The sequence below is a fragment of the Ralstonia sp. OTU4908 genome, from assembly GCF_038440115.1.
GTDB classification, from domain to species: domain Bacteria; phylum Pseudomonadota; class Gammaproteobacteria; order Burkholderiales; family Burkholderiaceae; genus Ralstonia; species Ralstonia pickettii.
Map to the genome: position 1 here is coordinate 1 of NZ_JASATD010000034.1, position 45,307 is coordinate 45,307.

35 protein-coding genes are annotated in these 45,307 nt (G+C 65.7%); 15 read left to right on the forward strand and 20 right to left on the reverse strand.

Annotated elements, in window-relative coordinates:
• Window positions 1-31: 31 nt before the first annotated feature.
• Genes glgB through glgA form a run of 4 tightly spaced genes read right to left on the reverse strand, consistent with a single transcriptional unit; the run spans window position 32 to window position 11,097 of the window.
• Complete coding sequence (gene glgB / locus AAHM38_RS20735) at window positions 32-2,338, reverse strand: 1,4-alpha-glucan branching protein GlgB (protein WP_116576669.1); 2,307 nt, start codon at window positions 2,336-2,338, stop codon at window positions 32-34.
• Complete coding sequence (treS, locus tag AAHM38_RS20740) at window positions 2,335-5,838, reverse strand: maltose alpha-D-glucosyltransferase (RefSeq protein WP_116576668.1); 3,504 nt, start codon at window positions 5,836-5,838, stop codon at window positions 2,335-2,337. Before treS ends, glgB begins: the two co-directional genes overlap by 4 nt.
• The gene (locus tag AAHM38_RS20745) at window positions 5,835-9,434 is read right to left on the reverse strand and encodes a maltotransferase domain-containing protein (RefSeq protein ID WP_116576667.1); all 3,600 of its coding nucleotides are present in this window, start codon (window positions 9,432-9,434) and stop codon (window positions 5,835-5,837) included. The genes treS and AAHM38_RS20745 overlap by 4 nt, the downstream gene beginning before the upstream one ends.
• Before the next feature lie 31 nt (window positions 9,435-9,465).
• Window positions 9,466-11,097 carry a glycogen synthase GlgA gene (gene glgA / locus AAHM38_RS20750; protein ID WP_116576666.1) on the reverse strand — a complete coding sequence of 544 codons (1,632 nt, stop codon included), beginning with the start codon at window positions 11,095-11,097 and terminating at the stop codon, window positions 9,466-9,468.
• 402 nt (window positions 11,098-11,499) lie between these two features.
• Between glgA and ahpC the strand changes: the two genes are divergently transcribed.
• Window positions 11,500-12,063: an alkyl hydroperoxide reductase subunit C gene (gene ahpC / locus AAHM38_RS20755; RefSeq protein WP_004627987.1), complete on the forward strand. Its 564-nt coding sequence runs from the start codon at window positions 11,500-11,502 to the stop codon at window positions 12,061-12,063.
• Between the two features lie 234 nt (window positions 12,064-12,297).
• Window positions 12,298-13,872 carry an alkyl hydroperoxide reductase subunit F gene (gene ahpF, locus AAHM38_RS20760; protein ID WP_116576665.1) on the forward strand — a complete coding sequence of 525 codons (1,575 nt, stop codon included), beginning with the start codon at window positions 12,298-12,300 and terminating at the stop codon, window positions 13,870-13,872.
• A 75-nt stretch (window positions 13,873-13,947) separates the two neighbouring features.
• Here ahpF and AAHM38_RS20765 read toward each other — a convergent pair whose 3' ends face one another.
• A complete protein-coding gene (locus AAHM38_RS20765; RefSeq protein WP_116576664.1) occupies window positions 13,948-14,835 on the reverse strand; it encodes a LysR family transcriptional regulator in 888 nt (295 codons plus the stop codon).
• Window positions 14,836-15,467: 632 nt separating this feature from the next.
• On the opposite strand from AAHM38_RS20765, the gene fur reads away from it, so the two are divergent.
• Window positions 15,468-15,923: a ferric iron uptake transcriptional regulator gene (gene fur, locus AAHM38_RS20770; protein WP_116576707.1), complete on the forward strand. Its 456-nt coding sequence runs from the start codon at window positions 15,468-15,470 to the stop codon at window positions 15,921-15,923.
• Window positions 15,924-16,019: 96 nt separating this feature from the next.
• Complete coding sequence (locus AAHM38_RS20775) at window positions 16,020-16,271, forward strand: hypothetical protein (protein WP_116576663.1); 252 nt, start codon at window positions 16,020-16,022, stop codon at window positions 16,269-16,271.
• Window positions 16,272-16,280: 9 nt separating this feature from the next.
• Here AAHM38_RS20775 and AAHM38_RS20780 read toward each other — a convergent pair whose 3' ends face one another.
• From AAHM38_RS20780 to AAHM38_RS20795, 4 genes are all read right to left on the reverse strand, one after another.
• The gene (locus tag AAHM38_RS20780) at window positions 16,281-16,586 is read right to left on the reverse strand and encodes a hypothetical protein (RefSeq protein WP_116576662.1); all 306 of its coding nucleotides are present in this window, start codon (window positions 16,584-16,586) and stop codon (window positions 16,281-16,283) included.
• 106 nt (window positions 16,587-16,692) lie between these two features.
• Complete coding sequence (locus AAHM38_RS20785) at window positions 16,693-17,013, reverse strand: DUF6587 family protein (protein WP_009240366.1); 321 nt, start codon at window positions 17,011-17,013, stop codon at window positions 16,693-16,695.
• Window positions 17,010-18,875 (reverse strand): ferrous iron transport protein B, encoded by a 1,866-nt coding sequence (gene feoB / locus AAHM38_RS20790; RefSeq protein WP_116576661.1) that lies wholly within the window; start codon window positions 18,873-18,875, stop codon window positions 17,010-17,012. The genes AAHM38_RS20785 and feoB overlap by 4 nt, the downstream gene beginning before the upstream one ends.
• A 46-nt stretch (window positions 18,876-18,921) precedes the next feature.
• A complete protein-coding gene (locus tag AAHM38_RS20795; protein ID WP_009240368.1) occupies window positions 18,922-19,227 on the reverse strand; it encodes a FeoA family protein in 306 nt (101 codons plus the stop codon).
• A 687-nt stretch (window positions 19,228-19,914) separates the two neighbouring features.
• On the opposite strand from AAHM38_RS20795, the gene AAHM38_RS20800 reads away from it, so the two are divergent.
• Window positions 19,915-23,466 carry an EAL domain-containing protein gene (locus tag AAHM38_RS20800; protein ID WP_116576660.1) on the forward strand — a complete coding sequence of 1,184 codons (3,552 nt, stop codon included), beginning with the start codon at window positions 19,915-19,917 and terminating at the stop codon, window positions 23,464-23,466.
• A gap of 21 nt (window positions 23,467-23,487) precedes the next feature.
• Here the strand turns inward: AAHM38_RS20800 and AAHM38_RS20805 are convergent, their stop codons facing one another.
• Window positions 23,488-25,077: a methyl-accepting chemotaxis protein gene (locus AAHM38_RS20805; RefSeq protein ID WP_103519264.1), complete on the reverse strand. Its 1,590-nt coding sequence runs from the start codon at window positions 25,075-25,077 to the stop codon at window positions 23,488-23,490.
• A 216-nt stretch (window positions 25,078-25,293) separates the two neighbouring features.
• Between AAHM38_RS20805 and AAHM38_RS20810 the strand changes: the two genes are divergently transcribed.
• On the forward strand, window positions 25,294-25,545 hold the full coding sequence (locus tag AAHM38_RS20810) for a hypothetical protein (protein WP_027679434.1): 252 nt from the start codon (window positions 25,294-25,296) through the stop codon (window positions 25,543-25,545).
• 13 nt (window positions 25,546-25,558) lie between these two features.
• On the opposite strand, the gene AAHM38_RS20815 is transcribed toward AAHM38_RS20810, so the two are convergent.
• The 3 genes from AAHM38_RS20815 to AAHM38_RS20825 form a co-directional block, all read right to left on the reverse strand.
• Window positions 25,559-26,380: a siderophore-interacting protein gene (locus AAHM38_RS20815; RefSeq protein ID WP_103519263.1), complete on the reverse strand. Its 822-nt coding sequence runs from the start codon at window positions 26,378-26,380 to the stop codon at window positions 25,559-25,561.
• Between the two features lie 80 nt (window positions 26,381-26,460).
• Window positions 26,461-27,120: a PadR family transcriptional regulator gene (locus AAHM38_RS20820; RefSeq protein WP_116576659.1), complete on the reverse strand. Its 660-nt coding sequence runs from the start codon at window positions 27,118-27,120 to the stop codon at window positions 26,461-26,463.
• Window positions 27,121-27,232: 112 nt separating this feature from the next.
• Window positions 27,233-27,751, reverse strand: a complete 519-nt coding sequence (locus AAHM38_RS20825; protein ID WP_116576658.1) for a MarR family winged helix-turn-helix transcriptional regulator — start codon at window positions 27,749-27,751, stop codon at window positions 27,233-27,235.
• Between the two features lie 76 nt (window positions 27,752-27,827).
• Here AAHM38_RS20825 and AAHM38_RS20830 point away from each other — a divergent pair, with 76 nt between their 5' ends.
• From AAHM38_RS20830 to AAHM38_RS20840, 3 genes are read left to right on the forward strand one after another with little or no spacing between them, the layout of a single operon-like run.
• Complete coding sequence (locus AAHM38_RS20830) at window positions 27,828-28,325, forward strand: carboxymuconolactone decarboxylase family protein (RefSeq protein ID WP_103519262.1); 498 nt, start codon at window positions 27,828-27,830, stop codon at window positions 28,323-28,325.
• A complete protein-coding gene (locus AAHM38_RS20835; RefSeq protein WP_103519261.1) occupies window positions 28,322-28,771 on the forward strand; it encodes a GNAT family N-acetyltransferase in 450 nt (149 codons plus the stop codon). The genes AAHM38_RS20830 and AAHM38_RS20835 overlap by 4 nt, the downstream gene beginning before the upstream one ends.
• Window positions 28,768-29,394 (forward strand): FMN-dependent NADH-azoreductase, encoded by a 627-nt coding sequence (locus AAHM38_RS20840; protein ID WP_103519260.1) that lies wholly within the window; start codon window positions 28,768-28,770, stop codon window positions 29,392-29,394. The genes AAHM38_RS20835 and AAHM38_RS20840 overlap by 4 nt, the downstream gene beginning before the upstream one ends.
• A gap of 32 nt (window positions 29,395-29,426) precedes the next feature.
• On the opposite strand, the gene pcp is transcribed toward AAHM38_RS20840, so the two are convergent.
• The 4 genes from pcp to AAHM38_RS20860 form a co-directional block, all read right to left on the reverse strand.
• Window positions 29,427-30,074 carry a pyroglutamyl-peptidase I gene (gene pcp / locus AAHM38_RS20845; protein ID WP_103519259.1) on the reverse strand — a complete coding sequence of 216 codons (648 nt, stop codon included), beginning with the start codon at window positions 30,072-30,074 and terminating at the stop codon, window positions 29,427-29,429.
• A 79-nt stretch (window positions 30,075-30,153) separates the two neighbouring features.
• Window positions 30,154-30,573 (reverse strand): MarR family winged helix-turn-helix transcriptional regulator, encoded by a 420-nt coding sequence (locus AAHM38_RS20850; RefSeq protein ID WP_103519258.1) that lies wholly within the window; start codon window positions 30,571-30,573, stop codon window positions 30,154-30,156.
• A gap of 86 nt (window positions 30,574-30,659) precedes the next feature.
• On the reverse strand, window positions 30,660-31,016 hold the full coding sequence (locus tag AAHM38_RS20855; RefSeq protein WP_257019764.1) for a hypothetical protein: 357 nt from the start codon (window positions 31,014-31,016) through the stop codon (window positions 30,660-30,662).
• Window positions 31,017-31,040: 24 nt separating this feature from the next.
• Entirely contained in the window at window positions 31,041-32,258 is a 1,218-nt protein-coding gene (locus AAHM38_RS20860) for a hypothetical protein (protein ID WP_257019765.1), read from the reverse strand.
• 189 nt (window positions 32,259-32,447) lie between these two features.
• Between AAHM38_RS20860 and AAHM38_RS20865 the strand changes: the two genes are divergently transcribed.
• Entirely contained in the window at window positions 32,448-33,263 is an 816-nt protein-coding gene (locus AAHM38_RS20865) for a carbapenem-hydrolyzing class D beta-lactamase OXA-60 (protein ID WP_063864500.1), read from the forward strand.
• 188 nt (window positions 33,264-33,451) lie between these two features.
• On the forward strand, window positions 33,452-33,868 hold the full coding sequence (locus AAHM38_RS20870; RefSeq protein WP_257019766.1) for a hypothetical protein: 417 nt from the start codon (window positions 33,452-33,454) through the stop codon (window positions 33,866-33,868).
• A 51-nt stretch (window positions 33,869-33,919) separates the two neighbouring features.
• Here the strand turns inward: AAHM38_RS20870 and AAHM38_RS20875 are convergent, their stop codons facing one another.
• The gene (locus AAHM38_RS20875) at window positions 33,920-35,533 is read right to left on the reverse strand and encodes a glucan biosynthesis protein (RefSeq protein WP_116576657.1); all 1,614 of its coding nucleotides are present in this window, start codon (window positions 35,531-35,533) and stop codon (window positions 33,920-33,922) included.
• Between the two features lie 195 nt (window positions 35,534-35,728).
• Between AAHM38_RS20875 and AAHM38_RS20880 the strand changes: the two genes are divergently transcribed.
• Together AAHM38_RS20880 and AAHM38_RS20885 are read left to right on the forward strand one after the other, a co-directional pair.
• Window positions 35,729-36,709: a serine hydrolase domain-containing protein gene (locus tag AAHM38_RS20880; RefSeq protein ID WP_257019767.1), complete on the forward strand. Its 981-nt coding sequence runs from the start codon at window positions 35,729-35,731 to the stop codon at window positions 36,707-36,709.
• 39 nt (window positions 36,710-36,748) lie between these two features.
• A complete protein-coding gene (locus tag AAHM38_RS20885) occupies window positions 36,749-36,871 on the forward strand; it encodes a hypothetical protein (protein ID WP_257019768.1) in 123 nt (40 codons plus the stop codon).
• Window positions 36,872-36,892: 21 nt separating this feature from the next.
• Here the strand turns inward: AAHM38_RS20885 and AAHM38_RS20890 are convergent, their stop codons facing one another.
• On the reverse strand, window positions 36,893-37,363 hold the full coding sequence (locus tag AAHM38_RS20890) for a cyanophycin metabolism-associated DUF1854 family protein (protein ID WP_024542523.1): 471 nt from the start codon (window positions 37,361-37,363) through the stop codon (window positions 36,893-36,895).
• Window positions 37,364-37,385: 22 nt separating this feature from the next.
• Window positions 37,386-39,692, reverse strand: coding sequence for a cyanophycin metabolism-associated ABC transporter (locus AAHM38_RS20895; RefSeq protein ID WP_116576656.1), 2,307 nt, complete (start codon window positions 39,690-39,692; stop codon window positions 37,386-37,388).
• Between the two features lie 289 nt (window positions 39,693-39,981).
• On the opposite strand from AAHM38_RS20895, the gene cphA (AAHM38_RS20900) reads away from it, so the two are divergent.
• Together cphA (AAHM38_RS20900) and cphA (AAHM38_RS20905) are read left to right on the forward strand one after the other, a co-directional pair.
• On the forward strand, window positions 39,982-42,642 hold the full coding sequence (gene cphA / locus AAHM38_RS20900; RefSeq protein ID WP_116576655.1) for a cyanophycin synthetase: 2,661 nt from the start codon (window positions 39,982-39,984) through the stop codon (window positions 42,640-42,642).
• Between the two features lie 53 nt (window positions 42,643-42,695).
• Window positions 42,696-45,263, forward strand: coding sequence for a cyanophycin synthetase (gene cphA / locus AAHM38_RS20905; protein ID WP_116576654.1), 2,568 nt, complete (start codon window positions 42,696-42,698; stop codon window positions 45,261-45,263).
• Window positions 45,264-45,307 lie beyond the last annotated feature (44 nt).

Genomic DNA, 45,307 nt, shown 5'->3' on the forward strand with positions numbered 1-45,307 from the left:
GGAAGGCACACCACCAACGCCAAAACAAAAATCAAACCTTCAAAACCACAACCCCCAACGGCGGCAGCCGCAACACCAACGATTGCCCCTGCCCATGCGCCGCCACGTGGTCCACATCCACCGCCCCGCCGTTCCCGAAATCGCTGCCGCCATACACGGCAGCATCCGTGTTCAGCACCTCGCGCCACTGCGTGGCCCCGTCCGCCGGCGGCACGCCAATGCGATACCCCTCCCGCGGCACCGGCGTCATGTTCGCCACCACGAGCATCGGTCGCCCCTCGCCATCCAGCCGCAGGAAAGCAAACACGCTGTTGGTGCGGTCATCGCCAATCACCCAGTTGAACCCTTCCGGCGCGGTGTCCCGCGCATGCAATGACGGTTCATTCCGGTACAGCGCATTGAGGTCGTGCACCAGCCGCTGCACGCCACGGTGCCGCGGGTCGTCCAGCAGATGCCATTCGGGCGAGGCATCGTGGTTCCATTCGCCCACTTGCCCGAACTCGCTGCCCATGAACAGCAGCTTCTTGCCCGGATGCGTCCACATGAACGCGAGGTACGCGCGCAGGTTCGCTAGCCGTTGCCATTCATCGCCGGGCATCTTGCCCAGCAGCGAGCCCTTGCCGTGGACCACCTCGTCGTGCGAGATCGGCAGGATGAAGTGCTCGGAGAACGCGTACACCAGCCCGAACGTCATGCCGTCGTGATGGTGCTGGCGGTACACCGGGTCGCGCTGCATGTAGTGCAGCGTGTCGTGCATCCAGCCCATGTTCCACTTGTAGTCGAAGCCCAGGCCGTTGAATTCCACGGGCGCGGTCACGCCAGGCCAGGCGGTCGACTCTTCGGCGATGGTGATGGCGCCGGGGCAGCGTTCGTGCACGACCGTATTCATCTGCTGCAGGAACGCCACGGCTTCGAGGTTTTCGCGGCCGCCATAGCGGTTGGGGACCCATTCGCCGGCGCGGCGCGAGTAATCGCGATACAGCATGGACGCCACGGCATCCACGCGCAGGCCGTCAATGTGGAACCGCTCCAGCCATTCCAGCCCGCTCGCGATGAGGAATCCGCGCACTTCGTTGCGGCCGAAGTTGTAGATGAGCGTGTTCCAGTCCTGATGGAAACCTTCGCGCGGGTCCTGGTGTTCATACAGCGCGGTGCCGTCAAACTGCGCCAGCCCGTGCGCGTCGGTCGGAAAGTGCGCGGGCACCCAATCGACGATGACGCCCAGGCCAGCCTGATGGCAGCGGTCGACAAAGCGCGCGAACGCCTCGGGCGCCCCAAAGCGCGCAGACGGTGCGAACAGCCCGAGCGGCTGATAGCCCCAACTGCCGCCAAAAGGATGCTCCGCCACCGGCAGCAGTTCAATGTGCGTGAAGCCGAGCGCCGTGACGTACGGAATCAGCCGGTCGGCCAGCTCGTCCCATTGCAGGTTGCGGCCGCCGTCTTCCAGATCGCGCAGCCACGAACCGGCATGCACTTCATAGATGCTGATGGGCGCGTCGGGCTTCTGGCGTTCGGCGCGCGTTTGCATCCACGCGTCGTCGTTCCAGCGCAGCGGCGCCGGGTCGGCCACCACCGATGCGGTGGCGGGCGGGGGTTCGGTCTGGCGGGCGGCGGGGTCGGCCTTGACCATCAGCCGGCCGTCGGCGCCGATCAGTTCGAACTTGTAGCGGGCGCCAGGTCCCGCGCCCAGGCCGCTGGGCAGGAACAGTTCCCACACGCCGGCCTGATGGCGCAGGCGCATGGGGTGGCGACGGCCGTCCCACTGATTGAACTCGCCGACCACCGACACGCGCTGGGCATTCGGGGCCCACACCGCAAAGCGCACGCCGCTGATGCCGTCGATGCGCATCGCTTGCGCGCCCAGGCAGCTTGCCAGCGCCCAGTGTGTGCCCTCGTTGAGCAGATGCAGGTCCAGATCGCCCAGCAGCAGCCCGAAGGCGTATGGGTCTTCGGTTTCCTGCACGGCTTCATGGCCGGTGCCCGCAGGCCAGATGACGCGCAGGCGATAAAGCTCCGGGTGGCCATACACGTCCTGCGCATCGGCACGAAGGGGGCCGTGGAACAGCCCCGTGCGGCCGACCGGCGTCATCTCCGTGATGATCTGGCCGCGCGAGTCGATGGCCTGCACGCGGCGCGCGCCCGGGTAGAAAGCGCGCACAACCCAGCGCGTGCCGTCCTCGGTGTCCAGGCGATGGGGGCCCAGCACGGCAAACGGATCGCCCAGGCGGCCATGCGTCAGCGCATCCACGCGCATCTGGTCGACGCCCGGCGGCAGCACGATCGGCGCCTCGGGTTCGGTGGCGGTTTTGGTTGGGGTGGCAAAGTCGAGCGCGGTCACGGTGGGCCTCCGGTCGAGTCTTCCGCAGCGGGCGGTGGTGGCTCTGCATGCAGCAGGCGACGTGCCACCCGCGTGAAGCCTTCCAGCGGAATCGGCAGCCAGGTCGGGCGGTTGGATGCTTCGTAGTTGACCTCGTAGGCGGCCTTCTCCAGCAGGAAAAGATCGAGCAGATGAAAGTCGACCACCGGCTGGTCCGGCGCGTTCAGATCGGGCCCGCGAATGGCAGCGGCATACGCCTCCAGGAAGCGTTCGGTGGACGCAGCGCGGAAGCGTCCCAGCAGGATGTTGCGGCGTTCCTGCGCCGGGCCGGCCACGTGTTCGGGGCCCTGACGCATGGCGCCCACCACGTAGTCGAGCGAGCGCATGAGCCCGGCCACGTCGCGCAGCGGGCTGGTCTTGCGCCGGCGTTCTTCCACCGGGCGCGAAGGCTCGCCTTCAAAGTCGATCAGGAAGGCATCGCCCTGCGCCACCAGTACCTGGCCGAGGTGGAAATCGCCGTGGATGCGCGAGAGCGTGGCGCCCAGGCCGTCTTCGGCATGCGTGCGCGCGGCGTCGAGCAGCGCCTGGTGTTGCGACAGCAGCCACTGCACATCGGCTTGCCGCGGGCTGTCGGGGTTTTGCTGTTGCCATGCCGTCAGGTTGTCGTGCGCGCGGGTGAGCTGTTCGCTCACGCGGGCGGTCCAGTAGGCGGCATCGTCGGCGTCTGCAATGCGCGCGCCGAAGCTCGGGTCTTCGGTGGGCGCGGCCAGCGCGGCATGCAGTTCGCCCAGCCGCGTGCCGATCACGCCGATGAAGTTGACGTAGCCGGCCAGCGCCTCGTCGGTATCCACGCGCGCCTCCGACACGGCAACCGGAGACGACTCACCATCGCCGGAGGTCACGCCCTCCATCTGCACGGCCAGCTCGTCGATGGTGCGACGCAGATAGTCCAGTGCCCATGTCCAGGCATCGCCCTGGTTGGGAACGAAGCTCTGCATGACGGCCAGCGTGGCGCGTTCACCATCGGCAGCGTGGTGAGAGACCTCGCCGATCAGCGCCGCCGTGTTGGCATAGCCCACGCGCGTGAGATGGCGCGTCATCTCCACCTCGGGGTGGATGCCCGTGGCGATACGCCGGATGAGCTTGACGATGACCGACTCGCCAATCACCAGTGAGCTGTTCGATTGCTCGGCCGCCAGCCACTGGATGGGCGTGTCGGGCGCAAGCGGCAGCGGCGCGGGGCGCGTGCTGCCGGCTTCGGGGCTGGCAGCCGACCCGGCCGGCTCCGCCAGTTCTGCGATGTTCGGCTCAGGCTCGAAATGCACGGTGCCGTCATTGGCCTCCAGCGTGGTGCCGCGCACGAGGTTGGTGAGTAGCGCTCGGGCGAAGGTCTCGGTGGTGAAAGCGTCAGTGAGGTAGCCGACATGGCGGCCGCGCCGCACGCGCGCCAGCGCAAGCTGGATGGGCAGCGCCGGCAGCGTGGATGATTCCCATGCGATGGAAAGCGGCAGCAGGTAGCGCTCGACGCGCTCGGTGCCGTCCGGACTGCCCAGCGTGACAGCCACTTCGTTGAGGAACACCTCCGGACGCGTCGCCCCAGCCAGCGGGCGGTTGGTCGATGCGGCATCCACCGGCACGGGCGCGCCCCAGGCAAACTTCGCGCTCCGCAGCACGCTGTCCTTGGCGGCAAACCAGCGCCGCTTCGGCAGATAGCTCGGCAGGATTTCGCGCTCGATCAACTGGCGATGCGCCTCCCGCTGTCGCGTATCGGCCAGGGCATCCAGGCCGGCACGCAGCACCAGCGTCGTGAACTCGGGCAATTGCTCCGAGGCCGGTTGCGACCAGGTGGGGCCAGGCTCGTTCTCGCGCAGCTCCAGCCAATAGAAGGCGTACGGCGGCAGCGTGAGCAGATACGACAACTGGCCGATGGGCGGAAATGCCGTCCCGCCAATCAGTTCGACGGGCACCCGCTGCGCAAAGGCGGACAAATCCAGCTCCACAGCCTGCGAGGCACGGGAGAGGTTCGCCACGCACAGGATCGGCGCTTCGCCCTCGAGCGCGCGGATATACGCCAGCACCTTGCGGTTGGACGGCTGCAGGAACTGGATCGAACCCCGCCCGAACACGCGATGCCGCTTGCGTGTGGCAAGCAGCCGGCGCGTCCAGTTCAGCAGCGAATGCGCGTCGCGGCTCTGCGCTTCCACGTTCACCGATTCATAGCCGTACAGCGAGCCCATGATGGCCGGCAGCACGAGCTGTTCGGGGTCGGCGCGCGAGAAGCCGCCATTGCGGTCGGGCGACCACTGCATTGGCGTGCGCACGCCGTCGCGGTCACCCAGGTGGATGTTGTCTCCCATGCCGATTTCGTCGCCGTAATACATGACGGGCGTGCCGGGCATGGAGAAGAGCAGGCTGTTCATCAGCTCGACGCGGCGGCGGTCGCGTTCCAGCAGCGGTGCCAGCCGGCGGCGGATGCCCAGGTTCAGGCGCGCGCGGCGGTCGCTGGCGTAGACCTCCCAAAGGTAGTCGCGCTCGGCGTCGGTCACCATTTCGAGCGTCAATTCATCGTGATTGCGCAGGAAGATGGCCCATTGGCAGCCGGGCGGCACCTCCGGCGTCTGGCGCATGATGTCGGTGATCGGGAAGCGGTCTTCACGCGCGATCGCCATGTACATGCGCGGCATCAGCGGAAAGTGGAACGCCATGTGGCATTCGTCGCCGGCACCGAAGTATTCCTGCGTGTCTTCCGGCCACTGGTTGGCCTCGGCCAGCAGCAGGCGGTTCTTGAATTCGCCGTCCATGGCCGCGCGAATCTTGCGTAGTACTTCGTGCGTCTCGGGCAGGTTCTCGTTCGACGTGCCTTCGCGCTCCACGAGGTAGGGCACGGCATCGAGCCGCAGGCCGTCCACGCCCAGGTTCAGCCAGAACTTCATCACGCCGATCACGGCCTTGAGCACGCGCGGGTTGTCGAAGTTGAGATCGGGCTGGTGCGAGTAGAAACGGTGCCAGTAGTACGCGTTGGCCACCGGGTCCCACGTCCAGTTCGAGGGCTCGGTATCGATGAAGATGATGCGCGTGCCGGCGTATTTCTTGTCGTTGTCGGACCACACGTAGAAGTCGCGCAGCGCAGAACCCGGCTTGGCGCGCCGCGCCCGCTGGAACCACGGGTGCTGATCCGACGTGTGGTTGATGACCAGTTCTGTGATCACGCGCAGGCCCCGCGCATGCGCCTCGGCAATGAAGCGGCGCACATCGGCCATGTTGCCGTAATCGGGGTGCACGCCGCGGTATTCGGCGATGTCGTAGCCGTCGTCGCGGCGCGGCGACGGATAGAACGGCAGCAGCCAGATCACGTCCACCCCCAACTCGGCAATGTAGTCGAGCTTGGAGATCAGACCGGGAAAGTCTCCGACGCCGTCGTTGTCGGAATCGCAGAACGATTTGACGTGAAGCTGATAGATGACGGCGTCCTTGTACCAGAGCGCGTCGTCCACCAGCAGCGCGGTCGGATTGCGCGTCATGACGGGTTTTCCTCCGAAGGCAGGGCCGGGCGCACGCGCCAGATGGCAAACGGCTGCTCGGGTTCAAGGCGGATGTGCTGCCACTTGCCGCGCCACACCGTGCGCTGGCCGTTGACCAGGTTCTCGGCCATCAGCGCGCCGTGGTCGGGCAGGCCCCATTGCCACAGTGGCAGTTCGATGTCGGATTCGTGCGCGTGGTGCGGGTCGAGGTTGATCGCCACGAACACCGTGTTGTCTCCAAAGCGGTCCGGCGACAGCGCGTTGGCCGGTTCGGCCAGTTCGGCCGGTGCGGTTTCCAGCCGCGCGGGCAGCACGGGCGGCGTCGATTTGCTGAAGAACAGAATCCGGTCGCCCGAGGCGGGCTGGAACGTCACGCCCAGATGCGAGTGCAGTGCCGGGTTGGCCCGGCGGATGCGGTTGAGCAGTGCGATCTCCTTGACGATGTTGCCGGGGCGGTTGTGGTCCCACGCGCGCAACTGGTACTTCTCGGAGTCGAGGTACTCCTCCTTGCCGGGCACCGCGGCGCCTTCGCACAGCTCGAAGCCGTTATAGACGCCCCACAGGCCGGACAGCGTGGCCGCCAGCGCTGCACGAATCAGGAAACCCGGCCGCCCCGACGTCTGCAGGAACACCGGATTGATATCTGGCGTATTGACGAAGAAGTGCGGACGGAAATATTCACGCACCGGCGTGCGCGTCAGCTCGGTCAGGTAATCGATGAATTCCTGCTTGGTATGCCGCCACGTGAAGTACGTGTACGACTGCGAGAAGCCGACCTTCGCCAGACGGTACATCACCTTGGGGCGCGTAAAGGCCTCCGACAGGAACACCGTATCCGGATAGCGCGCGCGCACCTCGCCGATCATCCATTCCCAGAACGGTAGCGGCTTGGTGTGCGGATTGTCGACGCGGAACAGGCGCACGCCTTCGTCTGCCCAGAACATCACCACGTCACGCAGCGCCGTCCACAGACCGGGCTTGGCGTCGTCGGCATAGAAGTCGACGTTGACGATGTCTTCGTATTTCTTGGGCGGGTTCTCGGCGTATTTGATGCTGCCGTCAGGGCGCCATGCAAACCAGCCGGGGTGCTCGCGCAGCCAAGGGTGATCGGGCGAGCATTGAATGGCGAAGTCCAGCGCCAGCTCCAGGCCCTTCTCACGCGCCGCGCGCATCAGGCGGCGGAAGTCTTCCAGCGTGCCCAGCTGCGGGTGGATGGCGTCGTGCCCGCCTTCGGCAGCGCCAATCGCGTATGGGCTGCCGGGGTCGTCGGGCTCCGCGCGCAGGCTGTTGTTGCGGCCCTTGCGGTTGGTGCGGCCGATCGGGTGGATGGGCGGGAAATACAGGACGTCGAAGCCCATGCCGCGGATGGCGCCCAGGCGGCGGATCACGTCGTCGAACGTGCCGTGCCGCTGTTTGTCATCCGATGCCGAGCGGGGGAACAGTTCGTACCAGCTCGCGAATGCCGCGCCAGCGCGTTCCACGTCGAGCGGGTACGCCACGCTTTCGACATAGAACGGCCGGTAGTGCGAAGCCTGCGCCATCACAAGCGCCGTCACGGGGTCCAGCAACAGCTTGAGACGGTGCACTTGGTCTGGCTCCGACAGCAGTTGGGCGAGCTTGTGGAGCGCGTCCGCGGCTGCATTCTTGGGCGCATGCTCGGCTGCCTGTGCGACCAGACGTGCGCCTTCTTCCAGCTCCAGCGTCACGTCCACGCCGGCGGTGTGCTTCTTCTCCAGTTCAGACCGGTAGGTGCCGAACGCGTCGCGCCACGCAGCGACGGCATACACGTGCCGGCCCAACCGCTCCGGCCGGAATGCGCCCCGCCAGCGGTCGTTGCCGAGCGCGACCATCGGCACGTGCTGCCAGGAGTCTTCATCCTGGGCGCGCCACAGCAGCTGGACGGCCAGCTTGTCGTGCCCGTCCATCAGCACGTCGGCCTCGACGACGATGTCGTCGCCCACCAGGCGCTTGACGGCAAAGCGTCCGTCTTCAACGGAGGGCTGCACCTGTTCGATACCGATGCGCGGCGAGGCAATGGCTGCGTTGACAGGATCCTTCGCTTCGCCCGCCTTGGCGCGCGGGCTCTTGGCTGGCCTGGCGGCCGCAGGAGCGCGCACCGGGGCATTCCGGAAGACGCGCCAGACCTGCACATCGCCAGGCAGCAGATCGATCTCCGCCAGCGGACGTGCATTGGCGCGCAATGTGTCGTCGCAACTGCCGACCGGTTCCGTGAGCAGATCGAGCGCCACACCGCGCGTAAAGCCGCCGGCTACGCCGGGCAGGAAGTGGTCGGCATGCACCGACACGCCCATGTAGAGGTCGGGGTTGATGACCGTCAGCGTGGCGGCATCGCCGGCACGCAGGTCGGGGCCATCGGCGCGCAAGAGGGCGGTGGCGGGCGCGTCCGGGCCCGTCAGCATGCGCAGTTCCGCATGCGGTGCGACGGTATTCGTCTCGCGGGCAGCGCGGATGGTCGCATTCACATCGCGCACGGCGTCGCTCAGGTCGAACGCGGTATGCGCGTCGATCCATTGCTGGTCGGATGGATCGCCACGCTCGGCCAGCATCGGCAGCAGTGCCCCGCGTTCAAAGCCCAGCGGCATCAGCCAGCCGGCATCAAGGGTATCGGCTACGTGCAGGAGACGGCGGTATGCGCGTTCACGGATCGTGGCGTCGCCAAATGCCTGGCCGTAGCGCGTGCCAAACGGCGCTTCCACGGTGGCGATGGGCGGGGCCACGGCGGCAAGGCGCGCATGCTCTTCCACCATCCAGCCGGCGCGGAAATCCCACCAGCGCAGCGACGAGAACGTCGCGTCAAAGCCTGCGCCTACCAGTGCATCGACGGCCGCGCCTTCCATGCCGGGCGTCCATGCGAGGAAGCGGACGGCAGCGGCCTCCTTGCGCACGTCGGCGATCAGCGTGCGCCAACGTTCGGCAGGCAGGCGGGCCGGGGCTTCGCAGCGGAAGCCTCCGATGCCCAATGCGGCCCAGCTGCGCAACTGCTGCGTCCACCACGTCAGGATGGCATCGGCGGTGCGCGGGTCGTCGTGTCGGAAGGAGGCGACCTCCAGGTGGGACGGCGGCAGGCGCGGGTCCAGCGCGTCGCCGTCTTCGGCGTGGCTGATGAACCAGTCGGGATGATCGGATCGCAGCGGCGCATCAATCGCCACGCGATCGATCACGAGATCCAGCAGTAACGTCAGCCCGCGCGAGCGGCAGCCCTCGGCGAGCGTGGCGAGCGCGGCGTCGGCCGGCCCACCGCCCAACGCGGCATGCAGTTGCGCATGGTCCCGCGTGACGAAGACGTTGCCGGCCGCGCCCACGGCAAACGGTGGCGCCATCAACACATGGTCAAAACCCAGGGCGGCAATGCGGTCGAGCACGCCGTCCCAGCGGTCGAGCCTACCCAACTGCAATGGATGGACGTAGCAGATTGCAGGTGCATACGCGGGCTCCACCGCAGTCGGCGGGCCCTCGGCGGGCACGGCGGCCGGCTTCGCGACCGATTTGGCTTTGCTGCCGGGCGGCTTGGTCGCCTTCAGTGCGGCTGTGGTTTTGCGAGGCGTAACGGGCTTGGGCGACTTGGTCTCTGGCATGCGTGAAAGCGGGGCAGGGCGTCAGGCGCGGTCAGGCACGGATCTTTTCGGCACTGGCGGCGCGCGCCACCGCGTGCGCTCGGATCTCGTCGGACAGCGCCGTCGAGCGTCGCCGCGCCGGCGTACGCACAGGTTGTTCGGGGCGGGGCGTGTGCACAGCGTCCGGTGCGACGGGCGCTTGTACCAGCGCCACAGCGGGCATGGGCGTAGCGGCCGGCACCAGGGTGCGATACAGCGCGATGTATTCGCGGGCAGGCTGCGACCAGCCGAAGTCGGTCGTCATGCCGTTGTATTGCAGGATGCGCCACGCCTGCGGCTGGGCGAAGACGTGCAACGCGCGCTCGACTGCGGCGACCATGGCGTCGGCGGTGTCGCCGTCAAACAGGAAACCCGTGGCGCCGTGCAGCGCCGCTTCGGGCGAGCCACGATCGGTGATGGTGTCCATCAGCCCGCCCACGCGTGACGCGACGGGCACCGTGCCATAGCGCATCGAATAGAGCGGCGTCAGGCCGCACGGCTCGAAGCGGCTGCCGTGCAGGAGGATGTCGGCGCCGGCGTGCAGCAGGTGGGCGTAGGCCTCGGTGTACCCGATCTTGGTAGCCACCTGGCGCGGATAGCGCGCCGCCAGTTCCACCATGCCCGTCTCGTACGCGTGTTCACCGCACCCGAGCACGGCCACCTGCAATTGCGGGTTGGATTCGAGCAGTTGCGGCAGCGCCTGCAACGTCACGTCGGCCATCTTTTGATGGGTCAAGCGGCTGCCCAGGGCAAGCAACGGGGCCTTGGCGTCTTCGGGCAGGCCAAAGCGCTGCTGCAGCACGCGCTTGGCGGTGTGCTTGCCGCTCAGGTTGGACGCCACAAACGGCTGCGGCAGGAGCGGATCCTTCGACGGGTTCCACACATCGTTGTCGATGCCGTTGAGGATGGCGACCAGGTCTTGCTGTCGCGCGCGCAGCAGGTCCTGCATGCCGCAACCCGCCGTGTCGGTCAGGATTTCACGCGCATAGGCATGGCTCACCGTGGTGATGCGATCGGCCCAAAGCAGGCCCGCCTTCAGAAAGCTGAATTGGCCCCAGAACTCCGCTTCGTGCGCTGCATCGGGCGGCACGCCAATGTCCGGCACCACGTGCATCGGAAAATTGCCCTGGAACGCGAGGTTATGGATGGTAAAGACCGTCTTCACCGGCACCTGCGCCCGCTTGACGAACAGCGGCACCAGCCCAGCGTGCCAGTCGTGCGCCTGCACGATGTCGGCGCGATGCACACCCGGGACTCCGGCGGCGACGCGCGCAGCGGCCTGACTGAACGCCGCAAAGCGCAGCGCGTTGTCTTCATAGGGCTCGCCATGTGCATCCAGATATGGGTTGCCCGGCCGCGCGAACAGTGCCGGCGCGTCGAACAGCAGTACCGGGATGCCTTGGGCGCCCATGTGCCCGCTCAGCAGGCGCGCGGGGCCACCGGGCAGGTCGGTCCACTCGCACACGGTGCGCGTGTGCTGCAACTGCGTGATGGCGTCGGGATAGCCCGGCAGCATCACCGTGACTTTCATGCCAGCACGCCGGAGCGCGCTCGCGCACGCTCCAACCATATCTCCAAGGCCGCCGGTCTTGGCCAGCGGCACAGCTTCCGAAGCGACGAAGAGAACGTTCAGCGACAAGGTCATGCTCCCGGGGGAATTCGCCTGCCGGGCCTGCATCCAGCTGTTCAACAGTGGAGGGCGCCGATGCGCGGCGGAGGTTTGCGATCGACCTCTTGGCGCAAGACCTATGCCAGTCAGACAGACGCTGACAAGCTGGTAGCTCTTTGCGCACGCCGCCTTGGCCGGACGTGATGTGTGCGCTGCGATGGCACGTGCAGCGTGTGCAACCTGCGGGTGCGCTGTGTAATTTCGCCTATGCACGCAGACGCACGTTGCAGGCATGCCGCGCTTCGGATTAGCGACGCTCGATTGCCAGGGCAATAGAAAAAAACAATCGATAAAATCATATCAATCAACTTGTGCAATGCACCGATCGACGATACGATCCACTCCGTTGTCAACCAAGCAACCCAACCGAAAACCACTATGTCGCTGATCAATACTCAAGTCCAACCGTTCAAGGCCCAAGCGTTCCATAACGGCAAGTTCATCGAAGTCACGGATGAGTCGCTCAAGGGCAAGTGGTCCGTGCTGATCTTCATGCCGGCCGCATTCACCTTCAACTGCCCGACCGAAGTGGAAGACGCAGCGGACAACTACGCTGAATTCCAGAAGGCTGGCGCCGAGGTCTACATCGTCACGACCGACACGCACTTCTCGCACAAGGTGTGGCACGAAACGTCGCCGGCCGTGGGTAAGGCACAGTTCCCGCTGGTGGGTGACCCGACGCACGCGCTGACCAACGCATTCGGCGTGCACATTCCGGAAGAAGGCCTGGCACTGCGTGGCACGTTCGTGATCGACCCGCAAGGCGTGATCAAGACGATGGAAGTGCACGACAACGCCATCGCCCGCGACGTGAAGGAAACCCTGCGCAAGCTCAAGGCTGCCCAGTTCGTCGCCAACAACCCGGGCAACGTGTGCCCGGCCAAGTGGAACGAAGGCGCCAAGACGATCAAGCCGTCGCTCGACCTGGTCGGCAAGATCTAAGCGAACCTGCTCACGGTCCTACTGCGCGGCCTGATCTTGGCCCTGCGATGCTCGCCGTACCCATGTACGGCTGCGCTTCTCGCGCCAACCTCAGGTCGCTCGCTACGGACCGTGAACAGGTTCCAAGCGGCTTTGCCGCTTGACCGCAACGGCCGGCACTGCCGGCCGTTTGCTTAAGGGTAGGCGGCATATGTCGCCGCCTTTTTACAGACTCAACGAATAAAGGAAGTCGTCATGCTGGATGCTGATGTCAAGGCCCAACTGAAGGCCTACCTCGAACGCCTCGTGCAGCCCATTGAGCTGGTCGCCAACGTCGATGACAGCGAGGGCTCGCGCGACATGATGGACCTGCTGCGCGACGTGGCCGAGCAGTCCAGCATGATCGTGCTGACGGAACAACGCGATGCCGCCGAGCGCGCACCGTCGTTCCTGATCCGCCGCACTGGCGCGGATGTGAGCGTGCGTTTTGCCGCCATCCCGACCGGCCACGAGTTCACCTCGCTCGTGCTGGCGCTGCTGCAAGTGGGCGGCTATGCGCCCAAGCTTGAAGCCGACGTCATCGAACAGATTCGCAATATCGAAGGGGATTTCCGCTTCGAGACCTACATGTCGCTCACGTGCCAGAACTGCCCGGACGTGGTTCAGGCGCTGAACGTGATGTCCGTGATCAACCCGCGCATACAGCACGTCGCCATTGACGGCGCGCTGTTCCAGGGCGAAATCGAGGCGCGCCAGATCATGGCCGTGCCGACCGTGTTCCTGAACGGCGAGACGTTCGGCACGGGCCGCATGGGCGTGGAAGAGATCCTCGCCAAGATCGACACCGGCGCCGCCGCCCGTGACGCAGAAAAGCTTGCCGCCAAGGACCCGTACGACGTGCTGATCGTCGGTGGTGGCCCGGCCGGCGCGGCGGCTGCGGTGTACGCGGCACGCAAGGGTGTGCGCACCGGCGTGGTGGCCGAGCGTTTTGGCGGCCAGGTGCTCGACACGCTGGGCATCGAGAACTTCATCTCCGTGCAGGAGACCGAAGGGCCGAAGTTTGCCGCCGCGCTGGAGCAGCACGTGCGCCAGTACGACGTCGACATCATGAACACGCAGCGCGCAGTCAAGCTCACGCCGGCAGACAAGCCGGGCGGCTTTGCCGAGGTGACGCTGGCCAACGGTGCGGTGCTCAAGGGCCGCTCGGTCATCCTGTCGACCGGCGCGCGCTGGCGCAACGTCAATGTGCCGGGTGAGCAGGAATACAAGAACAAGGGCGTGGCGTACTGCCCGCACTGCGATGGCCCGCTGTTCAAGGGCAAGCGCGTGGCGGTCATCGGCGGCGGCAACTCGGGCGTGGAAGCGGCCATCGACCTGGCAGGCCTGGTGAGCCACGTCACGCTGCTGGAATTCGCCAGCGAGCTGAAGGCCGATGCCGTGCTCGTGCGCAAGCTGCAAAGCCTGCCGAACGCAACCATCGTGACCAACGCGCAGACCACCGAGATCACCGGTGACGGTCAGAAGGTCAATGGCTTGCGCTACAAGAGCCGCGTGGATGGCGTCGAGCACACGGTCGCGCTCGAAGGCGTGTTCGTGCAGATTGGCCTGGTGCCCAACACCGAATGGCTGGACGGTGCGCTGGAGCGCAACCGCTTTGGCGAGATCGTCGTCGACGCGCGTGGCCAGACCAGCGCGGAAGGCGTGTTTGCCGCAGGCGATGCAACCACGACGCCGTACAAGCAGATCATCATCGCCACGGGCGATGGCGCGAAGGCCGCACTGTCGGCGTTCGATCATCTGATCCGTGTGCCGCTGGCCGAAGCTGCCTGAAGCAGAACTCAGCCGTACCCGTACCAAGCCGGACGTCGCGATCAGCGGGTCCGGCTTTTTCTTTGGTGCTGCGGCTCAGCCGGCGGCAGACTGCAGCGCCTGCGCACGCGCGGCGCACATCTCAACCAGGCGATCCCGCAGGGCACGCCCGGCGCTGTCGAGGTCGGGCCGCGCAAACAGCGCCAGCTCCAGCCCGCCGATCTCCGGAAAACCATCCGCAGCGCCGAGCACGCGATGCCCGGCCTGCACGGTGCTGGCCGGCAGCAGGCTCACGCCCAGCCCCGCACTGACAGCCGCACACAGGCTCGCCAGGCTCGGGCTTGAATATGTGATGCGCCACGGCTGGCCAATCGATTCCAGCGCATGCAGCATCTCTTGTCGATACAGCGCGCCCACCGGAAACACCACCAGCGGCAAGGAAGGTTGCGATGGCCCGAGCGGCAGCGTGTGCGGCCGCTCGGCGCTGTCGATCCAGCAGACGGGCTCGGCCCAGCGCGCATGGCAGTCGCTATCGGTGCCCCATTGCTTGACGAGCAGCATGTCGAGATCGCCGCTGCGGTACAGGCGCAGCAGATGGTGGGAAAGGCCGCTTTCCACCTCGAGACGCAGGCGCGGGCGCTCGCGCGCAAAGCTGGCGATGAGCGGCATCAGCGCGCCGCTGCCGAGGTCTTCCGGCACGCCCAGGCGCAGCACGCCGCCGGTATGTTCGGGGCTGAGGGCCTCGCTCGCTTCGTTGGCCAGGCGCAGCAGGCGGCGCGCGTAGCCGAGCAGGCGGTCGCCTTCTTCCGTCGGCAATACCTGGCGCTGGCTGCGGTCGAGCAGGCGGCAGTCCAACTGCTGCTCAAGCCGCAGGATCTGCTGGCTGACGGTCGATTGCGTCAGGTGCAAATGCTCGGCCGCGCGCGTGAAGTTGCCCGTATCGACCACCGTAACAAAGCTGCGCAGCAAGACAAGATCGATCATTTAGAAACCCACTGAACAACCGTCGACCATCTAATTTGAACATGTTTAGGGGCGCAACAATAATCGACCCGCAATTTCGTCAGCGGTGCGCTGGATGGCCTATGAACAGCGCGTGCGCAAGGCGGGGGCGCTTGCGCGCCAGCGGGTCAAGGCCGGCGGGTTGCCGCTCGGGCCGCGCTGACGTTTTCCCCAATCCAACCATGCTTGGAGTGAGGGCTTCCTCCATTCGCGAAGAAAACACTTGTAATGCGAATGATTCGCATTTATAGTGTGTCCATCGACGGCGCTGCAGCCGAAGGATTCGCCCCCAGGGCACACCTTTCAAGCACACCACGTCGAACCGAATTTCGCTGCGTGCGCTCGCTGCTCTTTGCGAGCCAGCGCCCGGCAACCGATCTTTTGTGGGGACCGCTCTGACACACAGAGCGTTTGGCAGTAGCAAGCCGCCCGACAGTCGGGAAAGCACTCAGACCCCGCTTTCCCGACTGCGACTTTTCCGGGCCGCCAGCCATGCCATTTTTTTTCTTCAAGAACGCAGCGACCCGGCGTGCATGCGTGCAACGTCGCCGTTTTGGTTCTCGCCCGCGGACGTGCCCCGTCTGCTGTACCCAAATCTCGCCCCAACGAACGCCATGCCAAACTCGACCGACCTGCGCCGGGCGGGGCTCAAAGCCACGTCGCCGCGCGTCAAGATTCTGGAAATCCTCACCGCCGGTACGGAGCACGGCCGCCACCTGAGCGCGGAAGATGTGTACCGCCAGTTGCTCACGTCGGAACTCGACATCGGCATCTCAACGGTCTATCGCGTGCTCAATCAGTTGGTGGACGCCAGCGTGCTGTTGCGCCATACGTTCGAAGCCGGCCATGCGGTGTATGAGCTGAATGAGGGCGCACACCACGACCACCTGATCTGCCTGTCGTGCGGCCGCGTGGAAGAGTTTCACGACGACGCCATCGAGTCGCGGCAGGAGCGTGTGGCCAACGAGCGCGGCTTTGTGCTGCGCGATCACGCGCTCGCGCTCTACGGCGTCTGCCCCGCGTGTCAGACAAGTGCGGGTGCGGCCGGCGCGATCGTGTTGAACGCGTGATGTGACCCGGTAACTTGCTGAAACAGTATCGACGGGATCATGGCGAAACTCAGTGCGCGCTCGGGGTTCCAACTCCCTGTTATTCAGGAGATGCCGATGCAACGCCGTCTGAAGTCCGAAGATGAACTCAAGAGCTTGCTGGCCCGCTGCGTCCAGCAACATCCCGAGTGCGCACAGTGCCAACTGCGCGCGATGTGCATTCACCGCCCCGATCACACCGGCTGCAACTGGAGCGCCGAGTTTGATTTCCCCGTGGACGACGATGCCGCCGCCATTCGCGGCCTGTCCGTCGCCAAGCGCCTACTGACGCGGGCCCGCACGCAGTACAACATGGTGCCCGCGCAGTAACCGCGCCGCTTATCCCTTCGCTTGACGAGAAATCCGCTCGAGCAGCGCGCGTGTGCTTTCGCCGTGCCCCTGCTGTGCCAGCAGGCGCGCATTCAGCACGAGATTTTCGAGGACCAGCTTGGCGATGCTCGCCGTGAGCGAGACGATCACCTCGTCCTGGCTGAAGTGGGCGTCTTCCATCTGTGACAGCTGGCGCGACACCAGCTTGCAGACCAGGTCTCGCAACATCTGCTCGTCGAAGGGCAGGTTGGCGAAATCCACTGGGTCTTCCTTCTCGACTTCCGCAATCAACTGGACCAGCAACTCTTCGGTCATGACGCGTCCCCCGTTCAGGTTTGAGCCAGTCTACGCCTGCGCCGCGCCAAAATAAAACGGGCCCGCGTGATGCGAGCCCGTCGGTGTTGTGACGTTGCGTCAGTCGTTACTTGCGCCGCACGAAGTGGATCGGCTGCTCAACCGGCGCGGCGGATGCCGATTCACCCGACGCGCAGCCGCTGCAACCGCTCCCGCATGCGCTGCCCGACAGCGGATCGGAGTGGCACGAGGGCGACGCGCCTGGCGCAAGCAAGCGCTGCCCGAAAGCGCGCATCCAGCCCGGCCGTGACGGGCGATCACACCAGCCTGCAACGCGCGCCATCGTGCGGGCGCGCGTGGCCGGGGCATAGCGGCCGGTCAGCGACAACGCGCTCAACGCCACGACCGTGGCGACAACGCCGGTTTCGACAACGTGGTACACGCTCATGTCAGCACCCGTGCGATCTGGTAAGTGGCGAACGCGGCCAGGTAGGCCAGCGCGAAGAGGTAACCGGCGGTGCCTGCCATGACCTTCCACGAGTTGGTCTCGCGGCGGATGGTGGCCAGCGTCGAGATGCATTGCGGCGCGTAGACGTACCACGCCAGGAAGGCCAATGCCGTGGCCAGCGACCATTGTTGGGAGATGATGGGCGCCAGCTGCGCAGCCGCATCTTCATGCGTGGCCGACAGCGAGTACACCGTCGCCAGCGCGCCCACGGCCACTTCACGCGCAGCCATGCCCGGGATCAGCGCAATGCACATCTGCCATGTGAAGCCGATCGGCGCGAACACGACTTCAAGCGCGCGGCCGATCATCCCGGCAAAGCTGTAATCGATGGCCGGCAGCGTGGCGTTGGCCGGCGGCGCCGGGAACGTCGAGAGGAACCACAGCAGCACCATCATCTTGAGGATGACCGTGCCGATGCGGCGCAAGAAAATGCGTGCCCGCTCGACGAGGCCGACGATCAGGTTGCGCACGCTGGGCAGGCGGTACGACGGCAGTTCGAGAATGAGCGGGTGCTCGTTGCGATCGCGCTTCAGGTACTTGAGCACGTAGGCCACGACCAGCGCCGACACGATGCCCGCCATGTACAGCCCGAACAGCACCAGCCCCTGCAGATTGAACAGCCCCCACACCTGCCGCACCGGAATGAACGCACCGATCAGCAGCGCATACACGGGCAGCCGCGCCGAGCACGTCATCAGCGGTGCCACGAGAATCGTCACCAGCCGGTCGCGCGGGTCCTGAATCGTGCGCGTGGCCATCACGCCGGGAATCGCGCACGCAAAACTCGACAGCAACGGAATGAACGAGCGCCCCGACAACCCCGCGCCCGCCATCAACCGGTCGAGCAGGAAGGCCGCACGCGGCAGATAGCCCGATTCTTCCAGCGACAGGATGAAGAGGAACAGGATCAGGATCTGCGGCAGGAACACCAGCACGCTGCCCGTGCCCGCGATGATGCCGTTCACCAGCAGGCTCTTCAGCATGCCGTCTGGCATGACGTTGCCGACCCACACGCCCACGGCTTCCACGGCACCCTGGATGCCCTCCATGAGCGGTTGCGCCCACGAGAACACCGCCTGGAACATGAAGAACATCAGCACGGCCAGCAGCATCAGGCCCAGTACCGGATGCAGCACGATACGGTCGAGCCGGTCGTCCAGCTCGGCGGTGCTGCGCGGCATGGTCACAGCGGTATCCAGCAGGCGCTTCACTTCAACGTGCGGATCCGCATCAGCCGGCAGCCCGACCGGGACGGCCGGCAGTTGTTCGTGATCGATATGGGCGACGAGGTCGGCGGCGCCATTGCGTTTGATGGCCACGGTCTGCACCACGGGCACACCCAGGGCGGCTTCCAGCTTGGCGCGGTCGATGCGGATACCGCGCCGCTCGGCCGCATCCACCATGTTCAGCGCCAGCACCATCGGCAAGCCCAGGCGTTGCAGTTCCAGCACGAAACGCAGGTGCAGCCGCAGGTTGGTGGCGTCGACCACGCAGATGAGCAGGTCGGGACGCGACTCGCCGCGGAACGTGCCGAGGCAGATATCGCGCGTGATGGCTTCGTCCGGGCTCGTGGCGACCAAGCTATAGGCGCCGGGCAAATCGAGAATCTGCACATGCCGGCCCGACGGCGCGGTGAAGCGGCCTTCCTTGCGCTCGACCGTCACGCCCGCATAGTTGGCGACCTTCTGGCGGCTGCCCGTTAGCAGGTTGAACAGCGCGGTCTTCCCGCAGTTGGGGTTGCCGACCAAGGCAACGCGCAATGCGGGGGTGGAAGCGGAGGAAGAAGAAGCGTGCATCTGCATGAAGCCGGGTAAGCGGAGCCGGAAAGCGGCTGCAATAGAAGGCGGCCTATGCCGCCTCGCGCACCTTGACGGGCGGGGCCGTTTCGGGCGTAGCGATGGCAGCGGGTTGCGTGGCCGATTCGGCGTGCACGCACACGCGGGCAGCCTCCTGGCGCCGCAGTGCGAAGCGGGTAAAGCCCACCTGCACGACCAGCGGATCACCGCCGAACGGGCCGACGGCCACCACGCGCACCTCTTCGCCCGTCACGAACCCGAGTTCGCGCAGGCGTTGGCTGATGGGATCGGCGGGTTCACGGTCTTCAACGTGATCCACCACCGCCGTCGCCCGGCGGGAAAGCTCGGAAAGCCGCATCGTGTGTGGTCGTTTACGTAACGTGGTAAAGCAAGGAGTCTAAATGCGAATCGTTTTCATTATAACGCAACATCCCGTGAGACGGGCTGCGGCACCCGGTCGCCAGAATGGATATTTCGGAGGACGGGTTGTTACGGAGCCCGGCGTTGTGCAGAAAGCACTCGCGAAAGGCGTGGGGGCCAAAAACCGCTGCCCGTGCAGGGTTTCTTCTAAATTACCCTATCCTGGGTATTGGCCTGAATGGGGACCATTGCCTATGCTTCAACTGCGCTGAACTTCCCCGTTCAAAGCGTATTCTTGAGGCCACCGGGTACCGCTACCCGGTGGCTTTTTCTATTGGCGCCTGCCGCGTGCAGGCGACAGTTCGCCGAACGGTGCCGACGCGGTGAGCAGGGCTTGCATCGCCGTCGATCAGGGCATTGGCAGCGGTGGTTCGGGCACCCCATCGCCCACATTGCTACCACCCCTCGTGCCGCCTGCCGCGCCGATTTGCGGCCGGGTCGGCTACAGGCTATCCACAAGTTGCGTGCGATAGGAATTGCAAGCAAAATGCTTGCGCACTGCGTCAGCCATCATCCGGCACGATGCCGCAACTGCATCGTGCGTCGAGGGGATGGTCCTTGAGCCGCGCATCGTGCAACCGCAGAGTGCATCCGCTCTCCACATAAGGCTCTACCGGTCATTCAAGTGCCGAAGCACGCTTTCTTTCCCACCACGCTGCGCGGCCGCTTGCTTGCCCTGGCCGCGGTGGCCGCCTTGCCGGCCATTGTTGTCGCGATTGCCGGTGTGGCGCTTTACCGTGACCGGCTCAATGATCACCTTGCCCAGCAACTGACCCACGAAACCGAGACTGCCGCTGCGCGCGTCGGCATGGTGCTGTCCAACGCCAATACGCTGCTCTCGGTGCTCATCGCCGACGATTCGGCGCTGCGCATGGAGCAGCAAGAGTGCAGCAGTTTCGTCAACCGCGTCTTTCGTAACCAGAGCGAACTCGCGAACCTCGGCATCATCGACGCGCATCGCAAGCTGGTATGTACGCCCGATACGGCGAAGCTTGCCATCGATCTGTCGGACCGACCGTACATCAACGAGATCATGGCAACGGGCCGACCGTCCCTGTCGACATTTGTGATCGGACGCGTCTCCGGCCAGGCAGTGCTGATTTCGGCGCGGCCGATGGCAGGCAACGACGGCACCATCCGGGGCGTGGCGTACGCGGCCGTGCGGCAGAGCGCGTTGATTGCGGCGGCCGTCGACGGCATGTCGGAGGCGCCGGTCTATCTCGTGGATGCGGCGGGCAACGTGTTGTCGACCCACGGTGCTCTGGAGGCCGCCCAGGTGCCGGCCATTGTGCGCGGGCCGCTGGTGGCCGCCGCGGCCCAGCAGCCAGGCGAACCGGTGTTCGTGGACGACACCGACGGCGTTCGCCGCGCCTACGCCGCCATGGTGGTGCCGCACGCGGCCGGCGGGCATTTGCGCATCGTGCGGGGCGTGGACGCTACCGACATCGTTCGCCAGCAGCGCTACATGACGCTGGCCGGCGGAGGTGCCATCCTGCTGATGGTGGTGATGCTGCTCGCCCTGATCCAGATGGCGCTGCGGCGGATGGTCATGCCGCGCATCGATGCGCTCGTCGACGCGGCGCGTCACTACGCAACGGGTGATTTTTCTGCACGCGTAGTCGAGCATGGCGCCTCGCGGGACGAACTCTCGCTGCTTGAGCGCACCTTCAACGAAATGCGTGCCGCCATCCTGCGCCACGATGCCACCGTTCACCGCCTGACCGAACGCTTCCAGCGGGTGGCACGCGCCACCAACGACTGGATCTTCGACTGGGATATTGCGACCGGCGAGTCCTGGGCCAACGCCAGCCTGCATCGGCTGCTTGGCAGCGACGCGCTGCTCGGTCCGGGGGACGACGACGGCGCGGGTGGGGGCACCTCGCGCACGCTGACCTTCCAACAGTTCGTACACCCGGACGACGTCGATGCCTTCGCCCGCGAGCTGCGCGCCGTCCTGAATTCGAACCGCGACAGCTGGCAGCACGTCTGCCGGGTGATCGATGCCAACCGTGCCACGCGCACGGTGGAAATTCGCGCCAGCCTTTATCGTGATCAGGACGGCCGCGCTGTGCGCATGGTCGGCGGGGTGACCGACATTTCGCAGCGCTCGGCAATCGAGCAGGAACTGCGCAGCAGCGAAGCGAACCTGCGTGTGGCGGAACAGATTGCGCTTCTGGGCAGTTGGCGCTGGGATGTGCTGCGCGACTCGACTACATGGTCGTCGGGCATGTACGTGTTGACGGGCGTGCCGCCGGGCGCGCCGCCGGCCTTCGCCCAGCAAGCGCAGTTCTTTACCGCCGACAGCTATAACCGTCTGCGCGACGCCGCGAGCCGCGCCGTGACCGAAGGGGAACCGTACTCGCTGGAGCTGGAGATGATCCGCCGCGACGGTGAACACCGGTGGGTGCTCTCGCGCGGCAACATCGAGCGCAACGAGCGCGATGAGGTGATTGCGCTGTTCGGCACCATGCAGGACATCACCGAGCGGCGTGAATCCGACGAGCAACTGCGTCTGCTGCGCCGCGTTGTCGAATCGGTGCCGTCGGGTATTACCGTGGCCGACGCGCAGCAGCCCGACTTGCCGATCGTGTATGTGAACCCCGGCTTCGAGCGCATGACGGGTTATCGCGCAGAGGAAGTGCTGGGCCGCAACGCGCGCTTCCTGCATTCGTCCGAGCCTGGGCAGCCGGCGCTGAACGAAGTGCGGACAGCGTTGCGCGACGAGAGCGAGATTCGCGTGCTGCTGCGCAATTTCCGCAAGGACGGCCACGCGTTCCTGAACAACTTCCTGCTCTCGCCCGTGCGCGATGCCAAGGGTGCCGTTACGCATTACGTCGGCATTCAAGACGACGTGACCGAGCAGGAGATGACGCGCACGCGCCTGGCCCAGCACGCCACCATCGACCCGCTCACGGGCCTGCCCAACCGCACGCTGCTGGCCGACCGCGTGCAGCAGTCGGTGGAGATGGCCGCACGCCAACGTAGCCGCTTCTATGTGGCGCTCGTCAACATCGATCGTTTCAAGGTCGTCAACGACAGCCTTGGCCACCTGCTGGGCGATGAGGTGCTGCGCCGGGTGGCCGAGCGCCTGCGCGATGCCGCCGACACGGTGGACACCGTGGCGCGCTTTGGCGGCGACGTGTTTGCATTGGTGATCTCGCACGCCGGCTCGCGCGGCGTCGACTTCGGCTTTGATCTGTTTGCCGAGCCGGTGCGCGTGGAAGGGCACGAGGTGTTCGTGACGGCAAGCATCGGCGTGGCCGAATACCCGGCGCACGGCGCCGACGCCGATAGCCTCATCCGCCATGCCGAAATGGCGATGTACTACGCCAAGCAGAACGGCCGCAACCGCCTGGAATTCTTCGCGCCGGAAATGGATATCGGCGTGTCATATCGGCTGAATCTGGAACACCAGATCCGCGCGGCGCTGGAGCAGGGCCAGTTCCGCTTGCTGTACCAGCCGCAGATCGACACCAAGACCGGCCGCGTGTGCGGGCTGGAAGCGCTGATCCGCTGGATTCACCCGACGCGCGGGTTGCTGCCGCCGGCCGCGTTCATTCCGGTGGCCGAAGAGAGCGGGCTGATCGTCGAGATCGGCAACTGGGTCTTGACCGAAGCCGCGCAGCAACGCGCCGAGTGGCACAAGCGCGGCCTGGCTGATGACCTGACGTTGGCTGTGAACGTGTCGCCGCTGCAGTTCAAGCGCGGCACCGTGCTGCCGACGCTGCTAAAGCTACAGCGCCAATACGGCCTCGGGTCGGGCTTCCTTGAACTGGAAGTGACCGAGTCGATGCTGATGGAAGGCACCGAGCGCACCATCGAAGACCTCACGGCCATTCGACAACTGGGCGTGCGCATTGCCATCGACGATTTCGGTACGGGGTATTCGAGCCTGGCGTATCTGAAGCGCTTGCCGATCGACCTCATCAAGATCGACCGCGCGTTCGTCAAGGACATCGACCGCGATTCCAACGATGCCGCCATCTGCACGACGGTCGTGGTGCTCGCCCATAACCTTGGCGTGAAGGTGTGTGCCGAAGGTGTGGAAGACGCTGCGCAGTCCGCCTTCCTGGCCTCGCACCAATGCGACGTGCTGCAGGGCTATTACTTCAGCGAGCCGCTGTTGCCTGAGGCTGTGACGGCATTGCTTGAACGCGATACGCGCTTCACCGTGTAAGGCAGCGCCGCCGCTGCGGCGCTACGCGCGGAACACGGCGATGGCGTGCTTCAGGTCTTCCGACTGGCGGGCCAGCACCGACGTGGCGGCCGCCGCCTCTTCCACCAGCGTGGCGTTCTGCTGCGTGACCCCATCGAGCTGTGAAACCGACGCGTTGATCTGCGCAATGCCGCTGCTCTGCTCGCGCGAGCTGGCCGAGATTTCCGACATGAGCTGCGTGACGGTCTGCACCGATCGCACGATCTGCGTCATGGTGGCGCCCGCCTTGTGGACGAGATCCACGCCGTCGCGCACGGACTGATCGGATGCACGGATGATCTCCTTGCTCTGCGCTGCAGCCTGCGCGCTGCGCTGCGCGAGGCTGCGCACCTCGCCGGCGACGACCGCAAAGCCACGGCCTTCTTCGCCCGCGCGTGCGGCTTCAACTGCGGCGTTGAGCGCAAGGATGTTGGTCTGGAACGCGATGCTTTCGATGGTGGCGATGATCTCGGTCACGCGCTGGCTGTCGGCGCGGATGGCATCCATGGTTTGCACGACGCGCTGCACGACTTGGCCGCCGTCGGCCGCAATGGTGGAGGCCTGCTCCGCAAGGGCGCTGGCGGCACGGGCGTGGTCGGCATTCTGCGCAACCATCGATGTCAGCTCCTCCATGCTGGAGGCGGTTTCTTCCAGCGCGGCGGCCTGCTGCTCGGTACGTGCAGAAAGGTCATGGTTGCCGGCGGAAATCTGCAGCGTGCTGTGCGCAACGTTGGCGGCGCCGTCCTGGATGTCGCGCACCATCGACGAGAGGCTTGCGCGCATGGTGCCCATGGCACGCATGACTTCGCCCAGCTCATCGCTGGAGCGGACTTCGACCACGGTGGTCAGGTCACCGGCGGCCAGTCGCGTGGCAAGCGTGGCCGCTTCTTCCAATGGCCGGATCAGCGTGCGTGCAAGCAGTACGCCTGACATCGTAGCCAGCCCGGCGCAACCCACGCCGGTGAGCCACAGCCAGTCGCGGCTAAAGACGAGCCACGCTGCGCCATGCAGATCGGCGGCTTCCAGCGCGATGTGCGCCCATACCGTGCCGATCAGGATGGCCGATGCAATCAGTGTCTGCAGCCCAATCACCTTGAAGCGCAGGCTGTCGATCTGGAACAGATTGACGGCGCGCCGCCATCCCGTGCGCAGAATGCGGCCCGCGCGCACGGTGTACGACGTGTCGCCTTCATTGATGGCGGTATAGGCGCGTTGCGCGCGCGCGATCTGCGCAGGCGTGGCCATCGAGCGCACCGATGTATAGCCGACCACCGCGTTGTTCTGAAACACCGGCGTTACGTTGGCCAGCACCCAGTAGAAGCCGCCGTCCTTGCGTCGGTTCTTGACGAAGCCGCGCCACGCCTTGCCGGCTTGCAGCGTGGCCCACAAATCGGCGAAGGCGGCCTCGGGCATGTCAGGGTGGCGCACGAGGTTGTGCGGCGCGCCCATCAGCTCCTCATGCGAATACCCGCTGACGCGTACGAACGCCGGGTTGGCGAAGACGATGCGACCTTTGAGATCGGTGCGGGAGATGAGGTAGTCCGTCGGGTTGAGGGCGGTTTCGGCTTGGGTGACCGGCAGATTCTTGCGCATGGTGGTGCCGCGCTTCGTGGGCGCGGATGGTCGTAAGGAGGCGTGAGCGTGAAAGGCACACTGTCCTTCTTTGCATCGGCATGCTGCGGGCGGCCTAAAGATCATGTCTGCGCCGCAAGTTGATCTGGATCAAATCCCAAGAGCGGCCCAGATTGGCATGCCCGTTGCTAGATTGCTGGCAATGCGCTGTTCAGGCGCTGCAGACGGAGGAACGAGGTGCACAAGATCTGTGGAGACGTTGAGATCGTCCCGCGTGTGGTTCCCGCTGGCGGGCGGGGCTGGGAGGCGCGTGTCGAGGTGGTCTTCCGCGGTGCGGAAGGGCAATCGTTGTCGGGCTCGCAGCCGGTGCGGCCAGGATGCACGTTCGGCTCGCCGCGCGAAGCGATGGACGCGGCGCTGCTGCACGGGCAGCGCCTGTTGCGCGAGTGGGTGAGGGGCACGACACCCCAGGCAGAAGTCGCAACCTGACGCGACGCGAAGATCAGCGCGCCTCGCTCGCCTTGCGCTCTTCGCGTGATAGGCCGGCCGTCCAGTAGCCCTTGGCGTCGATGGCGTCATGCGGCACGGCCCAGGCGCCTTCGATCAGCGTGCGAACCTGTTTGAGCAACGACGCCTCGCCGGCCAGGAAGACCTGCGGTGTGCCGGCCGGCATGGCTTGCGCGCTCAGCGCGCCGACCATCATGGCGCCGGCGTGTGCCGTGTCGCTTTCCACCCAATGGATGTTGCGGCTGCGCGGGTGCGTGGCCAAGGCGCCTTCAAGCGGCAGCCGGGCGCGGGCGTCGCCGATGGCGATGTAGGTCAGCACCTGCGCGTGCTCGGGCAGCGTTTCCAGAATCGCGAAGATGGCAGGCAACGCGGTTTCGTCGCCAATGAGCAGCGTCCAAGGCGCGGCGGGGTCAGCACGGAAGCCCCGCTTGGGGCCGGCAAATTCGACTTCATCGCCGGGTGCGGCATGCTCCAGCCAGCGTGCGGCAGGGCCATGCTGGGCTGCGGGTGTCTCGTCGTGCACGACAAAATCGATTTCAAGTTCCCCGCGGGCCGCGTGATACCGGCGAATCGTGTAGGCCCGACCGAGCGTTCGGCCGTTGCCCGCGCGTTCGTGCGGAAACATCAGCTTGATCGCTGCGCCGGGCGGCGCCTCGGCCAGATCGGTGAGATCCGTCGCGGCCGCGCCGGTAAAGACCACGCGGCGCATGCGGGGCGACAACGTATGGATGGCGCGCACACGCACGCGGCGTGTGGCGGGTTTGACAGTACTGAGCAGCTGCGACATGAGACCTTGTGTGCGATTGAAGGCAAACATAGATGGCTGCGAAATGGACCGAGGCGAGGGGCCGGGCGACGAAGCGTCACCCGGGGCGGACTGGATGCTGCCGGTTCCGCTTACCGCTCGCCGGTGATTTCCTTGAGGGCGCGTAGCAGGATGTCTGCCACGCGCTGCTGTTCTTCGCGCGAGGCGAAACGTTTTTCCATGAGCGCGAACTTCAGGCGCCAGCGCGCCGTGCGCAGCGGGTCGTGGCCGGTGTCCGTCCATTCGGCGGCGTTGTCGGTTTCGCGGTCGAAGGCCATGGCTTCATTCATGCGCTTGACGCGCTCACCCATGGCGCGCAATTGCGCGAGGATGGCATCGGCGCTGTTCTGGCGCTCGGCCAGCCATGTTTCGCCTTCGGGGGTGATGCCGTAGCGCTTCTTGTTGCCCTCGACAGTGACGGAAGCGAAACCGTGGTCTTCCAGGTATGACAGCGCTGGGTACACCATGCCCGGGCTCGGTGTGTAGAAGCCGAGCGAATGTTCTTCCACCGCCTTGATCAACTCATAGCCATGGCGGGGTGCGCCCTTGAGCAGCGCCAGCAGCACCAGTTGCAGGTCGGCTGAACTGAGCCGGCGGCCGCGCCAGGGGCTGCCGCCTTCGTCGTCACCTTCGCCATAGCCGCCTGGGCCGCCCATGCCGCGCCCGAATCCGTGTCCACCATGACCGTGGCGACCCATCATGAAATGCTTTTCAATCCACATTTTGTGGTGATGTCCGAACCAACCGCGCATTGCATTCTCCTGAAGAGCATCATCAGATATATCGTAAGATACATCGAATGATAATGGCGGCCGTCCAGAAGTCAAGGCATCAATCGCGAAAGCGGAAGAACGGATCGGCCGATCAGGAGGTAGGTTTGTCGCTACCGAGCTTGGCGACGTGTACGAGCCAGCGCCGCACGACCTCTTCCTCTTCGGGCGTGAACCCCTCGAGCAGATCCTGCTCGATGCCGCCCGAGCGTTTTCGGCATGCTGCAAGCAGGGCAGACCCCTCCGGTGTGACGTCGATGTGCTGGATTCGGCCGTGCACGGCGTGGGGCCGGCGGGTGATGGCGCCGCTGCGCTCCAGGTTGGTGACGATCACGCTCACCGTCTGGGGCGTCAGCATGGTCAGCCGGGCAAGGTCGGCATTCGAGATACCCGGGTAGGCGCGGAGCATCGTGAGCACCAGGAATTGCGGCAGCGTGACGCCCACGTCGGCCATGGCGCGCTCCATGCGCAACCGCTGGGCGGCGCTGGCTTGGCGTAGCAGGTAGCCGAGATAGCCTTCCTCGCCGCGCTTGCCTTGGCCGGGCTCTGGAATGGCGGGCGCGTTGGCGGATGTGTCGTGTTCCTGGGTGGCAACAGGGGTGCGCTTGCTCATGATGTAAGAGTTCGAATATTATGTTCGAACACTGATATTAACACTCCTCCCATCCGAACCCTCTCAGGAGCCAGCCATGGAAGATCTTTCCCCGCGCATGGATTACTCGGAATTTGTCGATACTGCCGTCGGCGTGGCGCCGGCGTTGCAGGCGCTTGGCAAGGCGGTGGACGCCTCGGGGCTGGAAAAGCCGCTGACCGAGCTGATCAAGCTGCGCGCCTCGCAAATCAACGGCTGCGCGTTTTGCGTGCAGTTCCACTTGAACCTCGCGCGCAAGCTGCGCGTGGCGCCTGCCAAGCTCGACCTGGTGGCGGTCTGGCGCGATACGCCGGCCGTCTTCACGCCGCGCGAGCGTGCTGCGCTAGGCTGGACCGAAGCGCTGACCACCTTGGCACGCGCCGCCGGGCACGGCGTGGAAGACCACGAATACGATGCCGTGCTCGAACATTTTTCACGGACGGAAGTCACCTTCCTGACGGCCGCCGTCGCCAACATCCAGGCATGGAACCGTATTGCCGTTGCGATGCGTTTCGCGCCGCCGGTGCCGGCTGCTGCAGCGGCAGAGGGTGCATGACCATGGACGCCATCCGCCCCATTGAAGACGAAGCCGCGCTGCGAGCCTGCTTTCCCCTCATGCATCAATTGCGGCCGCACCTTGCCGACGCAGACGAGCTGGCCGCGCGCTGGCGTCGGCAGGTGGCAGACGGCTATCGCCTGATCGCCGTCTGGCGAGAGGGCGCGCCCGTTGCGCTGGCCGGCTATCGGTTGCAGGAAAACCTCGTCTACGGGCCGTTCCTGTATGTCGACGATCTGGTGACCGATGCCAACCTGCGCAGCAGCGGCCTCGGCAACGTATTGATGAGCCACCTCAAGGCCGAAGCCGAGCGCCTGGGCTGTGCGCGGCTCGTGCTCGATACGCCGCTGTCCAATGTGCTTGGCCATCGCTTCTACTATCGCAACGGGCTACTTGCAGGTGCCTTGCGCTTTGGCATGAACACGCAAACGGGGGCTGCGCGATGACAACACTGCTGCACGTGGCCGTGAGCCCGCGCGACGATCGCTCGCACAGCCGGCGTGGCGCAAAGTGGGTGATCGCACAATTGGCGGAGGCCGTCGGTGGCCTGCGCGTCATCGAACGCGATCTGGCGGCCACGCCGTTGCCGCATCCCAGCGCCGGTTTTGTCGAGGCCAGCCTCACGCCCGATGCCGACCGCACCGCAGCGCACCGAGCAGCGCTTGCGCTGTCGGAAACACTGATCGGCGAACTGGAAGCAGCGGATGCCGTGCTGATTTCCACGCCGGTGCACAACTACACGGTGCCTTCGGCGTTGAAGGCGTGGATCGATCTGGTGGTGCGGCCCGAGCGCACGTTTCGCCGCACGCCAAAGGGCAAGGTCGGCACGCTGACCGATCGCTCGGTGCTGGTGGTGTCCGCTTCAGGCGGCAACTTTGACGGCGCCCACGCGCAGACCGATTTCCTGATGCCGTATCTGCGTTATGTGTTTGCCACGGTGGGCATCCATCAGGTGGAAGGCATCCGCTTGCAGAACACCGCGCGCGGTGCTGATTCCTCCATGCAGGCCTTCGAAAGTTTCCGGCAGGAACTGGCTGCGCGGATGTTGCTCATGCCGCTGGTGGCCTGATTGCGTCAGGCCCGACCATGGCGTTGTGCGTGTCAGTGGACGGCCCCGCCGCTGACCTTCAGGTCCGCGCCCGTGGCCAGCGCTGTACGCACTGCCAGACGTATTCCTTCGATCTGCGTATCGATCGACAGGCTCGGCCGGCCCGCATGCCGCGCTGCCAGTTCGGGCGTGGTCGGCACGTGGATGAAGCCGCCGCGCACCTGCGGCGCGCGCATGGCAATGTGGTGCATCAAACCGTAGAACAGGTGGTTGCAGTTGTAGGTGCCTGCACTCTGCGACACGCCCGCGGGAACGCCGGCCTCGCGCAGCGCATGCACGATGGCTTTGATCGGCAGGGTGGAGAAGTACGCCGCTGGCCCATCGGCCACCACTGGCGTATCAACCGGCTGGTTGCCCGCGTTGTCGGGAATGCGTGCGTCGATCACGTTGATGGCTACGCGCTCCACCGAAATCTCCGTCCGGCCCGTGGCCAGCCCCAGCGCGAACACCAGGGCGGGTGATGTTGCCTCGATGGCGTCCACCAATCTTTCGTTGGCAAGGCCAAACACGCACGGCAGCTGCCGCGCCACGATGACCGCGCCGTCCACCTGCGTGCCGTCGAGTGCCTGCGCGATGTCCCACGAAGGGTTGGTGGGGTCGGATTCAAACGGCTCGATGCCGGTGACGAGAACGGTAGTCATGCGCGCGCTCCTGTTGGATATGCGTAGTGATGCAACTATTTGCCGATCAAAAAGGCGGCCATGGCCGCCCCCGTTTGTCTTACGTGTTCAGTGCACTCCGAACGTCGCGGATGGCCTGCACCGTATCGTCGAACGCGCTTGCGCCGACGTGCTCGCGCAAGCGCCGTGCCACCTTGGCGCTGGCCGCCTGCAGCGCGGCTTCCACTGCTCGGGCCGCTTCCGTGGGGAACAGGTTCCACTCGCGGCCATCCTCTGCGGACGGCTGGCGCTCCACCAGCCCCTTGGCGACCAAGCCATCGACAAGACGCGTGGCCGTGGGCCGCGCAATGCCCAGCACCTCGGCCAGTTCGCGGTTGAGCACGCCGGGTCGTTTGAGCACCACGCGCAGCACGAACCCTTGCGGCGGCGTCAGGCTGAACGGCGCATACGCGACCGTCCATTCGCGCTCGACCGAGCGCGCCAGAGCGGTGGTGTTGAAGTACAGGCAGTGATCAAACATGTACCGTAGTCTAGCGACGGATCATTAGGGATACAACGAATTTATTCATCCATCGATCTACTGGGGGGGGCGGCTCAGCGTGCAGCTCAGGGCGGCGCATCCGCCATCTGCGTCAGCTGCTTCAGTGCCTGGACGAAGTACGCGCGATCGTGCGGTGCCAGGTCTTGCGTGGTTTGCGAGAGGCGCTCCATCGTCGTGCGCAGGGTGGCGTGATCGCGGTCTGCGTGGGCAAACCACGCCAGCTCCAGCAGCAAGCCGCTCACTTGGACGTGGCCGTAGCGATGACGGCCACTGTCGTGCTCGCGCAGACGCAGCGCCGCCACGTCGGCCCAGCGCTGGGGCCAGTAGCGCGCGTCAAAGGCTTCGGCAAACGGTCCGGCCTGCGTGCGCAGGTCGGTCAACGTCAGCGCAGCGCGGCGTGTGTCGGCGCGTGCAATGCGCATGAGCGCGATGGCGTTCCACGCCGATTACAGCGGTCCGCCGTTGCGCAGCGCCTGCCATTCGCTCATGGCCAGCCAGCGGACGGCATCGACCGTGCCGTCGGCATGCACCGCGTTGCCAAGCACGTCGCGCAGCAGCCAGCACGTCATGCCGAGGTTGGCGGCAACTTGCTGCACGGCGTCGGAGGCCTGGCTTTCCAGCGCGGCCGCCAGCGCGGTTTCGAACTGCGCGACGATGTGCTGTGCGGCGTGTGCGCGTGCCTCCAATGCAATGCCGTCGGCATCCGCGTAGAGCAGGCGGGCGCGATCGATGAGGGCGCTCAAGTTGTTCCACTCAAAACGGATCTGCGGGTGATAGCGCAGCAGGCTGCGGCCGGGCTCGGCGTCGGCCAGGCGCGCGAGCAGGCCGGCGGCAAGGTCGAGGTCGCGTCGGTCATACGCACACCATGCGGTGACGATGCGCTCCATGGCGGCGAGGTAGTCGTTGCCCAGCACATGGCGCTGCCGACGGTGCGCGCGCAGTTGCGAGAGCAAGGCGCTGGCGCGTGTCGAGTCGCCCAGCCGGCGCGCGGCCATTGCCTCGCCCAGGGTGACGAGGGCGCGCTGGAAGTCGTTGTCGGCGGCGTCGCCGGCGTGGCGCAAGGCGAGCAGGGCGCCGCCGCGCTCGGTGTCGGACGTGCTCGTGCCGGTGCTCAGTGCATGCAGCAGGCGGCCTTCGCGCATGGCGTGGCGCGCCGTGAGAAAGGCGTGCCAGAAAGCCGGATTTGGTGTGCCGGGTGCGGGCCCGGACAGTGCGCTGGCGTTGGGTTCAGCGCCGATATCTGGGCTGCCCTCCGGCGCCGCGATACCGAGGAAGGCGCGCACATCGGTGTCATCGGCAATCCGTCCTTCCACCAGACAGACCACGCGCGCCGCGTCTTCGGGCGTAAGCCAGAACGGGCCCTGGCTGCGCTTGTCTGCGTTGAGAAAGCGCGGCTCGCGATCGCGCTGTTCGCCCCAGCCGGCTTGCACGCCCCAGTTCTGCCAGTCGCGAAAGGCGCGGCTGATCATCATGCGCTGCGTGCTGGCGTCCGACACAGCGCCGCGCAGGTCGGCCAGGCGCACCAGCGGTTGCTCCGGCGACAGACGATGCGCGTAGGCCAGGCGCACGAGCAGCCACAGGCTCTGGAACGGGGCGCGTCGGCCGTCGACGGTTTGCGGCGTAGTCAGTTCCACATGAAGTGGCGGCAGCGTGGGCGGTGTCATACGGGCAGCGTGGGCAAGGCGAAAGCGTGGCCGCCATTGTGCGCCACGCCGCCTGTTACAGGCGTTACGCGCGTGACGTGAGGCAAGGCGGGGGCGCTGGCCGCAGCGCACGTCGGCCCCTACGATGCGCAGCGCTGGCGGCTGCCGAAGCCTGCCGGCATTCGCCCACAACCTCAAAGGAGTTGTCTCATGCTGTCTCGCTACTCGAAGACCCTCGCGTTTGCCGTGGTGGCCTGCACGCTCGCAATAAGCACCGCCACCGCTCATGCCGAGCTGGTCGTGCGCAATGACCTCAAGCGCGTGTTCGACGACGCCGGCGTCTCCGGCACCTTCGTGCTGATGGACATCACCGCCGACCGTACCTATGTCGTCGATCCGGCGCGTGCCGCGCGGAGCATCCATCCGGCTTCGACGTTCAAGATTCCGAACAGCCTGATCGCCTTCGACACCGGGGCCGTGCGCGACGATCAGGAAGTGCTGCCCTACGGCGGCAAGCCGCAGCCTTACGAGCAGTGGGAGCACGACATGGCGTTACCCGAGGCGATTCGCCTGTCGGCCGTGCCGATCTATCAGGAAGTCGCGCGCCGCGTTGGCTTCGAGCGCATGCAGGCTTATGTCGATGCGTTCGACTACGGCAATCGCCAGCTCGGCAGCGCGATCGACCAGTTCTGGCTGCGTGGCCCGCTGGAGATTTCCGCTTTCGAAGAAGCACGCTTCACCAGCCGCATGGCGCTCAAGCAGTTGCCGGTGAAGCCGCGCACGTGGGACATGGTCCAGCGCATGCTGTTGATCGAGCAGCAGGGCGATGCCGCGCTATATGCCAAGACCGGCGTCGCCACCGAATACCAGCCGGAGATCGGTTGGTGGGCCGGCTGGGTGGAGCGTGCGGGGCATGTCTATGCATTCGCGCTGAACATCGACATGCCGCGCGAGGGCGATATGGCCAAGCGCATTCCGCTGGGCAAGCAGTTGATGCGGGCGCTCGAGGTGTGGCCGGCACCGTGAGACGCGCGCCTGTAGGTTGCTCTATCTGACCCGCAATTAGGGATGCCCGCAATCCACAGTGAGATGGATCCGGAGGACGATGAAAATCGTAAAAAACTATTGCGGCGGTTCGTCGGAAGGCGGACAAACGCGAAACATCGCCCGAGGGACGGGCATCCGGGGGTCTTATGTTCAGGGTCTACAAGGCAATGGCCGTCGCCATCACGGCGGGCATCGGAGCGAGTGGCGCGCTTGCGGGCGGCAGCCAGGACGGCGTGATTTATTTCACAGGGGCAATCGTCGAGGCCGGGTTCCGTGTGCAGCCAGCGCTGCCGGCGGCGGGCGCTGGCCTGCAGGCGCGTTCATCTGCGTCGGGCGATCAGGTGGTGCTCGATTTTCGCTCGACAGCGGTGCGGGCCGTGCCGGTCGATGTGTCGGTGGAGGCGCGCGCGGCATCATCGCTCAGGCCCCTGCGGGTCGGGGATGCACGCAGCAAGGCGGACGTCCTGACCAAATACAGCGGTTTCAAGGCCAGCCTGCTGACGGCAAACAACGGCACGCTGACCTTGTCGCGCGCGCCGGGGGTGGAACCAGCGCTCGCGGTGGTGACGCTGTCCTACCAGTAATGAAAAAGGCGGGCGAATCCCCGCCTTGTTTGTGGACCGCTGCGACGGCGTTTACGACGCCACTGGCCCCACCGGCGATTGGAACGGGTGATATTGATACAGCCACGTTTCCGACAGCGGCTTGCCATCCACACGCAAAAACAGCCGCATGTCGACCGGTTCCTTCCCGTCGACCGTCAGATCGAACTGCGCGCGCCAATGCCCCGGCACGCCGTTCGGCACGGCTTCGGTAAATACATACGAAAACGTGCCGCGCGAGGTGCTCAGCACGGCCTCCGGCTTGGTGCCGAAAGGCAGTTTCTCCAGCGGACCGCCCTTGAACTCGACCATGAATTTGCGCACGCCGCGCGGGCGCGGCTGGCCCGGCTGGCCGCCGTTGCCCATGCGCGTGGCCACGCAGCGCGCCAGTTGTGTCGGGTACGGTTCATCGGCCAGCCAGTGCAGGCGATAGCGTAGACGGTACTGGCTGCCCGCACGCGCCGGTGCCTTCGGCACCCACATGGCGACGATGTTGTCGTGGATCTCGTCGTCGGTCGGGATCTCGATGAGCTGCACGGCGCCTTCGCCCCAACCCTCCAGCGGCTCGACCCACAGGCTTGGCCGGCGCTCGTAGTGCACGCCGTCCTGGTAGTTGTTGAAATCGCGATCGCGCTGCAGCAGGCCGAAGCCGCGCGGGTTGTTGTCGCCAAAGGCAGACGCCATCGTGCGCGGCGGATCGTTCAGCGGGCGCCAGATGCGCTCGCCATTGCCGGTCCAGAGGGCGAGGCCGTCGGAGTCGTGCACCTCGGGGCGCCAGTCAGTGGCGGTGCCCTTGGCGGTTTCCGAAAACCAGTACATCGACGTGGCGGGCGCGATGCCGAAACGGTCGACGTCCTTGCGCAGGAAGATGGCCGTGTCGACGTCCATCACCACGCCCTTCGTGCGGTGCATGACAAAGCGATATGCACCCGTGATGCTCGGGCCGTCGAGCAGCGTGTAGATCGTCACGGAATCGGCGCGGTTGTCTGCCGGCGTGTCGAACCACACGTGCGTGAAATTGGGAAACTCTTCCGGCTTGCCGGCCTGCGCCACGTCCAGCGCAATGCCTCGTGCGGAAAGCCCGTACTGATACAGCTCGCCGATGGCGCGGAAGTACGACGCGCCCAGGAAGGCGACCCAATCGTTCTTCTTCCAGTCGAGTTTCTTCTGGTCACCCAGGCGGCTTTCCTGGAAGCGGAAACCGGCAAAGCCGCTGCCGCGCGGCAGTTTGCGCGCCGGGCTGTCGGCGGGCATGTCGAAGTACGATTCGTCGTAAACGATTTCGCGGGCGGCGCCTTTCTCCACCACGTGCATGCGCACCGGGGCGCGGAAGAACGTGCCGAGGTGGAAGAACGTCACCGGAAACTGGCCGGGGCCGTCCGCAAAGAGTGCGTGGGCGGTGTCGAATTTGATCTTGCCGTGTGCCTCGTAGTCGATCTTGGACAGGATGTCGGCCGGCGCCGTGGCAGGCGGCGTGTACGGCTTGCCGGCCATCGTGCGGGCGCGCTCGATCAGCGCATCGAAAGAAAACGGCGCGGCATCGCCCAGCTTGACGCGATCGGCGGCCAGCGCTTCGGGCGTGATGCCGAGCGCCGCCAGCGTGGCGGTGACGGATGCGGAGGCAAGAAGGGTTCGACGTGTGACCATAGGTGCCTGTGATGTAGCTGGTGAATAAGAATGGTCCGACATGGTAACGCGCGCCGGGGTTCCGACGCGGGCTGAGGGGTCGTCCGGACGGCCGATCCGTTACCGGTCAAGCGGCCAAATCGACCGTTCGTCGCAACAGGTTTGCGCCTTGAAGTGCCGGTTGCGATACTTGGCGGCATCGCCCTGGGGACTCGGATGACGCAACGCTTTCGCAGCATCGGCATCGCTTTCGCATTGGCCTGCGCGTTTTGCAGCGCGCAGGCGGCACCTTGCGACGCGCCTGCCCCGTTGAACGACGGCTGGCAAATCGAGGCGGAACCGGCCGCGGCAGTTTTCGACGCCCGCAAGCTCTGTGCCGTCCTGCACAAGGTTGTCGGCGCCGATATCAATGTCCACAGCCTGCTCGTGGTGCGGCATGGACGCCTGGTCGCGGAGGTCTATCGTGCAGGCAAGGACGAGCGGGTGAAGGACCTGTTCCGCACCACGCGCACGTTCGATGCCAGCACGCTTCACGACATCCGCTCCATCAGCAAATCGGTGACGAGCCTGCTGTGGGGCATTGCGCAGGGGCAGGGCAAGACGCCGCCGCTCGACACGCCGGTGCTGTCGCTGTTTCCGGCGCTGGCGGAGTTGAATCGCGACGGCCGCGAGGCGATCACGCTGTCCCAGATGCTGTCGATGTCGAGCGGCCTGGCCTGGAACGAATGGCGTGCGACGAGCCTGTTCAATAACGACGAGTTCGGATTGTTCTGGCACACGTCTCAGGCGCACTACGTGTTCGACCGGCCGATGGCGGCTGCGGCTGGCACGCAGTTCAATTACAACGGCGGCAACACGGCGGTGCTGGCGCTGCTGCTGGTGGAGCGCGTGGGCATGTCTGTGCCCGAGTACGCGCGCCAGCAACTGTTCGAACCGCTGGGCATCACCGACTGGGAATGGGTGGACGACTATCGTGGCCGCCCGCTGGCGTTTGCCGGCGTACGCCTGCGCCCCCGAGACCTCGCGCGCATCGGCCAGCTCGTGTTGCAGCACGGCCAATGGAACGGTCGGCAACTCGTGCCCGCCGAGTGGATTGCCGAATCAACGCGCCCACACATCGACACCGGCATGGGCTTGCAGTACGGCTATCAATGGTGGCTCGGCAAGGTGGCGGCTGGCAGCGCGGAATACGCGTGAATCGGCGGCATCGGCAACGGTGGCCAGCGACTGTGGATCGTGCCCGGGCTAGACATGGTGGTCGTCACCACGGCGGGCGACTACAACCACCGCGCCAGCTGGAAGCAGGCCGAAAGCCTGCTCGACCAAGTGATGACGACCGTGCAGCCGTCGCGCCGGTAACGTCTGCGCGGCTGAACGGGCTTACAGGAACCGGTCGAGGATCTTGCGGCTGTGCTTGTCGAGCGCAAGCAGATCGCGGATCAGGTAGTGGATACCGTGGCTGTCGGAAATGAGCAGCGTGGTGCCGGTCAGGCGGCGGATATCTTCTTCGCCGCGCAGCACGAGGTCGGTCTGGCCGCGGTCGGTCTGCACCGTCCACGTGCTGGGCGTGGCGTAGGTCGATACGCCGACGATCGTGCGGATCTCGGGCATGAATTCACGCGCGCCGAGTTCGGCTTCGATCAGCGCGCGCATTGGCGTGGGCAGCGCGTCGGGTTGCGTGATCCATGCCAGCTCGCGGCCGTCCGTGCTCATCAGGCTCAAGCCCTCGCCCGCGGCGGAGATCGGGAACGCGCGCACGGGCACCACGCCTTCATGCACGGTGCCGTCGGCCAGGGTCATCACAAGTTTGCCGAAGCCGTTGCGGCTCAGGGCGAAATCGGGCGTTTGCATCGCAGTCATTTCAGAGTGGGGATCACTGCGCGTAAGCCGGCGCCGCGGCGTCCACGCGCTCGCCGTCGCTGGTCAGATCGGTTTCGGCATCGACATTGCGGGCCTGCGCCTGATAGAGCTTGTAGTACGCCCCTTCGCGCGCGAGCAGCTCATCGTGATTGCCGACTTCGACGATCTGGCCGCGATCCATGACGACCAGGCGATCGGCCTTGCGCAGCGTCGACAAACGGTGCGCGATGGCAATGGTCGTGCGGCCCTGCACGAGGTTGTCGAGCGCCTTCTGGATTTCCTTCTCGGTGGTGGTGTCCACGGAAGACGTGGCCTCGTCCATGATCAGGATGCGCGGGTTGATGAGCAGGGCCCGCGCAATCGAAATACGCTGGCGTTCGCCGCCCGACAGCGCCTGGCCGCGTTCACCCACCAGCGAGTCGTAGCCGTGCGGCAGGCGCAGGATGAACTCGTGGGCGTGGGCGGCACGCGCGGCGGCAACGATCTCCTCGCGCGTGGCGTCGGGTTTACCGTAGGCAATGTTGTCGGCGATCGTGCCGAAGAACAGGAACGGCTCCTGGAGCACCAGGCCGATGTTACGTCGGAATTCCGACACGGGCAGCAAGCGGATATCGGTGCCATCCAGGCGGATCGCGCCTTCGGACACGTCGTAGAAGCGGCAGATCAGGTTCACGAGCGTGCTCTTGCCCGAGCCGCTGTGCCCCACCAGCCCGATCATCTCTCCCGGCCGGATCGACAGGTTCAGCCCGCGGATCACCGCGCGGTTGCCATAACGGAAGCCCAGGTCGCGCAGCTCAATCGCACCGTTCACCTTGTCGATGTGCACGGGCTTGGCCGGCTCCGGCACGCTCGACACGTGGTCGAGGATGTCGAAGATGCGCTTGGCGCCGGCCGCCGCCTTCTGCGTGACGGACACGATGCGGCTCATGGAATCCAGGCGCGTGTAGAAGCGGCTGATATAGGTCAGGAACGCCACCAGCACACCGACGGTAATGGCGTCGTGGCTCACCCGCCAGATGCCGAAGATCCACACCACCAGCAGCCCGACTTCGGTCAGCAGCGTGACGGTCGGGGTAAACACCGACCACACCGCATTGACGCGATCGTTGATCGCCAGGTTGTGCTTGTTGGCCTCGGCAAAGCGCGTCACCTCGCGCTTTTCCTGGGCAAAGGCCTTGACCACGCGGATGCCCGGGATCGTATCGGCCAGCACGTTGGTGATTTCCGACCAGATCCGGTCGATCTTCTCGAAGCCGTGGCGCAGGCGGTCGCGCACCAAGTGGATCATCCACGCGATAAAGGGCAGCGGCACGAGGGTCACCAGTGCCAGCCATGGGTCGATCGAGACCAGGATGACGGCCGTCATCGCGATCATCAGCACGTCGGTGGCGAAATCGAGCAGGTGCAACGACAGGAACACGCTGATGCGGTCGCTTTCCGAGCCGATGCGCGCCATCAAGTCGCCCGTGCGCTTGCCGCCGAAGTACTCGAGCGACAGCTTGAGCAGGTGCTCGTAGGTGGTCGTGCGCAGGTCGGCGCTGATGCGCTCGGACACGCGCGCCAGCAGATAGGTGCGCGCCCAGCCCAGCACCCACGCCACCAGCGCGGCGCCAAACAGGCCCGACAGATAGAGCGTCACCAGCCGGTAATCGACGGGTTGCCCGTTCTGGTAGGGGATCAGCACCTTGTCCATCAAGGGCATCGTCAGGTACGGCGGCACCAGGGTGGCGGCCGTGCCGATCAGCAGCAAGGCGAAACCGGCCAGCAATTCCCACCGATACGGCCGGGCGAAGCGCCACAGGCGCAGCAGCGCCCAGGTCGAGGGCGGCTGCTCCAGTTCACGGCTGCATTGCGGGCAGTTGTCTTCGCCGGGCGGGAGGGGCGCCTTGCAGGTCGGGCAGGTGTCCGCGTCGGGCTGCGCGGCTTGGGCGCCGGTGGCGAGGGCAGTGCGCTGGGCATCGAAGGCATCGGCCAGCCGCAGCGCGTCGGTATTGTGGCCCAGCGTGTAGCGCCAGCTTGCCAGCCGGCGCTGGCCGTCGGACAACTCCAGCGTGCCGACGCCGGCGTGGTCGCTGTGCGCCAGCGTCATGCCAGGAGCGATGTCCCAGCTTTGCAAATCCTTTTCGCCGGGGGCTTGGCCTATCAGGCGACGGTTCGTAACAACCAGCCACCCGTGGGTAAAATGCAGTCTTGCGTCCAAATCCAGCTGCAGCCCGGCCTGGACGGTTTCTTCTGGAGCGAGGCTCGAGCCCAGCACGACACTCCAGGGTTCCTGAGCGCGGGCGACGGTGGGGGCGGACGATGGGGAGGACTGGGTCATCAGTGGCGCAAAGAATTCAAAAAGCGCGTCCAAATGGCCAAAAAACAGCCCAAAACGGGAAAAGGACGAACATAAATCGAGGCAAGAGTGCGGCGTCGCAATTGTTGCGGCCTGCAAAATTTGCTCGCAAGTATACATAGCCACGCCAGCACGGCATTTGGTGCGCTGCACAACGCACTCCGGGCTCAAGACGTCAACGCCGACGCCGTTGTAACGTTATTGAAAGGTAACGGTTCGGTTTCACGGACCAATTCACGGGTACATCGCCCCCTGCTTCCAAGCAAAGTCAATGAAGAAGAAGGACATTGAGATTCTCGATGTCATGTCCCTGCGCGGCCCGAATATGTGGACATATCGGCCAGTGCTGGAGGCATGGGTCGATATTGGTGAACTGGAGGACTCTCCCTCCAACACGATTCCCGGGTTCTACGAGCGTCTGTCGACATGGCTGCCCACGCTGATCGAGCACCGCTGCAGCCCCGGCGTGCGCGGCGGCTTCCTGATGCGCTTGAAGGAAGGCACCTGGCCCGGCCACATCCTGGAACACGTCACCCTCGAATTGCAGAACCTGGCCGGCATGCCCGGCGGCTTCGGCAAGGCGCGCGAGACACCCGTGCGCGGCGTCTACAAGGTGATCGTCCGCGCCTGGCACGAAGACGTGACCCGCGCTGCCCTGTTCGCCGCCCGTGATCTGGTCATGGCGGCCATCGAAGACCGCCCGTACGACGTGGACGCCACCGTCGAAACGCTGCGCGACCTGGTGGACGAACAGTGCCTGGGCCCCAGCACCGCTTGCATCGTCGATGCCGCCGATGACCGCAATATCCCGTCCATCCGCCTGTCGGACGGCAATCTCGTGCAACTCGGCTACGGCGCTCGCCAGCGCCGCATCTGGACGGCCGAGACGGACCGCACCAGCGCCATTGCCGAATCGATCTCGCGCGACAAGGACCTGACCAAGAGCCTGCTGCAGTCGTGCGGCGTGCCCGTGCCGGAAGGGCGCATGGTCGACAGCGCCGAAGATGCCTGGGAGGCCGCCGAAGACATCGGCGTGCCGGTGGTAGTCAAGCCGTACGACGGCAACCACGGCCGCGGCGTGTTCACGAACCTGATGACGCGCGAAGAGGTGGAAACGGCTTATGCCGTGGCCATCGAGGAAGGCAACGGCGTGATCGTCGAGCGCTTCGTCTCCGGTAACGAACACCGCCTGCTGGTGGTGGGCGGCCGTCTGGCGGCGGCGGCGATGGGCGAGACCGCGTCGGTGGTCGGCGATGGCACCTCGACCATCGAAGAATTGATCGAATCGCAGATCAATTCCGACCCGCGCCGCGGCAGCACTGAAGAACACCCGCTGAACTTTGTGCGCCTGGATTCCGCCGCACGCCTCGAACTCAAGCGCCAGGGCTACGCTGACGGCAGCGCCGTGCCGCCGGCGGGCCGCAGCGTGCTGATCCAGCGCAACGGCAACGTCGCCTTTGACGTGACCGACCGTGTGCATCCGAGCGTGGCCGCGCACGCATCGCTGGCCGCGCGCGTGGTCGGTCTCGACATTGCCGGCGTGGACCTGGTGGCCGACGACATCTCGCGCCCGCTGGACGAGCAGCGTGGCGCCATTGTCGAGGTCAACGCCGGGCCTGGTTTGCTGATGCACATTCGCCCGGCCCAGGGGGAACCGCGCCCTGTCGGCCGCGCGATTGTCGATCACCTGTTTTCCGACAAGGACGGCGCGCAGGACGATGGCCGGATTCCCATCGTCGGCATCACGGGCACCAACGGCAAGACCGTCGTGGCCAAGCTGGTGGCGCAGATGCTGCAACTGTCGGGCAAGCACACGGGGTTGGGCTGCAGCGATGGCCTGTACCTCGATCGCCGCCAGGTGGAATCCGGCGCGCGCACCGACCGCGCCGCGTGGGATGCCTGCCATCGCATCCTAATGAACCGGGCGGTTGAAGCCGCCGTGTTCGAGAGCGACAGCGGCATGATCCTCTCGCAGGGGCTGCCGTATGACCGCTGCCAGGTGGGCGTCGTCACCAACTTCGGCAAGCCCGATCACCTGGGCGATTTCTACGTCGAAGATGAAGACCGGATGTACAGCGTCCTGCGCACGCAGATCGACGTGGTGCTGAAGACTGGCGTGGGCGTGCTCAATGCCGCCGATGCGCGCCTCGTTGAAATGGCCGACCTGTGCGATGGCGAAGTGATCTTCTTCGCCTTGACGGGCGATCTGGAGGCCATCGCCGCGCATCGCGCTGCTGGCAAACGGGCCGTGTTCGTGCGCGACGGCAAGGTGGTGCTCGCCACCGGCCCGACCGAACTGGCGCTGGCCGACGTGTCGGCCATTCCCCTGACCTACGACGGCCGCGTGCCGTTCCAGCTTGAAAACGTGCTGGCGGCTGTGGCTACCGGCTGGGCGCTGGGCATTTCGAACGATCTGATGCGCGCCGGCATCCTGACCTTCGATGTGGGGCAGGTAGATGTGCCGGGCCGCTTCACGCTGTTCCAGCACCATGGCGCCACGATCGTGGTGGATGACGCGCACAACGCGTCGGCGCTGGAAGCCTTGGCCGCTGCGCTGGACAACTTCCCGGCGCAACGCCGCACGCTGGTGTTCGGCGCCGGCCTGCAACGCCGTGATGAAGACCTGGTGGCGCAAGGCACCGTCATCGGACAGACATTCGACCGCGTGCTGCTGTGCGAAGACGCCAGTGTCAAACGCACCGATGCCGAGTTCGATCGCCAAGCACGCGCGCTGCTCAAGCAAGGGTTGCAGGCAGGCGGTCGCGTGGCTGAAGTCGTCGTCGAAGGGGCCAAGCGCCGGGATGTCGTGGACGCGGCGCTCTCGCAGGTCACAGCAGGCGACCTGCTGGTTTTGCAATGCGATGAGTGCGCCATCGAGGGCACCGTCCAGCAGGTACACCAGTGGATGGGCCGCGCCGAATCCCAGAACTGACGATCGGGCCTGAGTCAGAAAGAACGCCCAAAGCACAACGGAAAGCTGATTGCATGGAAGTCTCTCGTATCCGGGCCTTGCGCGGCCCAAATCTCTGGTGCCGCCATACGGCCATCGAGGCCATCGTGGCCTGCTCGGACCAATCCCAACTGCTGGCCGAGCTGCCGGGCTTTGAAGACCGCCTGCGCGCGCGCTTTCCGGCGATTGGCCCGATGCGCCCCGATGACGAAGCCGATGCGCCATCGATTGCGCATGCGCTGGAAGCCGCGGCGCTGGGCCTGCAAGCCGCCGCGGGTTGCCCGGTGACGTTCAGCCACACCGAGCCCACGCTCGAACCGGGCACGTATCAGGTCGTCGTCGAATACACCGAAGAGGAAGTGGGCCGACTGGCATTCGAGCTGGCCGGCCAGCTTTGCCTGGCGGCGCGCGATGACCAGCCGTTCGATCTGGACGATGCACTGCACCGCCTGCGCGAGCTGGACGAAGACGTGCGCCTCGGGCCCAGCACCGGCTCCATCGTCGATGCCGCCGTGGCGCGCGGCATTCCGTATCGCCGCCTCACGCAGGGCTCGATGGTGCAGTTTGGCTGGGGCAGCAAACAGCGCCGCATTCAGGCCGCCGAAACCGACATGACCAGCGCCGTGGCCGAATCCATCGCGCAGGACAAGGACCTCACGAAGGCCCTGCTGCATGCGGCCGGTGTGCCAGTGCCGCTGGGCCGTTCGGTGCGCAGCGCCGAGGAAGCCTGGGAAGCCGCGCAGGAAATCCACGGCCCGGTCGTGGTCAAGCCCCGCGACGGCAACCAGGGCAAGGGCGTGGCCGTGCGCATCCGCACGCGCGAAGAAGTGATGACGGCGTACGAAGCGGCCGCCGACATTTCTTCGGACGTGATCGTCGAGCGCTACATCCCCGGCCACGACTTCCGGTTGCTCGTGGTGGGCAAGCATCTGGTGGCAGCTGCGCGCCGCGACCCGCCGCAGGTCATCGGTGACGGCAAGCACACCGTGCGCGAGCTGGTCGACGAAGTGAATCGCGACCCGCGCCGCGGCGAAGGACATGCCACGTCGCTCACGAAAATCCGCTTCGACGACATTGCACTGGCCACGCTCGCCAAGCAGGGCCTGAGCGCCGACGCCGTGCCGCCCAAGGGCACGCGCGTGGTGTTGCGCAATAACGCGAACCTTTCCACGGGCGGTACCGCCACCGACGTGACCGACGACGTGCACCCCGCCATCGCCGCGCGCGCCGTGGCGGCAGCGCAGATGGTCGGCCTCGACATCTGCGGGGTGGATGCCGTGTGCGAAACGATGCTCAAGCCGTTCGAGGATCAGGCCGGCGGCATCGTGGAAGTCAACGCTGCGCCGGGTTTGCGCATGCATTTGCAGCCGTCATACGGCAAGGGCCGCGCTGTGGGCGAAGCGATCATTTCCACGATGTTTGCCGACGGCGACGACGGCCGCATCCCCCTGGTCGCGGTCTCCGGCACCAATGGCAAGACCACGACCGTGCGCCTGATTACGCACCTGCTGGCGTCCAGCGGTTTGCGCATGGGCATGACCGGCACCGACGGCGTGTACATCCAGGGCCAGCGCATCGACACCGGCGACTGCAGCGGCCCGCGCAGCGCGCGCAACGTGCTGCTGCATCCAGACGTAGACGCTGCTGTCTTCGAAACCGCGCGCGGCGGCCTGCTGCGCGAAGGTCTCGCTTTCGACCGCTGCGATGTGGCCGTGGTGACGAACGTGGGCGAAGGCGACCACCTGGGCCTGAACTACATCAGCACGGTGGAAGACCTGGCCGTGCTCAAGAGCGTGATCGTGCAGAACGTGGCGCCGCGCGGCATGGCGGTGCTCAACGCCGCCGACCCGATGGTCGCGCGCATGGCCGACGGCTGCCCCGGCTCGGTAACCTTCTTCGCGCACGATCCGAGCTTGCCGACCATGGCGCGGCACCGTGCGCAGGGCAAGCGCGTGGTGTTTGTCGATGGCCCCGAGATCGTAGCCGCCGAAGGTGCCAACGAAACGCGCATCGCACTGGCCGACATTCCGCTCACGCGCAACGGCACGATCGGCTTCCAGGTTGAAAACGCGATGTCGTCGATTGCCGCTGCATGGGCGCTTGGCATCGACTGGACGACCATCCGCCGCGGCCTCGCCACCTTTGTGAACGATGCCGCCACCGCGCCGGGGCGCTTCAACCTGTTCGACTACAAGGGCGCCACGCTCATCGCCGACTACGGCCATAACCCGGATGCCATCCAGGCACTGTGTAACGCGGTAGCCACCATGCCGGCGCAGCGGCGCATGGTGGTGATCAGCGGGGCCGGCGACCGCCGCGACGAAGATATCCGCAAGCAGACGCAGATTCTTGGCGGTGTGTTTGACGACGTCGTGCTGTATGAAGACCAATGCCAGCGCGGGCGCGCCGACGGTGAAGTGCTTGCGCTGCTGCGTGAAGGGTTGCAGGGTGCGTCGCGCACGAGCCGTGTTGAGGAAATTCGTGGTGAATTTCTGGCGATCGATACGGCGCTGGGGCGGTTGCAGCCGGGCGACCTTTGCCTGATTTTGATTGATCAGGTGGAGGAGGCGTTGGAGCATATTGCTCGGCGGGTAGCTGAGTAGATTAGAACCCCGGTGAACTTCGCTGGGGTTTTGGTTTTGTTTTT

Coding starts and splice junctions, on each gene's coding strand:
- ahpC (WP_004627987.1), top strand. CDS start 11,500: ATGTCGCTGATCAATACTCAAGTCCAACCGTTCAAGGCCCAAGCGTTC.
- AAHM38_RS20765 (WP_116576664.1), bottom strand. CDS start 14,835: ATGATCGATCTTGTCTTGCTGCGCAGCTTTGTTACGGTGGTCGATACG.
- AAHM38_RS20850 (WP_103519258.1), bottom strand. CDS start 30,573: ATGTTTGATCACTGCCTGTACTTCAACACCACCGCTCTGGCGCGCTCG.
- AAHM38_RS20775 (WP_116576663.1), top strand. CDS start 16,020: ATGCAACGCCGTCTGAAGTCCGAAGATGAACTCAAGAGCTTGCTGGCC.
- AAHM38_RS20825 (WP_116576658.1), bottom strand. CDS start 27,751: ATGAGCAAGCGCACCCCTGTTGCCACCCAGGAACACGACACATCCGCC.
- treS (WP_116576668.1), bottom strand. CDS start 5,838: ATGACGCGCAATCCGACCGCGCTGCTGGTGGACGACGCGCTCTGGTAC.
- feoB (WP_116576661.1), bottom strand. CDS start 18,875: ATGCAGATGCACGCTTCTTCTTCCTCCGCTTCCACCCCCGCATTGCGC.
- AAHM38_RS20890 (WP_024542523.1), bottom strand. CDS start 37,363: ATGCAAACGCCCGATTTCGCCCTGAGCCGCAACGGCTTCGGCAAACTT.
- AAHM38_RS20855 (WP_257019764.1), bottom strand. CDS start 31,016: ATGCGCATTGCACGCGCCGACACACGCCGCGCTGCGCTGACGTTGACC.
- AAHM38_RS20795 (WP_009240368.1), bottom strand. CDS start 19,227: ATGCGGCTTTCCGAGCTTTCCCGCCGGGCGACGGCGGTGGTGGATCAC.
- AAHM38_RS20785 (WP_009240366.1), bottom strand. CDS start 17,013: ATGAGCGTGTACCACGTTGTCGAAACCGGCGTTGTCGCCACGGTCGTG.
- fur (WP_116576707.1), top strand. CDS start 15,468: ATGCCAAACTCGACCGACCTGCGCCGGGCGGGGCTCAAAGCCACGTCG.
- AAHM38_RS20870 (WP_257019766.1), top strand. CDS start 33,452: ATGGCCGTCGCCATCACGGCGGGCATCGGAGCGAGTGGCGCGCTTGCG.
- ahpF (WP_116576665.1), top strand. CDS start 12,298: ATGCTGGATGCTGATGTCAAGGCCCAACTGAAGGCCTACCTCGAACGC.
- AAHM38_RS20835 (WP_103519261.1), top strand. CDS start 28,322: ATGACCATGGACGCCATCCGCCCCATTGAAGACGAAGCCGCGCTGCGA.
- glgA (WP_116576666.1), bottom strand. CDS start 11,097: ATGACCTTGTCGCTGAACGTTCTCTTCGTCGCTTCGGAAGCTGTGCCG.
- AAHM38_RS20820 (WP_116576659.1), bottom strand. CDS start 27,120: ATGCGCGGTTGGTTCGGACATCACCACAAAATGTGGATTGAAAAGCAT.
- AAHM38_RS20780 (WP_116576662.1), bottom strand. CDS start 16,586: ATGACCGAAGAGTTGCTGGTCCAGTTGATTGCGGAAGTCGAGAAGGAA.
- AAHM38_RS20860 (WP_257019765.1), bottom strand. CDS start 32,258: ATGACACCGCCCACGCTGCCGCCACTTCATGTGGAACTGACTACGCCG.
- AAHM38_RS20745 (WP_116576667.1), bottom strand. CDS start 9,434: ATGCCAGAGACCAAGTCGCCCAAGCCCGTTACGCCTCGCAAAACCACA.
- AAHM38_RS20830 (WP_103519262.1), top strand. CDS start 27,828: ATGGAAGATCTTTCCCCGCGCATGGATTACTCGGAATTTGTCGATACT.
- AAHM38_RS20865 (WP_063864500.1), top strand. CDS start 32,448: ATGCTGTCTCGCTACTCGAAGACCCTCGCGTTTGCCGTGGTGGCCTGC.
- AAHM38_RS20805 (WP_103519264.1), bottom strand. CDS start 25,077: ATGCGCAAGAATCTGCCGGTCACCCAAGCCGAAACCGCCCTCAACCCG.
- cphA (WP_116576654.1), top strand. CDS start 42,696: ATGGAAGTCTCTCGTATCCGGGCCTTGCGCGGCCCAAATCTCTGGTGC.
- cphA (WP_116576655.1), top strand. CDS start 39,982: ATGAAGAAGAAGGACATTGAGATTCTCGATGTCATGTCCCTGCGCGGC.
- AAHM38_RS20815 (WP_103519263.1), bottom strand. CDS start 26,380: ATGTTTGCCTTCAATCGCACACAAGGTCTCATGTCGCAGCTGCTCAGT.
- AAHM38_RS20840 (WP_103519260.1), top strand. CDS start 28,768: ATGACAACACTGCTGCACGTGGCCGTGAGCCCGCGCGACGATCGCTCG.
- pcp (WP_103519259.1), bottom strand. CDS start 30,074: ATGACTACCGTTCTCGTCACCGGCATCGAGCCGTTTGAATCCGACCCC.
- AAHM38_RS20880 (WP_257019767.1), top strand. CDS start 35,729: ATGACGCAACGCTTTCGCAGCATCGGCATCGCTTTCGCATTGGCCTGC.
- AAHM38_RS20895 (WP_116576656.1), bottom strand. CDS start 39,692: ATGACCCAGTCCTCCCCATCGTCCGCCCCCACCGTCGCCCGCGCTCAG.
- AAHM38_RS20875 (WP_116576657.1), bottom strand. CDS start 35,533: ATGGTCACACGTCGAACCCTTCTTGCCTCCGCATCCGTCACCGCCACG.